54 protein-coding genes and 5 pseudogenes are annotated in these 51175 nt (G+C 35.5%); 25 read left to right on the forward strand and 34 right to left on the reverse strand.

Annotated features, from left to right (window positions below; genetic code table 11):
* Nucleotides 1-297: 297 nt before the first annotated feature.
* Nucleotides 298-705: a hypothetical protein gene (locus J7E77_RS28225; RefSeq protein WP_214718694.1), complete on the reverse strand. Its 408-nt coding sequence runs from the start codon at nucleotides 703-705 to the stop codon at nucleotides 298-300.
* A complete protein-coding gene (locus J7E77_RS28230; protein WP_214718695.1) occupies nucleotides 689-940 on the reverse strand; it encodes a hypothetical protein in 252 nt (83 codons plus the stop codon). Before J7E77_RS28230 ends, J7E77_RS28225 begins: the two co-directional genes overlap by 17 nt.
* Before the next feature lie 152 nt (nucleotides 941-1092).
* On the opposite strand from J7E77_RS28230, the pseudogene J7E77_RS28235 reads away from it, so the two are divergent.
* Nucleotides 1093-2119 (forward strand): annotated as a pseudogene (locus tag J7E77_RS28235) (IS1595 family transposase).
* Between the two features lie 87 nt (nucleotides 2120-2206).
* Nucleotides 2207-2644, forward strand: coding sequence for a VOC family protein (locus J7E77_RS28240; protein WP_214718697.1), 438 nt, complete (start codon nucleotides 2207-2209; stop codon nucleotides 2642-2644).
* A gap of 167 nt (nucleotides 2645-2811) precedes the next feature.
* Here the strand turns inward: J7E77_RS28240 and J7E77_RS28245 are convergent, their stop codons facing one another.
* The 4 genes from J7E77_RS28245 to J7E77_RS28255 all read right to left on the reverse strand — a co-directional run bounded on the left by J7E77_RS28245 (nucleotide 2812) and on the right by J7E77_RS28255 (nucleotide 6118).
* A complete protein-coding gene (locus tag J7E77_RS28245; protein ID WP_214718699.1) occupies nucleotides 2812-3024 on the reverse strand; it encodes a hypothetical protein in 213 nt (70 codons plus the stop codon).
* A gap of 15 nt (nucleotides 3025-3039) precedes the next feature.
* Nucleotides 3040-3162 (reverse strand): hypothetical protein, encoded by a 123-nt coding sequence (locus tag J7E77_RS31325; RefSeq protein WP_285290744.1) that lies wholly within the window; start codon nucleotides 3160-3162, stop codon nucleotides 3040-3042.
* A 1243-nt stretch (nucleotides 3163-4405) separates the two neighbouring features.
* Complete coding sequence (locus J7E77_RS28250; RefSeq protein ID WP_214718700.1) at nucleotides 4406-4768, reverse strand: hypothetical protein; 363 nt, start codon at nucleotides 4766-4768, stop codon at nucleotides 4406-4408.
* A 78-nt stretch (nucleotides 4769-4846) separates the two neighbouring features.
* Nucleotides 4847-6118: an FtsK/SpoIIIE domain-containing protein gene (locus J7E77_RS28255; RefSeq protein WP_214718701.1), complete on the reverse strand. Its 1272-nt coding sequence runs from the start codon at nucleotides 6116-6118 to the stop codon at nucleotides 4847-4849.
* Between the two features lie 283 nt (nucleotides 6119-6401).
* Here J7E77_RS28255 and J7E77_RS28260 point away from each other — a divergent pair, with 283 nt between their 5' ends.
* Nucleotides 6402-6617 carry a helix-turn-helix transcriptional regulator gene (locus tag J7E77_RS28260; RefSeq protein WP_214718702.1) on the forward strand — a complete coding sequence of 72 codons (216 nt, stop codon included), beginning with the start codon at nucleotides 6402-6404 and terminating at the stop codon, nucleotides 6615-6617.
* 261 nt (nucleotides 6618-6878) lie between these two features.
* A pseudogene (locus J7E77_RS28265) lies at nucleotides 6879-7945 on the forward strand (GerAB/ArcD/ProY family transporter).
* Nucleotides 7946-8139: 194 nt separating this feature from the next.
* On the opposite strand, the pseudogene J7E77_RS28270 reads toward J7E77_RS28265, so the two are convergent.
* The 5 genes and pseudogenes from J7E77_RS28270 to J7E77_RS28290 form a co-directional block, all read right to left on the reverse strand.
* Nucleotides 8140-8532: pseudogene (locus tag J7E77_RS28270) on the reverse strand (M15 family metallopeptidase); the annotation flags it as partial.
* 2 nt (nucleotides 8533-8534) lie between these two features.
* A complete protein-coding gene (locus J7E77_RS28275; RefSeq protein WP_251027093.1) occupies nucleotides 8535-8924 on the reverse strand; it encodes a phage holin family protein in 390 nt (129 codons plus the stop codon).
* Between the two features lie 299 nt (nucleotides 8925-9223).
* Entirely contained in the window at nucleotides 9224-9403 is a 180-nt protein-coding gene (locus J7E77_RS28280; RefSeq protein ID WP_214718709.1) for a hypothetical protein, read from the reverse strand.
* 125 nt (nucleotides 9404-9528) lie between these two features.
* Nucleotides 9529-10998, reverse strand: coding sequence for a LamG domain-containing protein (locus J7E77_RS28285; protein ID WP_214718711.1), 1470 nt, complete (start codon nucleotides 10996-10998; stop codon nucleotides 9529-9531).
* 3 nt (nucleotides 10999-11001) lie between these two features.
* A complete protein-coding gene (locus J7E77_RS28290) occupies nucleotides 11002-11292 on the reverse strand; it encodes a hypothetical protein (protein ID WP_214718713.1) in 291 nt (96 codons plus the stop codon).
* 43 nt (nucleotides 11293-11335) lie between these two features.
* Here J7E77_RS28290 and J7E77_RS28295 point away from each other — a divergent pair, with 43 nt between their 5' ends.
* The 4 genes and pseudogenes from J7E77_RS28295 to J7E77_RS28310 form a co-directional block, all read left to right on the forward strand.
* Nucleotides 11336-12034 (forward strand): DUF3231 family protein, encoded by a 699-nt coding sequence (locus tag J7E77_RS28295; protein ID WP_308160823.1) that lies wholly within the window; start codon nucleotides 11336-11338, stop codon nucleotides 12032-12034.
* Between the two features lie 300 nt (nucleotides 12035-12334).
* A complete protein-coding gene (locus tag J7E77_RS28300; protein WP_214718715.1) occupies nucleotides 12335-12640 on the forward strand; it encodes a hypothetical protein in 306 nt (101 codons plus the stop codon).
* 424 nt (nucleotides 12641-13064) lie between these two features.
* Nucleotides 13065-14165, forward strand: coding sequence for a GerAB/ArcD/ProY family transporter (locus J7E77_RS28305; protein WP_214718717.1), 1101 nt, complete (start codon nucleotides 13065-13067; stop codon nucleotides 14163-14165).
* A gap of 257 nt (nucleotides 14166-14422) precedes the next feature.
* A pseudogene (locus J7E77_RS28310) lies at nucleotides 14423-14868 on the forward strand (solute carrier family 23 protein); the annotation flags it as partial.
* Nucleotides 14869-14935: 67 nt separating this feature from the next.
* On the opposite strand, the pseudogene J7E77_RS28315 reads toward J7E77_RS28310, so the two are convergent.
* Nucleotides 14936-15070: pseudogene (locus tag J7E77_RS28315) on the reverse strand (IS3 family transposase); the annotation flags it as partial.
* A gap of 103 nt (nucleotides 15071-15173) precedes the next feature.
* Here J7E77_RS28315 and J7E77_RS31330 point away from each other — a divergent pair.
* Both J7E77_RS31330 and J7E77_RS31335 read left to right on the forward strand, forming a co-directional pair.
* Nucleotides 15174-15302, forward strand: coding sequence for a hypothetical protein (locus J7E77_RS31330; protein WP_285290746.1), 129 nt, complete (start codon nucleotides 15174-15176; stop codon nucleotides 15300-15302).
* A 58-nt stretch (nucleotides 15303-15360) separates the two neighbouring features.
* Nucleotides 15361-15489 (forward strand): hypothetical protein, encoded by a 129-nt coding sequence (locus J7E77_RS31335; RefSeq protein ID WP_285290747.1) that lies wholly within the window; start codon nucleotides 15361-15363, stop codon nucleotides 15487-15489.
* 473 nt (nucleotides 15490-15962) lie between these two features.
* On the opposite strand, the gene J7E77_RS28320 is transcribed toward J7E77_RS31335, so the two are convergent.
* Together J7E77_RS28320 and J7E77_RS28325 are read right to left on the reverse strand one after the other, a co-directional pair.
* On the reverse strand, nucleotides 15963-16196 hold the full coding sequence (locus J7E77_RS28320; protein WP_214718719.1) for a hypothetical protein: 234 nt from the start codon (nucleotides 16194-16196) through the stop codon (nucleotides 15963-15965).
* Nucleotides 16197-16305: 109 nt separating this feature from the next.
* Nucleotides 16306-16506 (reverse strand): hypothetical protein, encoded by a 201-nt coding sequence (locus J7E77_RS28325; RefSeq protein WP_214718720.1) that lies wholly within the window; start codon nucleotides 16504-16506, stop codon nucleotides 16306-16308.
* 423 nt (nucleotides 16507-16929) lie between these two features.
* On the opposite strand from J7E77_RS28325, the gene J7E77_RS28330 reads away from it, so the two are divergent.
* Complete coding sequence (locus tag J7E77_RS28330) at nucleotides 16930-17148, forward strand: GerAB/ArcD/ProY family transporter (RefSeq protein ID WP_251027092.1); 219 nt, start codon at nucleotides 16930-16932, stop codon at nucleotides 17146-17148.
* Between the two features lie 106 nt (nucleotides 17149-17254).
* Here the strand turns inward: J7E77_RS28330 and J7E77_RS28335 are convergent, their stop codons facing one another.
* Nucleotides 17255-17473 carry a spore germination protein gene (locus tag J7E77_RS28335; RefSeq protein ID WP_214718722.1) on the reverse strand — a complete coding sequence of 73 codons (219 nt, stop codon included), beginning with the start codon at nucleotides 17471-17473 and terminating at the stop codon, nucleotides 17255-17257.
* 137 nt (nucleotides 17474-17610) lie between these two features.
* Nucleotides 17611-18090, reverse strand: a complete 480-nt coding sequence (locus tag J7E77_RS28340) for a hypothetical protein (protein ID WP_214718724.1) — start codon at nucleotides 18088-18090, stop codon at nucleotides 17611-17613.
* Nucleotides 18091-18252: 162 nt separating this feature from the next.
* On the opposite strand from J7E77_RS28340, the gene J7E77_RS28345 reads away from it, so the two are divergent.
* The 4 genes from J7E77_RS28345 (at nucleotide 18253) to J7E77_RS28360 (ending at nucleotide 23315) form a co-directional block, all read left to right on the forward strand.
* Entirely contained in the window at nucleotides 18253-19806 is a 1554-nt protein-coding gene (locus tag J7E77_RS28345; protein WP_214718726.1) for an ABC-F family ATP-binding cassette domain-containing protein, read from the forward strand.
* Nucleotides 19807-20009: 203 nt separating this feature from the next.
* Nucleotides 20010-20909, forward strand: coding sequence for a putative selenate ABC transporter substrate-binding protein (locus J7E77_RS28350; RefSeq protein ID WP_214718728.1), 900 nt, complete (start codon nucleotides 20010-20012; stop codon nucleotides 20907-20909).
* Between the two features lie 14 nt (nucleotides 20910-20923).
* A complete protein-coding gene (locus tag J7E77_RS28355) occupies nucleotides 20924-21676 on the forward strand; it encodes a phosphonate ABC transporter ATP-binding protein (RefSeq protein WP_214718730.1) in 753 nt (250 codons plus the stop codon).
* A 1-nt stretch (nucleotide 21677) separates the two neighbouring features.
* Nucleotides 21678-23315: a PhnE/PtxC family ABC transporter permease gene (locus tag J7E77_RS28360; protein WP_214718731.1), complete on the forward strand. Its 1638-nt coding sequence runs from the start codon at nucleotides 21678-21680 to the stop codon at nucleotides 23313-23315.
* Between the two features lie 196 nt (nucleotides 23316-23511).
* Here J7E77_RS28360 and J7E77_RS28365 read toward each other — a convergent pair whose 3' ends face one another.
* Entirely contained in the window at nucleotides 23512-23652 is a 141-nt protein-coding gene (locus J7E77_RS28365; protein ID WP_214718732.1) for a hypothetical protein, read from the reverse strand.
* 318 nt (nucleotides 23653-23970) lie between these two features.
* Here J7E77_RS28365 and J7E77_RS28370 point away from each other — a divergent pair, with 318 nt between their 5' ends.
* The 3 genes from J7E77_RS28370 to J7E77_RS28380 all read left to right on the forward strand — a co-directional run bounded on the left by J7E77_RS28370 (nucleotide 23971) and on the right by J7E77_RS28380 (nucleotide 26238).
* Nucleotides 23971-25143, forward strand: coding sequence for an MFS transporter (locus J7E77_RS28370; RefSeq protein ID WP_214718733.1), 1173 nt, complete (start codon nucleotides 23971-23973; stop codon nucleotides 25141-25143).
* A gap of 71 nt (nucleotides 25144-25214) precedes the next feature.
* The gene (locus J7E77_RS28375) at nucleotides 25215-25541 is read left to right on the forward strand and encodes a hypothetical protein (RefSeq protein WP_214718734.1); all 327 of its coding nucleotides are present in this window, start codon (nucleotides 25215-25217) and stop codon (nucleotides 25539-25541) included.
* A gap of 133 nt (nucleotides 25542-25674) precedes the next feature.
* Nucleotides 25675-26238, forward strand: a complete 564-nt coding sequence (locus tag J7E77_RS28380; RefSeq protein ID WP_214718783.1) for a YitT family protein — start codon at nucleotides 25675-25677, stop codon at nucleotides 26236-26238.
* Nucleotides 26239-26281: 43 nt separating this feature from the next.
* On the opposite strand, the gene J7E77_RS28385 is transcribed toward J7E77_RS28380, so the two are convergent.
* Nucleotides 26282-26656, reverse strand: a complete 375-nt coding sequence (locus tag J7E77_RS28385) for a DnaJ family domain-containing protein (protein ID WP_214718735.1) — start codon at nucleotides 26654-26656, stop codon at nucleotides 26282-26284.
* A 234-nt stretch (nucleotides 26657-26890) separates the two neighbouring features.
* On the opposite strand from J7E77_RS28385, the gene J7E77_RS28390 reads away from it, so the two are divergent.
* The 3 genes from J7E77_RS28390 to J7E77_RS28400 all read left to right on the forward strand — a co-directional run bounded on the left by J7E77_RS28390 (nucleotide 26891) and on the right by J7E77_RS28400 (nucleotide 29496).
* Nucleotides 26891-27517: a metal-dependent hydrolase gene (locus J7E77_RS28390; protein ID WP_214718736.1), complete on the forward strand. Its 627-nt coding sequence runs from the start codon at nucleotides 26891-26893 to the stop codon at nucleotides 27515-27517.
* A gap of 230 nt (nucleotides 27518-27747) precedes the next feature.
* Complete coding sequence (locus J7E77_RS28395) at nucleotides 27748-28635, forward strand: permease (protein ID WP_214718738.1); 888 nt, start codon at nucleotides 27748-27750, stop codon at nucleotides 28633-28635.
* Nucleotides 28636-28647: 12 nt separating this feature from the next.
* On the forward strand, nucleotides 28648-29496 hold the full coding sequence (locus J7E77_RS28400) for a TIGR03943 family putative permease subunit (RefSeq protein WP_214718740.1): 849 nt from the start codon (nucleotides 28648-28650) through the stop codon (nucleotides 29494-29496).
* A 59-nt stretch (nucleotides 29497-29555) separates the two neighbouring features.
* Here J7E77_RS28400 and J7E77_RS28405 read toward each other — a convergent pair whose 3' ends face one another.
* Nucleotides 29556-30488, reverse strand: a complete 933-nt coding sequence (locus J7E77_RS28405) for a metal ABC transporter substrate-binding protein (RefSeq protein ID WP_214718742.1) — start codon at nucleotides 30486-30488, stop codon at nucleotides 29556-29558.
* 225 nt (nucleotides 30489-30713) lie between these two features.
* Here J7E77_RS28405 and J7E77_RS28410 point away from each other — a divergent pair, with 225 nt between their 5' ends.
* Both J7E77_RS28410 and J7E77_RS28415 read left to right on the forward strand, forming a co-directional pair.
* Nucleotides 30714-31721, forward strand: coding sequence for a permease (locus tag J7E77_RS28410; protein ID WP_214718743.1), 1008 nt, complete (start codon nucleotides 30714-30716; stop codon nucleotides 31719-31721).
* Between the two features lie 10 nt (nucleotides 31722-31731).
* Nucleotides 31732-32658 (forward strand): TIGR03943 family putative permease subunit, encoded by a 927-nt coding sequence (locus tag J7E77_RS28415; protein ID WP_214718744.1) that lies wholly within the window; start codon nucleotides 31732-31734, stop codon nucleotides 32656-32658.
* Between the two features lie 75 nt (nucleotides 32659-32733).
* Here J7E77_RS28415 and J7E77_RS28420 read toward each other — a convergent pair whose 3' ends face one another.
* The 14 genes from J7E77_RS28420 to J7E77_RS28485 all read right to left on the reverse strand — a co-directional run bounded on the left by J7E77_RS28420 (nucleotide 32734) and on the right by J7E77_RS28485 (nucleotide 47315).
* Nucleotides 32734-33072: a YmaF family protein gene (locus tag J7E77_RS28420; RefSeq protein WP_168244099.1), complete on the reverse strand. Its 339-nt coding sequence runs from the start codon at nucleotides 33070-33072 to the stop codon at nucleotides 32734-32736.
* Nucleotides 33073-33765: 693 nt separating this feature from the next.
* Complete coding sequence (gene tuaH / locus J7E77_RS28425) at nucleotides 33766-34932, reverse strand: teichuronic acid biosynthesis protein TuaH (RefSeq protein ID WP_251027106.1); 1167 nt, start codon at nucleotides 34930-34932, stop codon at nucleotides 33766-33768.
* 6 nt (nucleotides 34933-34938) lie between these two features.
* The gene (tuaG, locus tag J7E77_RS28430) at nucleotides 34939-35697 is read right to left on the reverse strand and encodes a teichuronic acid biosynthesis protein TuaG (protein WP_214718748.1); all 759 of its coding nucleotides are present in this window, start codon (nucleotides 35695-35697) and stop codon (nucleotides 34939-34941) included.
* Between the two features lie 14 nt (nucleotides 35698-35711).
* On the reverse strand, nucleotides 35712-36398 hold the full coding sequence (locus J7E77_RS28435) for a GumC domain-containing protein (protein WP_214718750.1): 687 nt from the start codon (nucleotides 36396-36398) through the stop codon (nucleotides 35712-35714).
* Nucleotides 36399-36412: 14 nt separating this feature from the next.
* Nucleotides 36413-37729, reverse strand: a complete 1317-nt coding sequence (tuaE, locus tag J7E77_RS28440) for a teichuronic acid biosynthesis protein TuaE (protein WP_251027108.1) — start codon at nucleotides 37727-37729, stop codon at nucleotides 36413-36415.
* A 24-nt stretch (nucleotides 37730-37753) separates the two neighbouring features.
* Nucleotides 37754-38698 carry an NAD-dependent epimerase/dehydratase family protein gene (locus J7E77_RS28445; protein WP_214718754.1) on the reverse strand — a complete coding sequence of 315 codons (945 nt, stop codon included), beginning with the start codon at nucleotides 38696-38698 and terminating at the stop codon, nucleotides 37754-37756.
* An 11-nt stretch (nucleotides 38699-38709) separates the two neighbouring features.
* Entirely contained in the window at nucleotides 38710-40044 is a 1335-nt protein-coding gene (gene tuaD, locus J7E77_RS28450; RefSeq protein WP_214718785.1) for a UDP-glucose 6-dehydrogenase TuaD, read from the reverse strand.
* 40 nt (nucleotides 40045-40084) lie between these two features.
* On the reverse strand, nucleotides 40085-41278 hold the full coding sequence (gene tuaC, locus J7E77_RS28455) for a teichuronic acid biosynthesis protein TuaC (protein WP_214718757.1): 1194 nt from the start codon (nucleotides 41276-41278) through the stop codon (nucleotides 40085-40087).
* Nucleotides 41278-42738, reverse strand: coding sequence for a teichuronic acid biosynthesis protein TuaB (gene tuaB, locus J7E77_RS28460; protein ID WP_214718758.1), 1461 nt, complete (start codon nucleotides 42736-42738; stop codon nucleotides 41278-41280). Before tuaB ends, tuaC begins: the two co-directional genes overlap by 1 nt.
* 16 nt (nucleotides 42739-42754) lie before the next feature.
* Nucleotides 42755-43414, reverse strand: a complete 660-nt coding sequence (locus tag J7E77_RS28465) for a sugar transferase (protein WP_214718760.1) — start codon at nucleotides 43412-43414, stop codon at nucleotides 42755-42757.
* 296 nt (nucleotides 43415-43710) lie between these two features.
* Entirely contained in the window at nucleotides 43711-45021 is a 1311-nt protein-coding gene (locus J7E77_RS28470; protein WP_214718762.1) for a hemolysin family protein, read from the reverse strand.
* Between the two features lie 89 nt (nucleotides 45022-45110).
* Nucleotides 45111-45524 carry a MerR family transcriptional regulator gene (locus J7E77_RS28475; protein ID WP_214718764.1) on the reverse strand — a complete coding sequence of 138 codons (414 nt, stop codon included), beginning with the start codon at nucleotides 45522-45524 and terminating at the stop codon, nucleotides 45111-45113.
* 95 nt (nucleotides 45525-45619) lie between these two features.
* Nucleotides 45620-46360, reverse strand: a complete 741-nt coding sequence (map, locus tag J7E77_RS28480) for a type I methionyl aminopeptidase (protein WP_214718766.1) — start codon at nucleotides 46358-46360, stop codon at nucleotides 45620-45622.
* Between the two features lie 154 nt (nucleotides 46361-46514).
* Nucleotides 46515-47315 (reverse strand): hypothetical protein, encoded by an 801-nt coding sequence (locus tag J7E77_RS28485; RefSeq protein WP_214718767.1) that lies wholly within the window; start codon nucleotides 47313-47315, stop codon nucleotides 46515-46517.
* Nucleotides 47316-47486: 171 nt separating this feature from the next.
* Between J7E77_RS28485 and J7E77_RS28490 the strand changes: the two genes are divergently transcribed.
* The gene (locus tag J7E77_RS28490; RefSeq protein ID WP_374103016.1) at nucleotides 47487-48824 is read left to right on the forward strand and encodes a D-serine ammonia-lyase; all 1338 of its coding nucleotides are present in this window, start codon (nucleotides 47487-47489) and stop codon (nucleotides 48822-48824) included.
* On the forward strand, nucleotides 48825-49430 hold the full coding sequence (locus J7E77_RS28495) for a VanZ family protein (RefSeq protein WP_214718771.1): 606 nt from the start codon (nucleotides 48825-48827) through the stop codon (nucleotides 49428-49430).
* A gap of 21 nt (nucleotides 49431-49451) precedes the next feature.
* Here the strand turns inward: J7E77_RS28495 and J7E77_RS28500 are convergent, their stop codons facing one another.
* The gene (locus J7E77_RS28500; RefSeq protein WP_214718774.1) at nucleotides 49452-50810 is read right to left on the reverse strand and encodes an arsenic transporter; all 1359 of its coding nucleotides are present in this window, start codon (nucleotides 50808-50810) and stop codon (nucleotides 49452-49454) included.
* Between the last annotated feature and the right edge of the window lie 365 nt (nucleotides 50811-51175).

Raw genomic sequence — 51175 nt, forward strand, 5'->3', positions numbered from 1 at the left:
GTGTAGTTGTTGAGCAATATCCACACCAACAATAAGATGTGTATCGGAAATTCTTTCAATTAGTTGATTTTGTTTGTCTTGCATTTTAAAATTCATAGTAGGGCTTCCTCCTTAAGACTCTGAGTTAGATTGGACTCTATACTCGTATCTTACTGAGGTGCTCTATTTTTTTCAAACCTGATATTTAACGATCTACAGGAATGCTAACCTGCTTCGTTAGTGCAATAAGAAAAAGCCACCAAGTATCGCAGCTGGATCTTCAACTCTTGCACCCATAAACGAATAATACATAATAATTCAAAACCAATCAGGTATTTTAGTATAAGATTCTTCGAGCTGATTTAAATCGTATCCAAGTTTTTTAAAGTGATTAATCTTTTCTTCCCTTGTTAAAAATAAAAGGTTGTCTGGTTTTTGATAAGATGTTACTAGCATTTTATCGAAATAGTTCGCGTCTACATTTTCATTCCAGGGTCTTATTCCATTTAGAGCTTCTGCCAGTTCTTTTAAAGAGCTATCTGAATAGGATTTACGTGTTATTCGACGTACATAATTTTTTGGTTGCCCCTTGATTACTTCTTCAACCTGAACAATAGCATTTTTGTTTCCGATTATTTTCCAAGTGTGAATATCCAGGGATTCTGAGGAAATTGGTAATATCGAAACAACAGTTTTATTTATAATATTATCAATTTCTTCTTTCATTAGAGACCAACTCGAACAAACAACCAATCGGCAATCCAAGTTCATCCTTTTTTATTATCTGACCAAAGCTATAAGAACTGTTGCTTAATGGGCTGAAAAAAATATCCCCTACAACCCATTTTTGTTTTTTAGGTCTTTTAAAATTTTTTGCTAACTCATTTACCTTGGCTAATTCGGATTTGTTGATTTCAAAACCAATCAATTCATTAATTATGTTTGCTGCCTCAACTATCACATCACCTTTTTTTGACGTTATAAAAATGCCGTTAGTTTCATAATCAATCTTTAATTTTTTGGCTGTGTTAAAGGTAAATGTTGATAATTGAAACCTCCCTGATTCCCTTATATTAATTAATATAGGATCAAGTATTCGGGGAGGTTATAAGGATGGACAAGGCGTTTGGCAATTTATTAAAGCACATTGATAAATTAACCCATACAAAAAAAGAACAAGTCTATCAATGGGTTAAACGCTATGTTGATCCTTCTTCCTCTGTCGACGGACGTTTAATCAATGAAATGAGGGAGACTCGCTTTAAAGACGGGTTCGAGTGCCCTCACTGTAATTCTGTGCACGTTGTTCGATTCGGGAAATACAATGGTCGTCAACGTTATCGTTGTAAATCTTGCAGTAAGACTTTTACAGACACAACAAATACTGTTTTGTTCCGCACTCGTAAAGGAAATGAATGGATTACATTTGTTGATTGTATGTTCAAGGGCTATTCCCTACGAAAATCGGCTGAAATCGTAGGGGTTACTTGGGTTACGCTTTTTTATTGGCGACATAAACTGCTTAATGCCCTGAAACAAATGGATTTTGAGCAATTTGAAGGTATCGTTGAAGTTGACGAGACCTATTTCCTATACTCCCAAAAAGGTCAACGTGGCATTACGGAACGTAAACTTCGTAAGCGTGGCGGCAGCTCCAAACACAGAGGAATCAGCCATGAACAGGTTTGCATACTTGTTGCTAGGGATCGTACAAAAGCAACTGTTTCAAAAGTTGCCTGTATGGGGCGTATTGTTAAAAAAAGTTGAAGAAATGATTGGATCAAAGTTAACACCTGAAAATGTGCTTGTAACAGATGCTTGGAGAGCCTATAAGACATACGCAAAAGAAAAAGGTATGGAGCATTACAGAATTAAATCAAACGATGGTAAATACGTTATTAAGGGCTTATATCACATTCAAAACGTTAAGGGTCTCCATTCCCGATTGAAACAATTCATATACCGATTTAAAGGTGTCGCAACGAAGTACCTTGATAACTACCTAGCCTGGTTTTTGTTTGTCGATAGCCGCAGTAACGAAAACACAAAGCACAATATTAAAGATTTTCTATTATCATCATTTGTCTTTGAAATGACAGATACTTACGATAGTTTACGCTTATCAAAATTCGCTGTATAGTGCTTATTTAACTATCGTGGCAGGAATTTGCAATAAGTTTGTTGAATAATTCTGCGAAGAGCACTTGATTTCAAGGAGGTATGAGATATGAAGATCAATAGAATAGATCATGTGAGTATAAACGTAAATGATCTTTCAGAGGCTAAAACGTTTTTTCTTGATTTAGGACTTGAAGTGCAAGCGGAATGGGAATTGGATGGAGAACAGTTGGACCGAATAGTTGGGCTTAATGATGTTAAAACGGCATGTGTAGGATTGGGGATGCCAGATGGTCAGGCTTGGATAGAGCTAGTCAAATTTTATACGCCGTCAGATGAAAAAAATATTCAGCAACCTTTTGCAAATACGCTAGGTATCCGACATATTTGCTTTGCTGTTGAAGATATTGAAGCTATTGTTGCAAAATTGAAAAAGAAGGGCACGGAAATCTTTAGTGAGATACAGCAATATGAAGTAAGTTATAAGTTATGCTACGTTCGTGGTCCAGAGGGAATTATTTTAGAGTTGGCGGAGAAAATCAAATAAACAGACGATATGCTGACATATATAGAGAAACACTTTCGATTATCTAAACACACTGATATTTCAGACTGGACGGCTGTCATTTTTAGGGGAAGTCGTTCTTTCTCCTTGTTGGACAAACTGGGGCATTGGCTGAAAAAAATGGGGAACCTCGACAAATGAAGGTTCCCCTAATTTATTATATAAAAATCAACATTTAAATTTAACAGAGCCAATTTTTTAAAAGACGGCTCCATTTTATCTTTTAAAATTTTCTTTATGTACTTAGCTGCTTCGTGACTGGTTTCTAATCCGAACAATTCTGCAAGGTCTTCATTTATAAAAAAATCGCTCAAACTAGCATTAGGAAAATAAATTGTTATTACCCCGATCTTGACTTCCAAGTAAAACAATCCTTTCTACTTTAAACTCATATTTCTTACATATTCTTCTTCAGTCCCAAAACTTACAACATAAGAATCTTTTCTGAATTTAATAATCATATCCTTATCTTTTTCAATATCAATAGTCCGAAAGTTCAAATCATCATCCCCTATTTTATTATAAAATAATATTTTCTCCTCTTTTATATAGATTTCCTTCTTCATACAGATAGGTAAGGGTTTGAAGTTATCGCTCCCTTTTCCCCCTGTTCACACCGTACATGAAACTTTTGAAAGTATAATACCTTCCATGTCTCAATTCTTCCGTTTTAATAAGTCGGTGCCTCCCGTGGGAGGTAAACCTCTTTTAGTCTTACGAGAACCTTATTAATCGATAAAGATTTGCCTTACATGATTAAATGATTCTTCATTAGTCTAGTGGCTATCCCTCCATGTTGATTAGACACTTCATTGGTACTGTGCCACCACTTTCACTGATACAGAGACAAGTTATGCAACAGCTACTCTCACTGCCGCTTTCCTTATCAACGCTTCTCTGGTAGTAAGCCCTCCACGTTATCAGCTTACAATGTTGAATTATATCTATTACAGAATGAACTAGGTGCTTCCTGTAAGCCTGTTAGTATTCATACGCCTGTAACGTATCATGGATTTTTATATTAGTTAGTCTTACTCACCCACATCTAACCTCACAATTTGGTGATACACACATTTCTATGTATCGCAGGTATAGACCCGTACATTCAGAAGTTCGTCAGCTTAACCCTTTCTTTTAGGTTATTCGCATTCTCACCATATTCATTCAACTCAAGCATCATGATTTACACCACCCCTTCGGGTAGGCTTTCGACAGCTTAACCTGTTACGGTAAATTCTTACGCCTTTTCACCGGGCTTATAACACTATCATTCTTACTAAATCCAGTGCTATTCGACTTAGAGAGAACCCTTCAGGGCGTTACCCCCTCATTTGATTCTTCGATATAATCCTTCATTTCCGACAGGAACTGTCTAGCCTTACCTGAGTATTGTGACCAATCTCAATTTAAGCCAGAAACATTTCGCACAACTAACCTGCCCCGTTAGTTTAAGAAGGTTTCGAAATAAAAAAAAGGAGAATTACTTCTCCTCACATTATTGCTTTGTACATACCACTGTTTTCTTATTCTTTTTTCCTCTCGATGTTTTGTGATACATTCCGCATTCATTACAAATTGCATACTTAGCACCGTCAATTTTGATCTTAATTCCCATTTTTGTAGCCTCCTATGATGTAATTTTATATAAACCCTCATTTTAGACAGCGTTACCTACTTGCTTTAATACGTCCAAAATAAGAGGGGATACCTGAATTAAGACGTAACCTAAACCAGCGTTTTGAATCATCTGCCATCCTTTATCTGCTCTATCGAACATGAACTGGAACATGAGCCTACAATGATTACTGAAGCAATAGGTAATGAAAGGGCTACTAATATATCGACAACAGGATCAAGGACGTGGGCTAAAGTACTGAGTGTAGCCTCTGACATCCATTCCTTTGCACCAACAGTTACAGCTATAGGAGCAGTCACAGTAACCGCATTGGTTGACGTTGTAGCCGCTAATGCTGTCAATGCAAATCCTAATGTTCCAACAGAACCACAAGTTACTAAAGGAAGAATTGCTGCTATTGCTATTTTGGTAGTTTTACTGATAAATTTTTGTTTTTTCTCCATTTGCTTTACCTTATATTCACCATTCATAAATTCACCAAATTTGATTGTCTTTGCTTAGTATTGCGGATTGTACCTAGTCGATGGATTTTATTTAATTGATCTCTGTCAAGATAATCTAGTTTTCTCAAGCTTAAAAGTATTTGTTCCTGTCTTTTGCTTAGGGGTTTCATGAACCCGACCTCCCTTGTCAATTATGAAAGGTTGTATTAGGCTACTTATGTCCTTATTATCAATTAAAGGAGTTTGAATGATTGATTGACTTACATTCTTGTATATAGCCCTTCCTTGAACCTCTGGTAAATTCTCAGCCCCACCTTTATCTAACACTGCCATTGAAGCTGTTGCACTATCTAATACGAAACATAAACGAGCAGGAACATTTCTTTTTATTTGCATACTAATTGCTTGTGCAGAAGGATATTGGGTTGCATAGATGACATAGTAACCTGCCCCTCTTCCTTTTCGTACAATATCTGTTAATATCTCCATACAATCTTTATCGTCTGCTAAGTCCGCAGCTTCATCTATAACTATAAAGTGTCGTTTGCTTATTCCTGCTTCTGACACATCTTCAAAACCATCATTCACAATTTTTTTATAATCCTCTTTCATTTTCTCTTGTACATCTTCAAGAATTGACAATGCTTCGTCATTATTCACTCCAAAATTAACTACCTGACTAGCATTCTTGAACCTTCCGAAAGCTGATCCACCCTTTAAATCAATTAGTGAAAAGGAAACATCATTTGGCTTAGAAAGGATTAGAGAAGTGATAATACATTTCATAATGACCGATTTACCAAATTCAGTTGCACCAGCTACAATCAGATGTTTTCTTTTGTCAAAGTCGTGATAAATGGCTTCAGTACGATTAAATCCAATTAATACTGACCAAGTATTTTCTTTAATAAAATCCTTTGTCCAGGGAATTTTTTTTGATAAAGGTTCGTTGTACACTCTAACCTTTAATAATCCGTCAAATAAGATCTCTATTTCTTTGTTATCAGTGAGTTTTTTCGTGTAGAGTCCTTTTATATTACTAATGATATTTCGGTCTAATTTCAATGATTTGAGGTCTTTAAATTGAATCTTAACTTTACGTGCATTAATACCTGCTTCAATAGTTTTTTGTTTAGACAAGTAATCTTCAAAACTTCTACCTAATGGGATTCGGTAACGGTATTCTGTTCCCCATTCATAATTTTTCTTTTTAAGTTGTTGAGCAGTTAAAGTTTGATTGCCATCCTTCACATTCAGTCCGCTCAGAGAAAAAATCTTGTTAATTTTTTTTGAATCGTTCCCTGCTCCACTTTTTGATTGATAAGCCTTCAAAGAAATTGCTGTCATTAAAATTGTTGAAGCTACTTCAAAGATCATACTTAATTCCTCCTTCTTTCAACGCCACCTCATTGTACTTACGTAAGTAAGTAGTTGCATCCATCTGGAAGTTAAAAATAGGGTATAAACTATTGATATTATTGAATCTGGAATATTCCTTGGAAGTATTCTAAGGTGGAAATTGATCTGGTTTAATAAAAGGTATGGGAGATGGATTGTCCAATATTCCTATCTATCACAAAATTACTTGTATTTTTATGTAAGTATTTTTATTAAAGGGATTTGAGTGAAAATTATCGAATTATACCTTGAGGTGTTTTTAATGCTTGTAAGCAAAATTGGGGATATTATTAAAAAATCAAAATATAAACGGGAATTTATTATGAAGGAACTAAGAGTATCCGCTAACACTTTGTCTAATTGGAGTACTGGAAAGAGTATTCCATCACTTGAAAAGGCTTTTCAATTAGCGGAATTATTAGAGGTTAAAGTGGATGATCTATATGAGCGAAAAAAAGCCCCCTACTCAACCGAGTAAGGGGCTTCGTTGTTGTGGCGTGAAAACGGGTATTAAATCTAATGTTTCCGGATAATCAAAATTATTATTTTTCCACAATAATATTTTCATCAGACTTATTTAGTTTTTTTGATTGTATATATTCCACTATATGGAAGGAACCTAATGAAGATACCAAATTGCCCGTAGCAGGTTTGAATCAAGTGAAGAAGGACTGATTTTTGGATGGAAATAGAAAAAATAAGTAATGGTCAATTATTTACGTTCATCTTTTTGTTTGAAATGGGTACCGCAATTGTAGTTCCAGTCGGATTGGTATCACAAAAGACAGTATGGCTATCGATAATTCTTGCTTCTTTAGGGGGAATGCTTCTTTATCTTCTTTATCATTATCTTTCTTTGGAGTTTCCAGATCTTGTGTTAAGCGGATATGCCCAGAAGATTCTTGGTAAATATATTGGTGGTTTTGTCTCTTTTATATATATTATTTTTTTCATTTATTTATGTTCCAGAGACTTAAGGGAAACAAGCAGCTTATTAATCTCGAGTGTCTATAGTGAGACTCCGTTATTAGTAATCGCTTCCTTATTAATCATTGTGGTAATTTATGCATTGAATAAAGGTATTGAGGTTTTAGCAAGAACTGCTGAGCTTTACTTTTTTGTTATAATTTTTTTTGGCTTTTTCTTTTCTCTTTTATAATATTATCCGGAATAATTAAAGTGGAAAATCTATTACCACTTCTAGAAGAAGGATGGAAACCCGTTATAAAAAATGCCTATCCAAATATATTCATGTTTCCATTCGGTGAGATGATTTGCTTTGCAACGATTTTCCCGAATTTAAATAATCTTAAATCTGGAAGAAAGACAGGAATTTCTGCATTAACTTTAAGCACAATCGTTTTAGCTTTTACTCATGCCCTTGAGATTTCTGTACTTGGGGAAACTCGTTACGGTCGGACTCCTTTTCCTTTGTTATTGACTATTCAAAAAGTTGAAATAGGAAATTTCATTCAGAGGCTTGATATACTTGCTGTATTAGCTTTGATTATTTGCGTCTTTTTCAAGATATCTATCTATTGTATAGCTATAGTAATTATGGTATCTGACTTATTTAAAGTGAAAAATAAAAAAAAATTGGTATTGCCTATCGGATTTTTGATCCTTTTAAGTTCTATTATTATCGCCAGTAATTTATCCGAGCATATCAAAGAAGGAGAATTGGCTATTAAGATTCTCTTACCTCTCATTGCTGTAGTATTTCCTTTGTTGCTTTTTGTGGTCCATTTAGTTCGCAAAAAATTTGGTGGTCATCTTTCCAATATGAGCTCTGAAAATAAAAAATAAATACAGCCCCTCTCGAGTAAGAAGGGCTAATATTTTTACGCTTTTTCTTTTGTATAATGCCACCCTTTAGCTTTCAAGAACTTCTCCAACTCGGCTAATCCTTGCGATCCTTCATAGTACCATCCAGTTATGACGTTTACTTTTTGTTTTGCAGGTTCTTTTTTTGGTGCTGGTTTAGGTTTTGGTTCAGTCCATTTTCCGAATGTATCTGTACCATATCCCTTATAGTTGAATTGTAAATGTGGTTTATCAACGAACGACTTCCAGTTCCTACCCCATTCAAAACCCAAACGTTTAGCTTCAGCAATAGCCTTCTTGACTTCAGGCTTATCATAACCATCCCAATCAGGTTGACCTTTGACAACAGGAACAAAATCCAATGCCTGACCTACAAGATGATATGATCTCATAGTTTGTGAAGCACCTTTACGGACGTTTTCCTCTTGCTGAGCCTTAGTACGAATAGTCTCATAGATTAAGATATCAATCTTATTTTCAACTAAATAATCATGCCATTTTAAAGCAGCAATTTTTGTATGATCTGCTAATTTTTCAATATTACTTAAATTACGTTTATCATAAATCATTTCTAGTCAGCCCCTTTTTTCCTTTTTGTCCCTATTTTGTCCTTATCGAAATATTTAGTTAGAATTTTCATGTCAATTCCAATACGACTGAAGTTTTCAATAATACTCATAGCTTCATAAGCCACAATCATTCCAGCACCCAATTTGATAATCAATCCATTTGCACCTACATAAGCCTCAACAAAAACTAAGAAAGCAAGTGCTACAAACTCACCTACTTTTCTAATCATTCCAACATAGTTGATTGAACTATTCAGTTTTCTTTCAATTGCTGCCGCTAATAAACCAGTAACTACATCAAAAAGAATGAACCCTAAAGCTACATACCATACATTTCCAACTATTTGTGTAATATCAAAATGCATAAATAACACCTCTTTTCCATGTTGCATAATTCCACCCCCTCTGTTAACCTAATAGAAGTGGTACAAACCACAAAAAAGGCTACCTATCTCTCAACAGTGGGTAGCCTTTTTCTATTTATTTCCAATTAAAAAAAGAGAGCCATAAAGGACTCTCTGCACTGAAATACTCAGTCTAACCTACACTTCTATTGATTTTTACTCCCCCTGTAAATATAGTTGATACATTCCCCATTTGGTCAGTTAATTCGCATTCTTGAAAGTATGTAACCAACAAAGTTAATGTATCAGTAGGGACAATTTAATGGTAATTTCATTACCTGATAAGGTTATTCCATTATCCATTGTTTTTGAAACTTCATTAATTGTTGAATTTTCTTTTTTCTTAAGCCCCATTTAACAGTTGTTCCGTTTAAATCTAAAGTTGAACCATCGTCTTTTGTTACATTGACAATTAAATTTTTACTATCACCTGCAAACATGGAGAAATTTTGATTTATCGCTGTCATTGAATCACACCCTTTATAATAACGTTTAAGGATTGTTTACCTTCTAAATTTAAGTTTAGAGACTGTTTAGCAACTAAGTGGACATTTAATTCTTGATTACCTTTGAACCTTATAGAATCTATAATCTAATGGTCAAATAAAACTTGCTTTGTATCAAACAAGATGAAATTATCAGAATATGTCCTTATGTTTGTATTAAATCCAGTGACAGTATCAGCATAGATTACGAGTGGTGTGTCAGTTTGAAATTGACTATCTTGATAGATAGCTTGTTTTAAATCGGTTTGAAATTCACCATCACAATACAACACCTGTTTACTGTCAAATGTTTTTGATTGATCACCATATAATATAAACTTCATATCAAATGGAATCGAACCAACAACTCCCTCACTGAAAAATTCTTGCAAGGTATCAAATGGACTAAATGAATCTTGATATATTGATTGTTTTGTATCAAGTAACGAATTAGCATTTGTATATAGATTTATCCTAGTATCAAATGGACTAGATGAATCAGTGTATAAACTTTGTTTTGTATCAAATGAGGAGTTAGATAATACATAAACTGATTGTTCAGTATCAAAGAAGGTTGATGAATTAGCAAATACAGTCACTTTCAAATCATTTGAAGTAGCAGAATCTTCATACAATTGAATATATACATCAAAAGGTGCTGGAAGAAGGGAACCACTTTCATAAATTTGTTGAAATGTATCAAAAGATAAAGAGGAGTCACTGAAAATGGTCTGTTTTGTATCTGCACCAACAGACGAGTCTGAATAGATAATCTGTTTTGTATCTGTACTAATAAGTGAATCTGAATAAATCATCTGTTTTGAATCTGCACTAATAAGTGAATTAAAATAGATAATCTGTTTTGTATCTAGGTTAATCATTGAGTCTTGGTATAACGACTGCTTTAAATCAAAGAGTGTTGACCCGTCCGTACCGACATAACCTAGTCCCACATTCATACTTTCAGCGAAGTTTTGAGATACTTCCGAACTGGAAAGTTGTTTATTATAAAAACGAACACTTGCGATTTTTCCTTTATGACAAATGGAAGAAGTTGTTGAATTTGTTCTTGCGCCTATCCGAATCGCTTGATTCCAAGTTTGTTTTGTCCCTGCGTCTGTGGCACTTCCAGCCGAAGCACCATTAATGTAAAATTGGACGCTGTTGGTTGCATACGTAAAAACTGCCGCTACATGATACCAAGTATTCGCTGTTGTGATAAGGGCTGATGATGGTTTAAGAGATGTTCCTAAAACATACTGCATGAAACTACTGTTCCTGTTCAGACGCAAAACGTGATTTCCATCTCCACCGACAATATGTGGATTATCTGTAGTTAACGCTGTTGAATCCAATGTAAACCATGATTCTATAGTAACGTCACCAGTTAACCCCATACTAGGTATAGCAACATAACTTGCTCCATCAAAAAACATACTATCTGATTGTAATGCAGCTCCAGGTATCGTCCCATTGTAACTACCCGTTGTAGCAGGAGCAATATTGTTCCAAGTTGAACCGCTTACTCCTTGAGCGTAATGCCAATAACCTACCAGTCCATCAGTAACAATCGCCATTTCCTACACCGCAAATTCACGAAAGTTTACATTTAATTTAATGTCTGTTTTATTTTGTACAACTTCCCCAGAGGGACTTACAATCTTTAACCAAAATGCTTTTCCTGTTAAATCTCCCGAACCTGCTGAACCAATATTAGCCATCGTTAAAGCTGCGCTTGCCGCTCCGTATGTTCCTGCTACTCCACTATTATCAGGAGCCAAATAGCACCATAAGGATTCATCACCACCTGTAGAATCAATCGGATCAATATTTATATTCTGATAATATTTTGTGTTGTCATTGTTAAACAAATATAATTTTTGTTCAAATGTAGTTCCAGTTGTAGCGTGTTGTGTGGTAATTGGATTTGTACCGTCTGTAGATACTACATCTGTAGAGATAGGAACTCTATGGCTTACATATCAAGAAAAAACCCTTATTTTGAGGATAGTAGAATATTTTATAAAAAAATCGGAGGAAGAAGAAGCTAGAAATATTTTAGGAGCCTTGTGGCAACATTTAAAATATTATATTTTACAGATGGAAAAAATATTTGATCAACAAGGAATTGCATATCCTAATGGATATAAAAAAGAAGATGTTAACTTAGAAGCTCCAAAGTTATTTGATAATGGATTTGATATTATGTTTGTGCGTATTTTAAAAGAAGTAAGTATGGGCATGTATACTATTAATAGGAATATGGCATACAATGATGATGTTATGCAAATTTACAAGGGACTTACAAGAGTTACTCATGATATTTATGAGTTGGCTACACTTTATTTACTGCAAAAAGGCATTTTGGCTCTACCTCCAAAAGTAACGATGCCAAAGACAACCGAATATATAAAAGACAAAAGCTACTTAAGAGGATTTGATCCCTTTAGTGACAAAAGGCCTTTAAATGATATTGAAATTGGTTTTCTTCATCATGCGATTGAAACTAACAATATTGGATTTCAGCTGATGACTGGTTTTGCACAGTGTGCACAAAACTATTTTGAAAACACTTATGAGCTTATTTTCATTTTTAATTACATCAATGATTAAAGCCACATTCTTAATTAATAGGTTGAACGATAGGTTTAATTCTTTATTAAGAATGCCTACTTTTGTATATTCTATGTATCTTTAAATGTATATTCTATGTATCTTATATATCAAATGAAATTCTTGTTTTATTGGGTTTTATTTATTTCCCAAATATGTACTAATAAACATCCAGTTCCAGTAGATGACACAACCAATTATTAATTCCTTGTAAAGAAACTTACCAAGTTATTCTATATATCTCCTACGTTGAATAACATAACTGTAAATAATTAATTCTTAGGAGGTATAAAAGACTCTATGGCAAATTTAAAGGATAAGTTTACTATTGAAGATATGAAAGAATTCGATGCAAGGCTTAATCGCATTTTCCATCAAGTTACACATCCAAATACAAGAACAACTGTAGGCGTTACTGAACTTCAATTGCTGGGTGTTATTGACTATTTATGTAGAACATCAGGTATGCTATGTGACATGATTGAACAACAATTAGAAGGACATATTGAAACCTATGATCCTCAAAGATATATAGATAGAAAATTATGGACTGCTGAAAACGGGATAAAAAACTTCTTAAAGGTTAAGAAAATTGATTTAGATTAATCTCTGAGAAGCCTTTAAAAGGGCTTCTTTTTTGATTTTCCATTTAGCTTATTCAGAGTTGATATACGTTGATTAAAGCCTTTTTAATGCCATTACACCTTGAAGAAAATTTCGCTATCCAGATAAATTCCTAATGATTGTGTGAACGTGTTAAGTTGTTTGAAATCATCTTCCCCACCTCCCCTCAAGGATTGTTAAATTTCATTCCAATTTTTCCTTTACAAAAAATCGAAATGGTTTGAAATTCAGATAACAAAAAGACAATGCATATTGACTCAGCATCGTCTTTTTTTGTTTTTTAGGAAATGTATGCCTTTTTTGAATAATGAGGGAATATTTTTGTGCTAGTATCTTCACAATAACAACTGATATTACTTTTGAATGTGTCATTATACGTATGGGAGTTTAACAAAGGGGTTTAGATATGGAAAAAGCAAGAATAAGTGGCTCCCAACTGTTTGTGCTTGTTACAATGTTTGAAATGGGTAGTGCTATTCTTTTTGGCCTAGGAGCGGGAGCAAAACAAGATGCTTGGATTGCGGTTTTACTAGGATTAATTGCTGGGCTATTGCTCTTCCTTGTGTACCACCGTCTGTTTATGTTTTATCCTGATATTCCTTTCACAAGTTATGTTCAAAAAATAACAGGAAATTGGATCGGACGTTTTATTGGTTTTTTATATATAGTCTATTTTATTTATCAAGCATCAAGGATATTGCGTGATTTTGGAGAGCTATTAGTCACCACAATATATACCAATACTCCTCTAATGGTCATCAATTGCTTGATGATACTTACGATTATCTATGCCACCCACAAGGGGTTTGAGGTAATAGCAAGAGTCGGAGAGCTATTTTTTGGTATAATATATTTCATTGCAATCATAGGTGTCGTTTTAATTGTCTTCTCTGATATAATCCACCTAGGTAATCTTCAACCGATGCTCGAAAACGGGTGGAAACCAGTGCTAAATACTGTGGTTATACAAACGATTAATTTTCCTTTTGGCGAAATGGTTGTATTTACAATGTTGCTCCCTTATTTAAATGATCAAAAAAAAGCGAGGAGAATTTGTTTAGGTGGGATGATACTAAGCGGAATAAATATTATCATCACTGTGGTTGTCAATATTGCTGCTTTAGGAGCGGATTTTATAAGTCGCACCCCCTTTCCGTTATTACGCACGATTAGTAAAATTCAAATAGCTGATTTTATTGAGAGACTAGATGCATTATTTATGCTTTACCTTGTGATTGGTGGATTTTTTAAAATAACACTCTACTTTTATGCAGCTGTTATAGGAACCGCAGATCTTTTTCAATTTAAATCACATCAAAGACTCAGTTTTCCTATTGGACTTATAGTCTTATTTGCATCAGTGACAGTTGCTTCAAATTATTCGGAACATTCAATAGAAGGGGGAAAAATAATTCCATGGTATTTACATTTCCCTCTCCAATTTATTATTCCGGTTACGCTACTGTGCATCGCTTACTTACGAAATTCTAGAAACACTTCTAAATGACCTTCAAAAAAGGCGAAGCCATCAAAGCATCGCCTTAATCGTTTCTAAGAGATAAATTATGTTTCTTTTCGTTGTCGAACTTAAACCAGTGTTACATGGTTGAACCTAAATTAAATCAATAACTTAAAGAAAGAAACATGACTCAAATGCAATTAACTGAATTAACTGGTACACTCAAGCATCCATCTCAAGATTTGACAGAAATAAGCAGCATATGGATGTTCACTTGGTTTTGATCAGTAAAGCATTGACTCTAAACCTACTCGCAAAACGTGGGACTTTTTCAGCTTTCAGGTGTTAAAAGCAAAAACGTCATTTATACAATGGGCGGATACTAGTATTTTTAGGGTTTATTCCTAAAATCGGGGCATTCACTACCGTTATTCCAACACCTGTTCTTGGTGGCGCAATGGTGGCAATGTTTGGAATGGTCATTGCTTACGGAATAAAAATGCTAGGAAATGTAGATTTTGCATCACAAGAAAATCTTCTGATCATTGCTTGTTCTGTCGGTATGGGAATGGGCGTAACTGCCGCACCCGATATGTTTTCCCACCTGCCAGAAGGCGTTAAAATCCTTACCAGCAGCGGGATTGTAACAGGAAGCCTTACTGCAATATTACTAAACATTGTTTTCAACATTTCAAAGTCAACAAAGGAAATTAAGCAAGTTAAGCAAGCAAATAAGCAAATAGCCTCTTAACGCAAAAGAAAGGTATAGGAATAAGACGATACTTCTTAAGTGACACCATAAGTTAGACAGATTATTTCTAGGCAGCTTGTTGGGCATGAGATCGGTATTGTACCGAGCTCATGCCTTTTAATTTTGCCTTGATTCGTTTGTTGTTAAAGTATTCTACATATTTTTCTAGTTCTTGCTTAAAGTGTTCCGGACTTTCAAATTTTATTAGTTAAAGAAAATGTTAACTTCACGTAAAGAAACATCACATTGTATTCTATTTACCTTACCAATCTGATAACTTTATACTGTAAATATTCTTAGGGGGTATGGTTACTATGGCAAATTTAAAGGAAAAATTTACGATTGATGACATGAGGGTATTAGACCAAAGACTTAATCATATCTTCTATCAAGTAACTCATTATCAAACTAGATCAAACGCAGGGGCTTACTGAACTTCAATTACTTAATGCAATTGACCATTTATGTCGAATATCAGGAATGCTGTGTGATGTGATTGAACAACAGTTAGAAGGGTATATAGAAACATCAGAACCTCATAGTTATATTGATAGAAAACTAGGCACTGTTGAAACTGGTATTAAAAACTTCTTAAATGTTAAGAAAATTGAATTAGATTAACTATTAGGAGGCTCATTAAGGGCTTTTTTTTCACCTCTTTTCAGACTAATTGTAATTTGCCATTCAAATTAAGTCATGTTTGTCAGTTGACGTTTTAAGATGTTTTGAAATTGCTTTACCTTCTTAAAATCATTTTCTTGGATTTTAATTTATACTTGCAGACTAGAGATTGTGTAGTATACTTTGTCCTTTGGCAATTTGATACTATCAAATTGCCAAAGAACAAATAAAAATTGAATATAGGTAATAGAAAAGCAGACGAAACCTGATAATTGGTTCGTCATATTTGCGTCTCACTCTTAAATATATCAAAATTCAAAATTGAATTATTTCTCCTTTCCATCCTCTTTCTTCATACTTCAAATTATGAATTACTTAATCATCAGAGAGATATTTCCATTCAACTTTACGCATCAACTTTGTGATTATTCTTATACTTAGAGGTCTGAACATCATTTTGATAGATTTCAATATTATTCCTCAATTGTAACAAACTCTTCATTACAATCTGGACATTTGGCTAAGTGTCTATTTTTAGAATTAACATAAAATCTGAATTGATTTCCTTTTCCACAATGAGTACATTTCCAACACCCTTGTATAAATCCAATTGTTGTTTCAGGACTGTCACAATTCACAGAATAAACAAGAAAAGGTTTATCTGGTGCATAACGCGGTGTGTACATAAATGGAGTTAATTGAACCATAATATTCCTCCCAATGGATGAACTTTAATTTAAATATATTATATATTTTACATTTGCAATACCTAATTTTTCCAAATTTTTAATTAAATGTTTATTTTTCACATGTAATCTACGCTTCAAAGATTCCAACCCATTCTACAACAACATTATCTACCTTAAAACTATACACTTTCCCTGAGCTGGTTAAGATATCAATCTCATAAAGTTCGATATTATATTTATTGATTCCCTTTGTTAATATTAATAAATTTTCTAAGTTCGTATCTCGAATGGATAAATCTAATACAATTTTACCATTTGCTACATGCACAATATTCCCTCCCTCTGGTTGGTACTTATTACCTTTTCAAAATATTTTAATTGTACTAATTTTCCATTGGGAAAAATTTCAGGTTAGTAGAATTTATTTAATTTTTTGCAGGACTTTAATCAGTCGTATTCGCCATTTTTTTTTAATACCTCCCTAGATCTATTGTGACTTAGCAACTTTATCCATGCTTCTGTGTGTTCTCTGCCTATTCTTGTTGGGAAAATTGTTATGTAAAACGCAAAACAAAAAAAAGTCGATACATCGGGTATCCACTTTTTTTGTTTTGTTTTAGGAAATGTATGCCTTTTTTTAAATAATGAGGGAATACTTTTAGTATGGATCCTGAACAGTGAATAAAAAAACTGAGATTTCATTTGATTGAGTTATTTTTACTTATTGGCGTTAACGGAGAGAGGTTTAGACATGGAAAAGGCAAAAATAAGCGGCTCTCAACTCTTTGTGCTCGTAACATTGTTTGAAATGGGTAGTGCTATTCTTTTTGGATTAGGAGCGGAAGCCAAACAAGATACTTGGATTGCGGTTTCACTTGGATTAATTTTGGTCTATTACTCTTCCTCGTTTACCACCGTCTGTTTATGTTTTATCCGGATATTCCTTTTACGAGTTATGTTCAAAAAATAACAGGAAATTGGATCGGACGTTTTATTCCGGTTATGCTACTGAGCATCTCATACATACGAAACGCCAGAAAAGCTTATTAAGTTAGTATCATAAATAGCGATGCTATTCAAAGCATCGCCTTAATCATTTCTAAGAGTTCAGTTATGTTTCTTTTCGTTGTGGAACTTAAACCAGTGCGGGTCGTAATATCAGTGCCTGTATTATCACTACCGGAATCGGAATTTGAATTTGTTACCGTGACTGGAGAAATAATAAATGCCCCACCAAAGTTTACGATCCCTCCAGAAATGGTCCCTATAGTAATTCCCTCTTGTTTGGTCGCCAAACTATTACCCCCTTCCACGCTTATTTACTATTATATGGACAAGGTTATTCGGATGTTTAAGCATTTTCATTATTTATTTTTTTAATCCTTCTTAATTTCAAAAAGAGCCACGTGTGCGGCCCATTAGTTTTTCATAATTAAGTTTTTGGAGATTTGCATGCATCCCTCTCTAACTTACAAATCCACTTATAAAATCCTAATACGATAAGAAGTAAAAACGGATCAAGTATAGCTGCATGCCAGAGTTTCCACCAGCCGTAATGAAAGAATCCCCATGGAGGAGGCAACAAGGTTATGACTTCATATATTAAAATGGCAATGACAAAAATAATAATATAAAAAAATTGCTTAATAACTTTTGATTTATGAGGAAACAAATTTAAAAAAATCATATTAGCTGCAGGAACTAAGAATATATGTGGAAGCAATCCCGCCCAATCGATTTCTTTGTCAAAATACCAGTATCCGTGGTATCTAAATTCAACAAAAATATCAAACAGGGCTTGAAAGGCCATCGTGAATGTCCAAACATGGACGATTTGATTACCATTTAGAATTTTATTTTTCTTAAAAGCAAAATAATTAAATGTAATAATAGCAATTAGTAATCCAATCATATCTTTTTCCTTTTTATATTTAAAATACCCAAATAGTTAGGCATCCTATACTATTTCCAATAAAATTACAGTGTTTTTCTCATCAAAAATCTAGTCGAATCCTTAAAAATCTAGTATGATGTACTAATGTATTAATTCTTGACGAAGCGAGGATTACAAAAAATGAGTTTACTAAATGTAGAAAATTTAAGTCATACTTTCGGAGACCGTACTTTATTTAAAGACGTTTCCTTTCGATTATTAGCTGAAGACCATGTGGGACTTGTCGGTGCCAATGGCGTCGGTAAATCAACATTAATGAATATTATTACTGGTCAATTGATTCATGATAGCGGTCGTGTAGAATGGACACCAGGTGTTCATTACGGTTATTTGGATCAGCATACGGTGCTGACAAAAGGAAGAACGATGCGTGACGTTCTTCGCGATGCTTTCCTCCCTCTTTTCGAAAAAGAAAAGGAACTAAATGAAGTAATCGCTCAAATGGCAGATGCTTCACCTGAAGAGCTAGAGGTTCTTTTAGAAAAAATGGGTGAAATCCAAGATGTCCTTGACGCTGGCGGATTCTATTCATTAGATATAAAAATTGAGGAAGCAGCACGCGGTTTGGGACTTGATGCAATTGGTTTAGACCGTGACGTCGCAGCACTTAGCGGCGGACAGCGAACAAAGGTTCTTCTTGCTAAGCTTCTTTTGGAACAACCAAAAGTTCTTCTGCTCGATGAGCCGACCAACTACCTTGATGTTGAACATATTCGCTGGTTAACTTCTTACCTTAAAGAATACCCATATGCGTTTATCCTAATCTCTCATGATACAGAATTCATGAATCCAGTATCCAATGTTATTTTTCAATTAGAATTTTCGAAGCTGACACGCTACACAGCAAGCTATGAGAAATTCTTAGAGTTAGCAGAAATTAATAAGAATCAGCATATTAATGCTTATGAGAAACAAATGGAATTCATTAAAAAACAAGAAGACTTTATTGCTAAAAATAAAGCTCGTTATTCGACTACTGGCCGTGCAAAAAGCCGTCAAAAGCAGTTGGACCGGATTGAACGGATTGACCGTCCAGAAACAGCGCTAAAGCCTACCTTCGGATTCAAAGAATCTCGCAGCAGCAGCCGTTACGTTTTTGAGGCTAAGGATTTAGAAATTGGCTATTCTGAACCACTATTACCGAAAATGAGTATGACCATAGAACGTGGCGAAAAGGTTGCTATCATCGGTTGTAATGGGGTTGGTAAATCCACCCTTTTAAAAACGATGCTTGGTAAAATCGATCCGATCAATGGCAAGGTTGAACGTGGCGACTTCCTCTTCCCTTCTTATTTTGAACAGGAAGTAAAAGCAGGCGGCATTACTCCGATTGACGAGGTTTGGAATGCATTCCCATCTATGGATCAAAATCAAGTGCGTGCCGCTCTTGCCCGCTGTGGTTTGAAAAATGATCACATCTCTCGACCGATGAATCAGCTAAGCGGTGGAGAACAAGCCAAGGTCCGACTTTGTAAGTTGATGATGAATGAAAGTAACTGGATCCTATTCGACGAGCCGACTAATCACCTTGATATTGATGCAAAGGCAGAACTAAAACGTGCTTTAAAAGAATACAAAGGAACTGTCGTTCTTGTCTGCCACGAACCAGACTTTTATGAAGATTGGGTAACAAAAGTATGGAATGTTGAAGAATGGTCACAACAGACAGTGTAAAGAAATATTGTTTAATTCCCCTGCTCTAGCGGCAGGGGTTTTTCTATATTTTCATTACCTACCACACTTCAATCTAAATAACCGATGGATTTTTATAGAACAAATAGATAATTTGAATTTATCTTTACATATACTTCACTTATAATATATAAGGTTTAGCAATTCTAAGTTTTTAAAAATATATTATAGAGGTGTAATTATTAATGAAAAAATGGATTTCTGTCATCATAATTGCTATTCTTGTATTTTCATTAGCAGCTTGTGGGCAAAGTGATGAGAATACAAATGAAGGTAAGAAAGAAACGACAACGAATGAAGTATTTAAAATTGGGGCGATTCCTGACCAGAATGCTGCAGATTTAGATAAAGGTATGACGGCTGTTGCTAAATATCTTAGCGAAAAGACTGGTATGAAAGTTGAATTTGTACCGTCTGTTGATTATGCTGCACTAGTTACTGCATTTCAACGCGGTGAAATTCATATGGCCTGGTTTGGCGGTTTAACAAGTGTACAGGCTAGAAACCTTGTCCCTGAAGCAGAGTCAATTGTGCAACGTCCACGTGACGCTGAGTTCCATTCTGTATTTATCACCCAATCATCAGAAAATATCACAAAGCTTGAAGATTTAAAAGGAAAGTCATTTACTTTTGGCAGTGAAAGTTCAACATCTGGGCATTTAATGCCACGTTACTATTTATCAGAGGCTGGAATTGATGCCAATACAGACTTTGACGGCAAACCTAATTTCTCCGGTTCCCATGATACAACCTACAAATTAATTGAATCCGGTGCCTTTAAAGCAGGTGCACTAAATGAAGCAGTTTGGGAAGCAGCTGTAAAAGAAGGCAAAGTTGATACGAAAAAAGTTAAAGTATTCTATACAACTCCTGCTTACTATGACTATAACTGGACAATCAATAGCAATGTGGAAGAAGTCTTTGGTAAAGGTTCAAAGCAAAAAGTAAAAGACGCCCTTCTATCGATTTCTGGCCAGCAAAAGGAAATTGCGGACTTATTCCAAACAGATAGCTTTGTAGAAACGAATAACGATAATTACAAAAAAATTGAACAAGTAGCAAAAGAATTACAGATTATTAAGTAGTAGGTGTCGTAGACATGACTTCAAAAACAATAATTGAAGCAAAAAATATATCGAAACACTTTGAGCGGAAGATAGCCATATCTTCCCTTTCTTTTTCTATTTTGCAGGGGGAAAAGGTAGCGTTAATTGGACCGAGCGGTGCAGGTAAAACAACGTTATTAAATTCAATTGCTGGACTAGTACCCATCCAAAATGGTGAGCTATCGATTGATAGCAAACTGATATCATCCTATAAAAAAGGGCATATATTTGCCAAAAAGGTTGGTGTGATACGTCAACAATTTGATTTGATTGGCTCGATCCCGGTTATCCATAATGTCCTGGCTGGACGATTAGCTGAATGGGGCCTTTTCAAATCCCTCTTGTCGTTACTTGTGCCACAAGAAAAAGAAATCGCCTTAAAAGCACTTGAAAGAGTTGGTCTTACTGATAAGATGTACGAAATTACCTCCACTTTATCTGGAGGCGAACAGCAGCGTGTCGCGATGGCGAGATTAATGGTCCAAAAACCTGAAGTAATTTTGGCTGATGAACCAGTAGCGTCTCTAGATCCTGCAAGAGCCGAGGATGTATTAGCCATGTTAATAAAAATCGTTTCTGAGGAAAAACAAACGTTAATTGCCAGTTTGCATTCTGTCGAATATGCTCGTAAATATTTTACAAGAATCATCGCTCTTAAAAATGGGGAAATGCTTTTTGATTTGCCAACAGAAAAAGTGACGGATGAACTGTTAGCCAACCTTTATCGACTAAAGGAGCAAGGTTAAGATGTTGAGACGAAAATCAGTATTTGGTAGGTATAATCGCCTCATTCTTACATTACTATTGATTGCAGTTTTTGTTTGGAGCTTGTTTTCGATTCATTGGAATGCTGACCTATTCCATGCCGGCGGAATTCCGACGATGATGCAAATATTTGAAGGCATAATTCAACCTGATTTGGCGACAGAAGTATTGATCAAAGGTCTCGAATCTGCTTGGATTACACTAGCTTATGCAGTTGCTGGAATGTCTCTTGCTGTAGTTTATGCACTGATTGTAGGGATTCTTGCATCTGGAACATTAACCTCAGGCAGGGTTGCTCGTTTAACATCTAAAGTAATTTTCAGGGGTGTTTTAGGGTTTACTCGTTCGATTCATGAGTTAATATGGGCATGGCTTTTTGTTGCCGCTGTAGGTCTTTCCCCTTATGCGGCTATATTTGCTCTTGCTATTCCATATGGAGGAATTCTTGGCCGTATTTTTGCTGATATGTTAAATGATGTACCGGAGGAGCCCATCACAGCATTAAAATCTACCGGTGCCTCAAGACTTCAAATCCTTATTTATGGCTACCTCCCATTGATTTGGGCAGATATGATCAGCTATACAATGTACCGTTTTGAGTGTGCGATTCGTTCTTCGGCCATTATGAGTTTTATCGGACTCGGAGGCTTAGGCTATCAAATTCAATTATCGCTCGCTGATCTGAAATATGATCAAGTATGGGCATATGTATTTTTCCTGATTGCTCTCGTCTTTTTTGTGGATATTTGGAGTAATTATGTGAGAAAAGGATTAACTGACAGTAAACGTAGGAGCGGTTTCAGTTCTGGTTGGCGGTCCTCCCTATTTGTTATGCTATTAGTCATCGGTTCTTGGGTATTTATTATCGTAGGTGAGAATGCTAAGTTATTTGAACTACTGTCAGATAAAAATATCGAATATGCGAAGAAGTTTTTTGGCAGTCTTATTGGTTTAAATGATAAGCATCCTGCTTTCCTTAATGCTAAAAGCTGGTCAACTGCGTTAAAGCTTACACTTGAGACGCTTGAAATGAGTATCATGGCCATCGGATTTGCGACGATTGCTGCTTTCTTAACTGTTATTCCTGCAGCAAGAAATATTGCAAACGGTAGTTTAACTTCATCAAAGCATTTGTATAATTGGATTCTTTATGGAATTATTCGGATTACTTATATCTTTTCGCGTTCCGTTCCTGAGCTGGTTTGGGCCATGATGATTATTTTTATTTTTAAACCAGGGTTATTGCCAGGAGCAATCGCACTTGCACTCCATAACTTTGGAATACTCGGTAAGCTTTGGGCTGAGGTAATTGAGGATATGGACCCTCGACCGATCCGTAATTTAGCATCCGCAGGTGCCTCCAAAATCCAGATCTTCTTCTACGGGATCTTGCCAAGTGTCTTACCTAGATTTCTTACCTATATTTTATATCGTTGGGAAGTCATTATGAGGACAACGATTGTTGTTGGTTTTGTCGGAGCAGGCGGCCTTGGTATGGAGTTTAAACTCGCAATGAGTTATTTCCAATATACAGAAATCACACTGTTACTTCTTTGTTATATGATTCTAGTCGTTATCGCTGACTTTGCTTCAGAAAGCACCAGAAAATCCGTAAAATAGATATAGAACACCGTTCCTAAAATGGAATGGTGTTCTTTTTGCTTCAATTAGTATTTTTCCTTATAGTTTCTGCTGGCCCTTTTCTAGCTTCCGAGGTTAGTTTTGTCCACAAGTCATTTTTATAAGTATGCTAGTAATTGCTAGCAGCTTGCACGATTAACGCTATCTTTTTTCTAAGCATCTGATAAACCATTAGTTAGCTTGGTTTCTTATTAGTATCCTTCGGCTGCTGTGCTTTTCTAACCAGCTTTCCTCCATCAAAATGACGTCCATATGTGGTGACCATTTCTGCTGCTTCCTCATAAGTCGAGATCCTGCCATTTGCCTTCCATGTCAAAAAATATGATTGCACCCTTCCACTTTAGAAGACCCAACTGAAGATCTTTCGCGCGAAATTATGCATTCCACTCGTTTTGAAAGCATTCATCTCTTTCCATTAATATGATATTTTTCCAATATTTTTACTTATTGAATTGTTCATTATCCTTATACTCCTACCAATTCGACAATATCCAGCATAACTGCATACTATTTCCATCAAAGGAAATAATTGATGAATGAGGCTTGTATTTCTACGAACATTTCCATTATCCTATTGATAGGAAGAAGTAAGTAATATCAACGACTTCAAAAGTCATCTAGGAGTGAAAATTCTTTGCAATCAAAGTCCGCTTTACCGATTTTATTTGTAGTTATGTTTTTGGTGATGGTGGGATTTGGAATTATCATTCCAGTTTTACCTTTCTATGCCGAAGAAATTGGGGCAAATCCGACCGAATTAGGATTATTAATGGCAGTTTATTCGCTCATGCAACTTATTTTCGCTCCAATGTGGGGGCAAGTTTCCGACCGAATTGGGCGCAAACCGGTCATGATGATTGGAATTGCTGGACTTGGTTTATCCTTCCTGATTCAAGCCTTGTCTACAGAGCTTTGGATGCTATTTGCCGCAAGAATTATCGGCGGATTTCTTTCATCTGCCAATATGCCGACCGCTATGGCCTATGTTGCAGATATTACTACGGAGGAAAATCGCGGCAAAGGAATGGGAATTGTCGGAGCGGCAACAGGGCTAGGCTTTGTTTTCGGTCCAGCGATTGGTGGTATTTTTTCAAAATTCAGCTTGAGTATGCCCTTTTATCTTGCAAGTGGATCCTCGTTTATTACATTGTTTCTTGTTTTTCTTTTACTAAAAGAATCAGCTCCAAAAAAAGGAAAGCTCATCAAAGAAAAGCCATCCTTGTGGAAAGCATTTAGTGGGGCTGTTTCCGTCCTATTTTTAGTGCAATTATTGATTTCCTTATCCCTATCCGGTCTGGAAGCAACTTTTGCCTACTTTGCCGCTAAAAAGGCTGGTTTAGGAGCAACACAACTTGGTTACATATTTATGATCATGGGGTTTGCAAGTGCAATCGTCCAAGGTGGTCTAGTAGGCAGATTAACGAAGAAATACGGCGAGAGGATCGTAATTCAGGGAGGAATCATTGTTTCAGCCCTTGGATTTGGGTTGATTTTATTGGTGAATAGCTTTGCAACTGCAGCCCTCTATCTAACGATTTTCGGTTTAGGCAATGGTGTTATTCGGCCAAGTGTCTCTTCTCTAATTACGAAGACATCAAGCGCAGGCTATGGAAGTTCAACTGGCCTTTTATCTTCCTTTGACTCTCTTGGCCGGATTATTGGGCCGCCACTTGGAGGATGGTTGTTTTCCATGGCGATTGGCCTCCCGTATATTTTAGGCGCGCTTATTTCGATTGCAGCATTTATTCTATTTTTACTTTTCCGCCCACAGCTGGCTGCAGTGAAATCAACCAATATTCAAAACTAAACAATAGGCATATGTTTTTAGGACATGCATAAAATGGGTTACGAGGATGTAAGTAAAAAGGAGCCCAGTTTATGAAATTAAAAAACTTTATATGTATTTGTCTCCTGTTGGTAACCTTAGGATTTGCTGCTTATCTTGATTCACCCTACTCAATTATTAATAAAGACTATGCCTATTCAGCCGATCAACCTGTGATGGCACAGCCAGTAGAAGTAGAGCCTTCAAACGATATTCCAGTATTGGAGGAAAAACTAGAGAAAATCGAAAAAGTGGATGGCTATATCGTAGAAACGTACCAGGAGTATGAGGTTTATAAAGACAAAGATGGGAATGTACTAAAGAGTGAGCCTACTGGAAAAACAGATACACTGCAATATTGGGATGATGATCAACAATAAAGACCGCTAATGTCAGCGGTCTTTGTTGTTGAGAAGATTTATCGCTTTTCCCATATCCGTGGATGTAGGTTTAGTAAAAGTTAAGTACTCAAACAAATGGAATAGGGCAAGGTGAGGTATCCTGCAAAAGTTGATGGCTATTTTAATTGGGAGCCTATTAATAGGTATTGGGGTTAATGCGTTTTTAATCCCTCATCATTTACTAGATGGCGGGATCATCGGCTTATCACTCATTCTCCATTATTATTTCGATTTTCAAACGGGCTTATGTGTAATTTTATTTAGTATGCCTCTGTGTATATATGCATGGTTCCGAGAACGTGACTACTTTTACAGTAGCTTTCATGGTCTAATGGTTTCCTCATTTTTTATTGATATACTGGCTCCTTTACAAAATCATTTTCCACTTCCCATTATTTTAAGTGCATTATTCGGTGGAGCACTAGGCGGACTTGGTGTTGGATTAATGCTTCGCTATCAGACAAGCACAGGAGGTACAGAATTGTTAGCGCATTTCTTAGCGAAATCCTTTTCTTTTAATATCGGAATCATTATCTTGATTGTCGATGGTTTAGTCTTATTATCGGGGTTTAAAGTGCTCGGATCGCAAAGTTTCTTCTATTCAATACTAACAATTCTTTCTTTTGGATTCATTACATCCTTACTGGTAAAGAATTCTAAACGGGATGCATTTTGATTAGAGTAAGTTCTAACTCTCTATCTACTTTGTCATAATCTTTTTATTTCATCTTTCCATATATATTTTCCGCATAGCTTCCAAATCGTACATTGGTATTTTTTCTTCTTTGTTCCATCACTTTTTCAAACTGCAGTTTTTTTCGCGTTAATTTTTCTTGCAACCTGTTGATTTCTTCGTCATCTGTTGCAACAGAAATTAGATCATTTAATGTAATCATTTCTTTTCGTAAATCTACTTGATCTGAAATGAACCCAGCATTCTTAAGGATGCGATAACCCATTTTCATTTCAGCGCTCATCCCTGGCAGTTCATCTTTCAAATCCAATGGTTTTCCCAATCCAGGTAGATTTTCGAACTCCTTATTTTTTATCGCTTCTTTTATTTTATCTTCTGCAATTCTTGAAAATAGGTCCAAGACAAGTCCCCCTTTTTATTTTTATTTTACCCTATGTAAATGTTATACAGAATGACAAAACAAACTACAACATGATTCGATTTTTATCTGATTTATAAAAAGACTCTAATCAAAATATATTTTGCTTAAAACAAATTTAACTTCCCTCTAAACAGAACAAATGTTTTATAGTATATTAAATATGTTGTGGTGTTTTGTAAAATACCATAAATAACATATAGAGGTGAAATAAAAGTGAACGGAACGGCACATGCAGCAATAGGGGCAGCAACAGGTTTTATAGTTGCGAACACTTTCCATACCTCCCCTTCAACCACACTCTTTCTAGTCGGATTAGGTGGTATTTCAGGCTTAATCCCCGATCTCGACATAGACGGGAAGCTTCGGGGTAAAATCACCTTATCTCATAAGGTGATTCGGATAGTGGCACAGTTAATTGGAATAATGATGGTCTTTTATAGTTTTTATGAAGGAACTACTAGAGAGAAGTGGATTGGTTTAGGGATCGGAATAGGGTTGATGATTGCAGCCTCATTGATCAAGCAAAAGCACATGTTAACGATCACAGGAATCGGTGTAATTGCAGGCGGATTCTCCTTAACTGAAATTTGGTTAATACTGCTTGGGATTTATATTTTAATCGCGTCTCTAGTTTCACACCGAAGCTATACCCATTCCATATTAGGGGTTGTTTTCTTCGGAATTATTGCTTCCAAATTAGAAAGATCCCTAGGAATTGACGGCGTTTTCTACACCTGCCTTGCTGGATACATAAGTCATTTGATTGCAGATTTTAAAATCTTACCATTCAATAAACGAGGGATTAAGCTTTTTTTACCTGTTTCATCGAAAGAAATTTAATAAAGTAGCAATAAATTTTTTTTCGTACATCAGGTTATTTAGTAATGATTATATTTTGAAGAAAGTACCCATGCCTTTCATTGTGTCAGCCAGATATTTATGGTTGACCTTTTTTAGTACTTAAATAACGCATGGGTAATAAATATAACTTATTCCAGATTTTTCGTTGGACTAATAAATAGGATGAGAGTATAGTAGTTTCCATGAGTCTTGAATATAGGAGGACTACGATGTTTGGTATATCCTTACCGCAATCTTTTTTACAGATGAATACCATTTTTATTTCGATCTTAATTGAAGCCCTGCCATTCGTCACATTAGGTGTACTAATTTCAGGGATCATTCAAATATTTGTTACCGAAGAAATGATTGCAAAAATCATGCCAAAAAATAAAGTATTAGCTGTAATCTTTGCAAGTTTCTTAGGTATTTTATTTCCTTCTTGTGAATGTGGGATTGTTCCAATCGTCAGTAGGCTAGTCTCAAAAGGAGTGCCAATCTCTGCGGGAATCGCCTTTATGCTGACAGCACCGATCATCAATCCTGTTGTCTTGTTTGCAACTTTTATTGCATTTGGCAGTGACTGGAAGATGGCGTTATACCGTGCGTTGGGAGCAATCATTGTAGCTATTGTAGTAGGAATTTTGATCGCTTTTCGATATAAAGGGAGCCCTTTTAAAGAGCATTTCCATATTCACCATTCGGATGGAAAATCGACCCCATTTTTCAAAAAGATCTGGCAGACCTTGGAACATGCTGTTGAAGAATTTTTCTCAATGGGTAAATATTTAATTATCGGGTCACTAATTGCCGCAGCCGTTCAAACATATATTAAGACATCGACTCTTGTTTCGATTGGTCAGGGACAAGCATCATCTTCCATCGTGATGATGACTCTCTCTTTTATTCTTTCTCTTTGCTCCGAAGCAGATGCATTTATCGCTTCATCTTTTAGAACGACATTTTCAACTGGTTCATTATTAGCGTTTCTTGTGTTTGGGCCAATGGTGGATATAAAAAATTTAATGATGATGCTTGCAACGTTTAAAAAGCGGCTAGTTTTTATGATTGTTTCTACCGTTTTCGCTGTTGTATTTGTATACTCTTTGTTGTTTTAAGGAGTGGGAACTATGATAAGAAGCTTAATATTAATTGGTTTTACTTATTTAATCTTTCAAATGCATCTTACAGGGGATATTAATAAATATATCAACATGAAATATTCTTATCTTTCTGCAACTGCTGGTTATGCATTACTTGTATTAACTATTGTCCAAATCTTTATGCTCAGTAAAGGCGAGTCAAAAGATGCTGGCTGTGATCATGATCATTGTGGGCATAACCATTCAAAAGAGAATAAATGGTATAAAAAAGTTTTCATATATCCAATTTTCGCCTTTCCAATTATTTCAGGTTTATTTTTTCCAATTGCCACACTTGATTCAAATATTGTAAAAGCAAAAGGATTTCATTTTCCCATTTACGATGAAGGAAAAGGCGATTCCTTTATGCAACAGCAATTTTTGCGTCCAGATACAAGTGTGTATTATGGGAAAGATGATTATGATGTGTTAATGAAAAAGGAAAAGAAAAAGTACGTTAATCAAGAAACGATTATTTTAAACGATAAGAATTATTTAAAAGGTATGGAAACTATTTATAACTTCCCTGGTGATTTTCTTGGAAAAGATATCGAGTTTAAAGGATTTGTCTTCAATGATTCAGAAACAATCAATAAGAACCAGCTGTTTGTGTTCCGATTTGGTGTAATTCATTGTATTGCAGATTCAGGTGTCTTTGGAATGCTAGTGGAAATGCCTGATGGCACGAAATTGAAAAACGATCAATGGGTAACAGTAAAAGGTAAAATATCAACAATCTATTATCAGCCCTTTAAAACCAACATTCCCTATTTAAAGGTAGAAGATTGGTCGACTACTTCTGCTCCTAAAGAAGAGTATGTTTTTAGGGGATATTAATTTATTAACGAAAAATGACCTATTCCACAGATGAATAGGTCATTTTTTTATTTATATTTCTAAAATGATAGTTTTAATGACTCAAGATTGTTTTTCATAACATCTATAAAGTCTAACCCTTTTTCTTGCTCTTCTTTAGTTAATCCTTCTAATGGATTTAAAACTTCAGTTTTAGCACCTATTTCATTAGCTAATGTCTGAGCCACTTTAGAAGAAGTAAGACCCTCAAAATAAATTACCTTTACATTTTTCTTCTTCGTTACTTCTGCTAATTCCTTCAATTTCCCTAGGGTTGGTTCTACATCTGGGGATAATCCAGCTATCGGAATTTGAGTTAACCCGTATTGTTTTGCTAAATATCCAAATGCTGCATGTTGTGTTACAAATTCTTTTTTCTTCGCCTGATTAATTGTCTCTTGGTATAAGTGGTCTAAATCGGCAAGTTGGGATTTAAAATTTTCTGCATTTTTTTCATACTGATTTTTATTTTTTGGATCTAGCTTTTCTATAGCCTTAGCAATAGTGTCGACCTCCTGTTGGGCTAACACGGGAGAAAGCCATACATGCGGGTCTTTTGAAGCTGCATGATCAGAATGATGTTCCTCCTCTGATTCTAATGCATTCATCAATTCAATCCCTTTCGAAGCTTCTACAACAGTTAAATTTGAATCATTAATACTCTTTAATACTTTTTCAGTCCAGCTTTCAAAGTATTGGCTATTGTATATAAACATATCTGCATCTTGAATTTTGGCCATATCTTTTGCTGTTGGCTCCCAGTCATGTGGTTCTGCACCGTTCGGTATTAATAGTTCAACATTCGCTGAACTGCCAGCCACTTTTTGGGTAAAATAATACATTGGATAAAACGTGGTGACAATTTGTAATTTTTTTGTTCCCTCACTACCTTTTTTTCCTTTTGTCTGAACTGCATTGGAACAGCCGCTTATCACCATAAGCAAAATAATTAAAGCGCATAGAAGTCTTTTCATAATCTTTTTTCCTCTCCATAATAGTTTTTAATTAGGAATTATTACGATTTAAAATGAATAATTATTCCATATAATATAAGTTTATTAGATTTAACAAATCGTAATGGTTACGAATTGTATCTTATAACGATTCATTATTTATGTCAATATGAAATATAATGAAATATTCTCAGATAAGTGCATATCAATATGAATGGGATGATAGATTTGAGGAGGAAATTTGCTATGGCCTATTTAAATAAGCTGCTAAAGGATATCTTTTGTATTCTATTATTTGGTTTATTCATGATTCTCTTTCTTTTTGCTGAGGAAATTAAAAATATCTCTTTTTTTAATAGAATCCCAAGTTCATTTTTAAATATCAATACGATTTTCCTGAGTATTATTTTAGAGGCTATTCCTTTTATTTTATTAGGAGTATTTGTATCAGCGATTATTCAAACATTTGTTTCTGAAAATGCAATCCGAAAGGTGTTGCCTCGTAATCCCTATTTAGCCGTCATACCCGCTGCATTGCTAGGAATAATCTTTCCCATTTGTGAATGTGCCATCGTTCCTGTGGTTCGCAGGTTAATAAAGAAAGGCATGCCATCCCACGTAGGCGTTGTGTTTATGCTAAGTGCTCCGATCTTAAACCCTGTCGTCTATGCGTCTACCTACTTTGCTTTTAAGAGTACGCCCTATATTGCCAATGCCAGAATGGTTGTAGGATTTATTAGTTCAATCATTATTGGATTAATCATTTACCGACGATTTAAGGGGGAAAATATTCTTAAAACAGTTAAAGATGGTCCTCATGATGACCATCATCACCACCATAAAAAAGTAAATAAACTTTTAGAAACCTTATATCATGCAAGTGATGAATTATTTGATACTGGAAAATATTTATTCATAGGAGCCTTCCTTGCAAGTTTATTTCAGACTTTTTTAGACCGCAATGTTCTGTTATCCATTGGGACAAGCACACACATAGCACCAGTGGTTATGATGGGGTTTGGCTATGTTCTTTCGGTGTGTTCTTCAGCGGATGCCTTTGTTGCTTCTTCATTCGGTTCTACCTTTACGGAAGGATCAATCCTTGCTTTTCTAGTCTTCGGCCCAATGATTGATATTAAAAACACCTTAATGTTGTTCGGGTATTTTAAGAAACGGTTTGTACTATTCATACTAATAGTAACTCCAGTCGTCGTCTATTTGTCAGTCTATATATTTCAGCTATTTTTTATTTAGGAGATGAATTATGAAGTATACAAATGATACCTTCCACCACCTAATCAGAGGAATCATTTTGATTGGATTTATGTTACTTTTATTCAAATTACTTCTTACTGGTAATATTACACTTCTGATTGCACCGAAAATGATTCGTTTTATTTACTTTACTCTATTTGTATTACTTATTCTGGGTGTTCTTTTGATTATCCGAGGAACTTCGGATCATAAACATTCTTTTCATTGTGATTGTGACGGGAATCATTCCTATCCTACTTCAATAGGTAAAAGTCTATTGCTTTATTTATTATTTGTTATTCCTATAAGCACTGGTTTTCTTTTTGCAAACAATGTGCTGGATAGCTCCGTGGCGATGAACAGAACCATTAAACTTGGATCAAATTCACAAGATACAAATCAAATCAAGACGGTTAAAAACAATAATAAATCGGAAGAATTAAATGCTACAAATGATAAGAATAAAACGAATTCCACATCAAATACCAATTATTCTCTCGATAATCAACCTGAGCCATTAACAGTAAAGGAATACGACAAATTAAAAAATGACATGTTAAAGTCAAAGATAATAAATATTAATGAACAGCTTTATGTCCCAATGATGAGTATCATTCAAGATAATCTACCAAGTATGATTGGTAAAACGGTTTCAACAAAAGGGTTTGTTTATAGGGAAAAGAATTTCATGCAAAATCAAATCATAGTTGCGCGATTTGGAATTTCTTGTTGTGTTGCAGATGCTTCAGTTTATGGAATTATGGCAAGTGGTAATATAGCAGCCTTACCGAAAGATAAATGGGTACAAGTAACTGGTTTGATTGGGCAAACCCAATATGATGGTGGTACGATCCCTATGATAAAAATAAAGCAGATTTTAAAAATTGCTGCTCCAAAGCAGCCTTATGTATTTGATGTTGGAGTGAAGATTGATTAAACACACAAAAAAAAAGAGACTGTCGTCTCTTTTTTTTGTTGAGAATAATTAATAATAATAAATTTCCAGTGATTTTTATTTATTTCCTGGTGCAGGTTGGTCCACACCTCTTATATGGTGCTTATGCCCATCATTTTCTGTAGTATAAAAATCATAATGATGTACATGCATGCCATTACCTACGGGAATAGCTGGACCGGAATATGCCTTATAATAATGGGTATGGCCATTTTCGAAAACAACATATCCCTCTGTATAATGAATATGGTTTTGATCCTGAGTCTGAATTGGCGGCGAAGTAACATCTAAACACTGATGGACATGACCTGCATCAACAGAAGTATAATCAACCGAACCATGATTATGGTTCGGCACAAACCCCTGAACAAAATCATCTTTACTTACCTTACTCACATCCTCACCTCAGTTAATTTTTTTGGCTAATTTCGTTGTTTTATAGATTTTGTACACGATAGACAAATAGTTGCTCGGTTGCGATTCAGATCTTGCTGCGAATGATTCTGGAGCAATTAACATCTGATTAAACTGGTCGATATTTACTTGACCAGGAAGTTGAGGCTGATTTTTTTGATAAACCTCCTTTGCTGCTTTATTACTAATGATATTTATTTAATAGTAGGAATATGTATTGGACAGGATTTAAAATTTTTATGTAAGTTAAATAAGATTCTCATTACTTTACAAAAGATTAACATGGAATCCATTATTTCTTCGCATTAATAGCATAAAATGTAATTATAGTGATACCTATTCAATAGCTCTTCTTACAAGTACAATTTCTAACTAGGAGGAAGTTGCATGTATAGTTTTCTAAATTTTCTGTTCTTAATGTATATCTCGGTTGCCTTTATAAGAATTTTTTATTTCTCTTTCTTCAAAACAAAATCGAATAAACATTGATAGCTACACCCAATCATTATCCATCTACTAATCCACAAAGTTATCTAATCATTTCATGTCCTTCCCCTATAATTACGCACCTGTGCCTATGTAGACACTCTACATTTCCAACGGACAAATAAACACATAAAATAAGGAAACCCTTTTGGGTCTCCCACAATGGAAATAAACTAGGTTTGTTCTAATCTAAACTAATTGGAACATATCCTCAAATACTTCGTTCCAATTTTTTGTTTTAGCAAGTGACTTACGTCTAAGGATATAGTTTTCGTGATTTTTGATGCTTTCTAAATGTTCACATGCACTGATAAATTGGCTAGAATCATTTGTATCTAAAAGAGCATATACAGACTGCTCAGCATATTTTTTAGTAGATGGCAAATGCATGCCAATTACGGACTTCCCCGCTGCAAGAAATTCAAATAACTTTAATGGAAAGACCGCTTGGTTATACTGAGATGACTTGTAGGGCATAATTCCAATATCTATTAAGTTCATATATTTTGGAACCTCGGAAGGAGCAACACTTCCAGTCCATAAAACATTCCTCTCAGTTAATAAATTTTTAAATTTAGGATGATCATTGGTACCATCTGGACCCACAAAAAGAAAAAGCCACTCACGCTTTTTTTGGGCTACTTCCTGGATCAAATCAAAATCCAGCTTAGGTTTAATTCCCCCGATAAAGCCTAAAACCGTTCCGTCAAAATGATCAGGTAGAATATGATCCATTTGTGTAGAATAGTTTGCAAACCTATCAAATTCCACCCCATTTTCAAAGGTAAACACCTTTTCTTCAGCACCTAACTTTTCTATGATTCTTGTACGTAAATATTCAGAGGTACAAAAAATCACATCTGCCCTTTTAATAATCCGCTCTTCTGCACTTGATATGATATTTTTTCTAAAATTGGCTAGGATAGAGTTTTTCCCATTGATAGGAGAGGTCCATAAATCACTGCAATCATAAACCACTTTATTCCAAGAAAAAAGGTTAGAAAGTGTTGGGAATCCAGGAAAGGTATACCATAAATTAACAGTATACCTTTCCTTAGCTTTTTTTAAATATAATAGTAATGGCTGCAATTTAATTTTATGAAATGAATCGATATAGCGGCCAAACCGAAACACTTTTTGTGGAAACAAATCTTGGATGGTCCATTGATCTATTCCATTAGACAATCTTTTATTGTGCTTTTCTTTTTGGTTTGGTGTTGGACATAACCAGATTACTTCCTTTGTTTCAGGATGATTTTGCAAATATTCTGCAAGCCGATGTCTACGATACCGAAGTTGATCTTGTTCCCACTCACCTGTTGCCACAATGATATGTATGCTCTTCATTTGTCCCATCCCTCTCTAGATCCTTTTAACAACCGCATGCAAGGCATAATGAGAAAAACACCAAAATGCTTTTATAAGGTTTAACTTTTCTACCTTGCGATACACAAACCAATTCATTTTTGCAGCTTTCCACTTGTTTCTCGAAATGGAAGGATTTCCTATCCGGTACTCGGCCAAATTTTCATTTAACCCGTAAGCAATTATGCCCTTTTTTAAAATGGCCAGCCAAGTGGCTAAATCCTGTCGTGTTCGTATGTTAGGCATTTGAATTTGACCGACAATGCTTCGGTCGATCATGACTGTCAAACATCCTATTATAGTATTCTTTAACATATCATTGTACGAAACCTGCTTGGGAGCTCCTATCCGTTTGTTCAATTGTACTCCTTCATTTGATACAAATTCGTAGCCTGTAAACGTAAAAGCATAATCGTTTGTTTGCATAAAATTAAGCTGTTTTTCCAATTTTTCTGGTTTCCAGCAATCATCACTATCAAGAAATGCCACAAATCTGCCCTTTGCATGCTGCAAAGCAATGTTTCTTGCAACAGCAGCCCCACCATTCTGATTTAAATAAATAACATGTATTCTTTCATCTATTTTTTCATAGAATTTTAATTTATCTGGTGTATCGTCAGTAGAACAATCATCTACAATAACCATTTCCCAGTTTTGAAAGGTTTGCTTTCTAACTGAATCAATTGTATGTTCTATAAACAAACTGGCATTATATGAAGGTGTTATAATTGAGATCTGTGGCTGCTGTGGACCCATAAAAAAACCTCCTATTAATTTGACCGTTCCCGGAAAATTACGGGGAAAACTATCCATAAAAAGCCTAGTGTTACGCCCAATAACACCCCTAAAACCATTCTCTCTTTTGAGTTGAAGGCTCTATTTTCAGTATTTATTGCATTTTCATCTGCTTTTTTTATTAATTTGGCGTGTTTAATTTCATATAGAGCTGTATTTAGTTCATATAAGAAACGTTGCTGATCTACTTTTGCATCTGGACCTACTTTTTCATTGTTTAATGATTCAATAGATTCCTGAATGATTTTCTGTTTTTGTTGGAACCTATCTTTGTCCATGGCCATAAAGGCGCTTGTGATCTCGTTAAGAACCTTAGCAGTGCTTTCTTTCGAATGATCGGAATAAGAAAGTGTTATCATGTTATCCGTTCCTGCTGTTACATTTAATTTCGTACTTATTTCGTCATACTTTTCTTCCCCTAGATCCGCCAAATGTTCTTCATAAAATGGGGCGTGGGTTAACAACAAAATGACACGTTTAGGATTATTAAAATCTGGGTCATTGTAGTTTCCAAGGGTAAGGGACGCTTCTGCTGTATAACTTGATTCCTCTTTTCCTACCGGCAGCAGCCACCCCATCACACCAAGCAAAATGGTTGTTGCTAATATTATTAGGATGTATTTGTTCATTCTTTCTTTTAAAGCTTGAATCATTTGTCCCATTTGAACCTTGCTCCTTAGTAGGAATTTTCCACATTGAGTTGATTTTTCTTGCCTGTCAATACCGAAACAATAGAAATAACTAATCCAAGAAATACCCAATGAAAATATAAGTTACTAACGGAACTTGGACTGATACTTGAAACAAGGAATCCAATAGAGCCCATCATACACGCTTCAAGTAACCCTTTATGGTTCCGATTGGTACATTCTTTATAAAATTTATAGAGACTTACAAAAAGATAGGCATACATGGTTACATAACCAAGCAAAATTATTACTCCAAAATTACCCATAATTTCGGCCAGCCAATTATGCACTTCCACCACATGATTTGTTGCATAGATGGACTCGTTTTTTAAATAGAATGGGATATTGCCAGCACCAACCCCAAATCCAAAGGTTTCTAATGAAAAGTGAAGGGTATTTCTCAGTAAATTTAATCTCGCTACATTAGATGGAAGCAGTTCATTACTTGGGTAAAAGGTTGCAGCGCTTAACAAACGCTCAAACATATGGATAAACGTGCCGAAAAATACGATTACACAAAATAGGAAAACTGTTGAACCGATAATGGCTGCCACTTTCTTTAAAAATCTCGGAAGAAGGATAAACATATAAACGATTAAGCCGATCATGACTCCAAGCAAACTAGCGCGTGATTCCGTCAAATAGATCATATACACGCATAAAATTGAAAGTATAAAACTTGTGGTTTTCAAAAATACTAGTTTACTATTTTTTGTTAAAGATAGATAAAAAAAGAAGGATATGGTAAGAAACGTGGCAAAATCATTTTGATTAAAGAAAACAGATGTTGGATATGACAGCTTATACTCAGAGCCTCCGTATAAAGTTGATGTAGGCAGCTGGATGTGTGCAAAATGATTTATTAATCCAATCACCAATAAAATGGCTGTCATAAACATCCAAATACCATAAAACAGAACCAAATTGATCATTTTCCTAAAAGTAAAAACTGCCAGAAAAACAAACGATATTCCCATACCCAAAAGAATTAAAGACTTAATGCCTTCTATTATGGACTTTGCCCATAGTAGTGAAACCGCTCCATAGGCCATCCAAAACAATAGAAAAAAGAGAACACCTTTTACATGTACCTCATTCCAATATTGCGGAAGATTCTTTTCCTTCATAGCTTGAAAGATAAAGAGAATAACCGCAGCTATCAGGAACAAGCGATACAAAAATAAACTAAAAAATCCAATATGAATGTTTAAAACCGATTGATTCAGAAAAGTTGTCATGACAAATAAGTACATAACGTAAGCTGATACATCTGTTGCCTGTTTAACTAGTGGATTACTTTGCATCAAACTTCCTTCTCCTTTTTCACATCAACTATTTACTAGCTGCAATTGATAAGCTTTGTTTGAGTACTGGAGAGTCTCTTGTAATCCTTCGAATAGTGTCATAGAGGGCTCCCAATTCAATATTGTTTTTGTTTCTTCATTGGCAAGAATACTATGACGTATATCGCCTGAACGCTCCTGTTTATAGATTGGAGATAAATTCGAACCAGTAGCTTCTTTCATCGTTTCAAACAATTCATTGATGGAAATGCATGATCCTGATGACACATGGACATTAATATTTTCCTTTGCATTAAGCGCCTTTACATTTGCAGATGCCACATCTCTAACAAAAATAAAATCCCTCGTTTGCTCTCCATCTCCATATATAACGGGAGCTCTATTCTCAGTAAGTTGATTTGAAAAAATAGCTACAACTCCACCTTCACCCTTTGAGTCTTGTCTTGGACCATATACATTGCTGTAGCGCAAAATACTATATGGCAGTTGATACAGTTTACTAGACATTTTCAAATAATTTTCAACTGATAACTTTGTAAGACCATATGGTGATTCAGGCTGCGTTGGGTGAGCGATGGTCAGAGGCAATGCCACAGGATTTCCATATACAGCTGCGGATGAAGCAAAAACAACTCTTTTCACCTTCGATTTAATCGCAGCTTTAATAATGTGAAGAGATCCCCTAATATTTACTTTTTCATCAAATAGAATGTCCCTGACAGACTCTGCCACACTTACTTGGGCGGCTTGATGGATAATATAATCTGGACAAAGGGAAACAATTAATTCAATTACACTTGGATCGGTAATGTCGTAATTAATGACTTCAATAGGTAAGTGCTCGATGTTTTCTCGTCGACCAGTTGTAAAATTATCAATAACCGAAACTTTGAAATCCTTTCGAAGCAATTCCTCTACTATATGGGAGCCAATAAACCCTGCGCCTCCTGTGACAATCACTTTACTCATCAAAAACCCTCCTATATTACCTTTGATATGACTGATTCCGATTGGATGGCTGGTCTCCCAATCGAAAGGTACGTAAATCCAAGACCTTTCATCATCTCTAAATCAAAAAGATTCCGGCCATCAACAATCAGAGGCTGCTTCATTAATTGTTTGACTAATGGTAAATCCAATTTTTTTACGTCCTTCCAGTCTGTCAAGATCATACATGCATCTGAATCATTGATAGTTTCATATATATCCTCTGAATAGGTGCACTGGTAACCGATCTGTTTTTTTGCTTCTACAATCGCGATGGGATCATATGCCTTAACGATCGCACCCTGCTCTGTTAAGTAGGGAATAATATCCATTGCTGGAGAAGACCTAATATCATCTGTATCTGGCTTAAACGCTAATCCAAGAACACTTATTGTTTTCCCTTTCAAAGAACCTAATTTAAGTAACAATTTATTCACTAATTGCACCCTTTGCCCTTCGTTTGTTTCAATAACAGCTTTGATTAATTTAAAATCGTACCCACAATCCTCGGCAATATGCAGAAGCGCAGCAGTATCTTTTGGGAAACAGGAACCGCCAAATCCAACGCCTGCCTGTAAAAATTTATTACCAATCCGGCTATCTAAGCCAATTCCAGTGGATACTTTTGTTACGTCAGCACCAACACGTTCACAAATATTGGCTATATCATTAATAAATGAAATCTTAGTAGCCAAAAAAGCATTGGCAGCATATTTAATTATTTCCGCCGTTTCTAAAGAGGCTTTCACAATATTTGCTGTAAACGGTTGATGTATTTCTGAAATAATTTGAAAAGCTTTTTCGCTTGTGGCCCCAATTACTGCACGCTCCATATTCATCGTATCCTGAATAGCTGTCCCTTCTCTTAAAAATTCAGGATTTGAAACAACATCAAAAGGTTGTTTTTCTTTGTTGAATTCATGAATAATAGTTTCAATTAATTTGCCAGTTCCAACGGGTACCGTACTTTTTGTGACAATCACTTTGTAATTATTTAAATTTTCACCAATGGATTTAGCGACTTGTTTTACATAGGTTAAGTCCGCTTTGCCTGATGATGTCATTGGGGTACCAACTGCAATAAAAATTACTTCAGCATCTCGAATCTCTTGACTTATATTAGCGCTAAAATTTAGCGTTCCCTTCCGTACATTTTTGTGGACCAGCTCTTTTAAACCAGGCTCATAAATAGGCATGATCCCCCGTATGAGGTCGTTTATTTTCAGTTGATCAATATCACAGCAAGTAACTTGGTTTCCTGAATCAGCAAAACATGTGCCTGATACCAGACCAACATATCCGGTTCCAATGACAGCAATTTTTTTCATCATTATCAATCCTCCTGATGATTTTTACTTGCAGAAAAGACTATTCAGTTAAATAAATAGATTCTATCGTCCGTGTATAGACATCATTTAGCAATGCTCCATTGTGATCGGCATGATAGTTTTTTTGGATATGTTCATACAGTTCATGCTGAACCTGCGTGGGATAAAGATTTCGGTTTAAGATACCGTTTATCCGATTTACTAGGCTTGATACCGACTTACTTTCTATTAAAAGCTGACGATGCTCCCCAAATAACTCCGGCACACTTCCTACTGCGGTACAAATCACAGGTACCTTTAGGGCTAGTGCCTCAATTACAACGGTTGGCATCCCTTCTGTATAAGACGGGAGGGCAAACACATCACTAGCAAACAAATAATCTTTTACACTTTCATTTTCAACTTGACCCGTTAAAAACAGCCTTCTATTGAAATCGGAATGCTGCTGTAATTTATCTTTCGCTGGTCCATCTCCAACAAACAAAATGGCTACATCATTAGAAAGCCAATGAAGTGAATGAGCGAGTTCAAAAACTCCTTTAGCTTGTGTTAATCTTCCTACAAAAACAACAATCTTCTTTTCCTCAGGGAGTTGAAGACGTCTTCTTATTTCCCTTTTGGTTTCCTCGGGAGGTTTAAATTGTGATAGATCAACCCCTATGGGGAGTACCATACTATCTCTGCCTGCTAACTCCTTTGTTCTAATTTTTAGGCTTTCCCCCACTGCCAATACCTGATTTGCCGCCTGTACAGTTTGTTCGAATGCTTTTTTTGCACTTGCGCTATAATTGGGATAAATATTTACATCACTGCCATGTAAGGTTAAAATCCACGGCAGCTTTTTTTGTTCAGCAACAATTCTCGCTGCCCCTCCTGACGGCATGGCAAAATGTGCGTGCATTAAATCGGGCTCTATCTCGTAATCAGACATTGTTTTTAATATGCAAGCAGCCATCCGTTTATCCGGCTGGGCCCATCTTAGTTGGCCCGGCAGTGCTAAATATGGCGGACGGTAGACCGTCACTCCTTTTCTGAGATACACAAATGGAATCTCCTTATAAGCACGATATTGCTTTTTTACATATCTGATCAAAAAGGGATTACGGGGCACAGGACAAATCACTGTAACCTCTACGCCTAACCGGATCAGTGCTTGAACCTGAGTTTCATGAAAAACACCAAGACCTGGTTTTTCGACACTGGGATAAGCACTTGTTATCCATAAAATCTTCATTATGTTTTCCCTCTAATCTGTTTTTTTAATATCCTCAAGAAAAAATGGGGATACATCTTATATAAAAGCAAAATATACGTGACCGCACTTATGCCTACCGAAAAAATAAGTGGCCAAATACTTGTTTGTGGAAAATAAATGGCGGAAATTTCCTTCATACAAAATGCGATCACTGTTATGATCATAGATAGTTGGAATGGAACAGAAATGGTTTGCAGGTATTGCCTAAAACGTAGCTGAATTAACCAGTTTAATAACCATCTTCCAACTAAGAAGTTCACCAGGCTAACACCTGCATATGTCCAAGCTACAACTTCCAATTTATTCGTCATGACGGCTAACCATAAAGAGGCACCATAGAGAATGAGGACGCCGGCATCCCAATAAAAAGCAATATTAGCTTTTCCTTTTGCTAAAATAACTGATCCATTTGGATTCATTAAAACTCTTAGAATGCCTACGACTGCCATGATTTGCACAACTGGAACGGCGTCCAGCCACTTCTGTCCAAAAATAGTTAAGATAAACACATTAGACACGGCCGTGAGACCCATCAAGATGGGAAAGGAAACTAGACTTAATAGCTTTGTCATGTGTAAGAATCCATCTGTTAATAAAACTTGATTCTGGTGACTTTTCGAAAAAACCGGAAAAGCCACTCTAGTAATAATCGGATTAATCTTTAAGACCGGAATTGTCACGATTTGATAGGCAAGATTGTAAATACCCAGTGCCTCCGCGCCCATAAATCGGCCGATTAATATCACATCAAGGTTGGAGCCAATTCGATTGACTAACCGTGAAGCTAATTGGTATGCCCCAAACGATATGTATTCCTTGCATTCCGACAAATTAAATACGAGTGAAGGCCGCCATTTCTTTTGATAACACATAAAATAAAGAATGCCTTTTAATGAATTCAGAACGACTTGCGAAATGACAAAGGCATAAATTGGACTAATTGAAAGTATGAGAATCACCAATGTTAAAAAGGAGAAAACATTAGTCCCTACTTCAATGGCACCCAGCAAATTAAAACGTAATTCTTTTTGTAACAAATATTGGCATTGCTGCCCGACCGGAGCGATTAAAAACATCACAGCCAATATTCGAATAAGTTCGACTAATTCACTCCGCTGAAAGTATGTCGCAATCAGAGGGCTAAAGAGGAATAAAAGTACAAACAACCCGATTCCTACTACTACATTTAGCCAAAACAGTGATGACAACACACGGGCCGAAACCCCTTCTTTTTGAATTACGGCTGTACCAAAACCAAGATCCAGCAATATCTGAGCAAACACTACAATTGTGGTAATCATTCCTACTAGCCCAAATTCGGATATACTCATCATTTTGCCAAGTAATGCAAATTGGATAATTTGAAGGGCTGTAATTATAAGTGTTGAAATTCCAGTCCACTTTACTCCTTTATGTAGTTGGTTTCTGATGACTGACATATGCTTTCCGCCTTTATTAACGTGCTCCCTCTCCTGTCAAAATTACTTTAAACGTCTTCAATATAATTTTAACTTCAAGTGAGAATGTTAAATTTTGTATGTATTCTAGGTCATATTTAAGTTTTTCTCTTGGAGAAATATCATATCCCCCACTAACCTGAGCTAGACCTGTAAGGCCTGGTTTAACAAGTAGCCGATTTTCGAATCCCTTTATCTCTTTATTAAATTTTGCTGTAAAGAATGGTCTTTCCGGTCTTGGTCCTACAATTGACATGTCTCCTTTTAAAACAGAGACCAATTGAGGAAGCTCGTCAATACGAGTCTTTCGGATTAATGCTCCCACTTTTGTGATACGAGGGTCATTTACCTCTGCCCACTTTGCACCTTCTTTTTCTGCATCCATTCTCATGGATCGTAACTTCACCATCTTGAATCGTTTTCCATTCTTACCAATCCTCTCCTGAACATAAAATGGAGACCCTGGTGTTTCAATGACAATGAGGATAGTAAATAAAACAACAACTGGCAGTCCAATAAATAACCCAACGGTTGCAAGAAAAATATCATACACTCTTTTTAAATAGAGGTAATGTTCCACATTCTTTGATAATGTGAGATTAGAGGCTGGGACCGTCAAATAATCTTGGTAGATATTGTAGCTTTTTTCAGTACTCACAAATGTACCACCCCATAAGATTTATTAATAAAGTGTTTTGCTAATCCATACGTAAAGTATAGGTACAAAACTTGAAGTTGCTGTTGAGTACTGGTGAAGAGTTTGTAAAATATTTAGAATATTTATTAAGTTTCTAAATACTTTGTAAAGATTTTTACAAAATATAGGCAGATATACCGATATAATGAAAAAAACTGACACAATAAGGATTTGGACTTTTCCTTTTTGTGTCAGTTTCTTAGATTCTTATAGGGTTACAAAAAAACTCCCTCTTATCTAGACAAGAGGGAGTTAGTTTAAGCTATCGATTCTTGCTTGGCAATTTTTAAAATTTCTAATGATTTAATATGGTAACCATCGATTTCAAGCACTTTAAATTCATAATCATCATATCTAACTTTATCGCCTTCGACGACATCCATTTTTTCTGATAAGATCCATCCACCGATTGTATCCATATCTGAATCGTCAAGGTCTAAACCGAATAAATCATTAATTTCATCAATTAGGACTTTACCCTCAACGATGGTTTTATTTTCACTAATTTTATTAATTTCAGGTACTTCATCCGCATCAAACTCATCACGGATTTCACCAACAATTTCTTCTAAAATATCTTCGACAGTGACTAATCCTGCTGTACCGCCATATTCATCCATTAAGATGGCCATATGAACACGGTCTTTTTGCATTTTCAGGAGTAAATCATGGATTGGGATCGATTCAATAACCTGGATAACTGGGCGAACATACTCTTGAATAGATGTTTCAACATTCTTGCCTTTAATATATTCGGTAAAAACCTCTTTCATATTTACCATACCAACTATGTTATCCTTCTCACCATCGATGACCGGATACCTTGTATAATTTTCTTCCGTCACGATTTGAAGACATTCATTTAAAGATTGTGAGATATCAAAAGCAATAATTTCAGTGCGTGGTACCATAATTTCATTGGCGTTTCGATCATCAAATTCGAAAATATTGTTCACATATTTATATTCAGATTGATTAATCTCCCCGCTCTTATAGCTTTCGGAAATGATTAATTGAAGTTCTTCCTCTGAGTGTGCTACTTCATGTTCTGATGCAGGTTTCAGTCCAAAAATTCCGACGATGAAACGAGCAGAACCATTTAGTGCTTTAATAAATGGATACATTATTTTATAAAAGAGAATCATCGGTCTTGCAAAAATCAAAGTGACCTCTTCCGCTTTTTGTATGGCAAAGGTCTTTGGTGCAAGCTCCCCAACAACTACGTGAATAAAAGTTACTGATGCAAACGCTAGTATAAATGAAGTAATACCTGAGATAGATTCTGGCATGTTAAAGTAACTTAACAGCGGATGAAGGATAAGTTCCACCGTTGGTTCTCCTAACCACCCAAGTCCTAAAGCTGTAACGGTAATTCCTAATTGACATGCAGATAAATATTCATCAAGATTAGTAACAATCGTTTTTGCCGCGATCGCGTTCTTGTTCCCTTCGCTAACGAGCTGATCAATACGTGTACCGCGGATTTTAACAATAGCAAATTCATAAGCTACAAAAAATGCTGTAAAAGCAATTAAAATTGCTATTATTAGTAGATTACTAATTATCAATGGTCTCCTTACTTAAAAGATAAGTAAGGAATACACCTCCTGTTTTTTTACGAGTTTATTTATTTTCTATCAAAATAATAAATTAATACTTAGCTAAACAATAATAATAATGTTTGAGCCAATGTAATGCCTTCTGATGATAATTTATTAACAAGTGATTCTTTTTGCTGGTTGTTTAATTTTTGAAGAATAGGTTCCATGACATTTATTTCTTCTTTCAGATGCTGCATAATACTGGCAATCTGTTCAACATGTTTTTCTACTTTTTGTTTATCAATTGTATTGTCTGACTTAATCAATTCAATGGAAGACTTTATTTCCTCAAGGGGCATATTCAAATTTTTATAATGTTCAACCATAGTTAAAATTTGAAGACACTCCTCACTGTACAATCGATAATTAGAATCCGTCCGAATAGGGTTTAGTAAGCCTATTTGGGTGTAATAATCAATTGTCCGTTTGGAAATATTCTTTAATTTTGCTATTTCACCAATTCGATACAACTCCCCAAATTACTCACCCCTTCCCATGTAAATGTTAAATTAAATATACCATAGACCAAACCGTACAGTCAACGTTCCGGTTTGATCTATGGTTATCAGCGTGTTAATATGACTGGTCCGTTTTTAGTTACGATAAGTGTATGTTCGTACTGAGCGACAAAGCTTTTTTCTGTAACAAAGGTCCAGCCGTCCTCTAGTTGAAACACTTCTTCATCATGGGTTGAAATAAATGGTTCAAATGCAATAACCATTCCTTCTCTAAGCAATCCATTATCAGAGGTTTCATTATAATTATAAATATATTCAGGTTTTTCATGGATTGTTCGTCCAATACCGTGTCCTGTAAGATTTTTAATCACGGTTAATCCATGATTTCTAGCCGTTTGAAAAACGACTTTACCCATCCCGTTTATTTTGGAGCCTGGTTTTGCTTTTTTAAGACCAGCTTCAAATGCCTCTTTTGCGACGTCGCAAATTTTCGATAAAATTTCCTCACCTTTTCCGACGACAATCGAGACGCCTGTGTCTGCAAAATAACCGTTCTTGGAACCAGAAACATCTATATTAACAAGATCTCCTTCTTGAATCACTCGATCACTCGGAATTCCATGAGCCACTTCTTCGTTGACACTAATACACGTAAACCCGGGAAAATCGTACTCCCCCTTTGGAGCAGAAATGGCGCCCTCCTTCTCAAATAACTGACCAGCTATATCATCGAGCTCCTTAGTAGTTACCCCAGGTACCGCTCGTTGCACTAATTCATCGCGAATCCCAGCAACGATTCTGCCAATTTCTTTCAATCCATTAAAATCCTCTTCCGTCTTTGCAATCATGCTTTTTCCCACCTATGTTATTTTATCTTAATAAACGTTCACCTATTAGATTGTACATTTATCCCCGGATAAAATCCAAGCATAACCTTTTGAAGTGGAGATATTGACAAAAAATACAGAGTAGTTAACAAGGCTACTCTGTATTTTTTATGGATCATAATAATTTTACTTTTTTGATAAAATTTATTTCATTTTGAAATTTTTCAAAAATTTCTTTATAGGTGGCATTAATTAAAAGTGGAAAGAGGTTTTCTAGTGCTTCTTGGTAATCTTGACCTAACGCTTCTCGGAGAAAAACATATTCATGAAAGAGCAGTGCTTTTTCAAAATCAATACCTAATTCATGTAAGCCTTTATACAAGTCCTTCTTAGGTATAAGTAAGATCTTCTTAAATATTTTAATATTTTTTCCAATGAATTTCTCTTCTATATACCGTGTAACATAGTCTGTATACACCATCTGACCAATAGTATTTGTTTCATTTTTGGAGTAGTTGAATCCAATCACACGATCTTCCTTATTTTCACGAATAATAAACGTTTTACTACCTCGTAAATGTGTAATAAAATTTTTGACGCTTTTATCAAAAATTTTATCAAATTGAATAATTTTTTGCAGTTTAACGGCAAAATCAGTATGTTCTTCACCCACAACAAATAACCGGTCAACAATCGGTAAAAGCTTTAAGACACCTTCGGAAAGTTGACTTGATGCATCATAAATAATGATATCGTACTCGTTTTTCATCAACTTCACTTTTCGTTTTTGTTCGATTAAAGTCAATTTAGAAAATTCATGAATGAGCTCATTTGAAGTCTCCTCTTTTTCTAAAGTCCCGTAAGAAATGAATGCAGCAGAAATATTTGTATTTAATTTAATCCAATTATAAATGGATAAAGACAATTCCGTTACACCTGATTTTGCTTTTGGAGAGTAAAAGCCAACTAAATACATGTCCCTCACATGCCTTTTATTTAAATAATATGCAAGAAGAAAACAAGTGTTAAAGACAAGCGACTACTATACAATTAATAACGTAGCAAAAATATTCTTGTGATAAAATATATATATTCTAAAAAACGCTTGATTATATTCCCAAAAGACAGAGGTATCCCAATGAAGAACATGAATAACAAAGAAATACACACATGGCTCGATAGCAAACAACTTCCATTGTTAGAAAAACTCAAATCTTTAGATGAAGTATTTTGGGTGAATCCTAACCTTGAAAATTCTCAACAAGGGCTCGAAAAATCTCCGCTGACTGTAGAGGATATTAAAGATGCGGAAGAAAGATTGAATCGTTTTGCTCCTTATCTCACTAAGGTTTTCCCTGAAACAAAAGCAGCCAATGGGATCATTGAATCTCCATTAGTGAGCATACCATCTATGCAGCAAAAATTAGCCCAGGATTATGGACAGCCTATCTTAGGTGATTTATTACTAAAGTGTGATAGTCACCTTCCAATCTCAGGGTCAATCAAGGCCCGAGGCGGTATTTATGAAATACTCAAACATGCAGAAGATTTGGCTCTAACACATCAATTGCTTACCATCCAAGATAATTATTCGATTCTAGCAAGTGAAAAATTCCGATCCTTCTTTTCCCTTTATTCTATTGCCGTCGGTTCTACTGGAAATTTAGGTCTAAGTATTGGTATCATAAGTGCTAAATTAGGGTTTAAGGTAACAGTTCATATGTCCGCGGACGCAAAACAATGGAAAAAGGACTTGCTTCGCAGCAAAAATGTGCAGGTAATTGAATATGAAGCCGATTACAGCAAAGCTGTCGAGCAAGGACGAATCCAAGCAAAAGCAGATCCTAGTTGTTATTTCGTGGATGATGAAAATTCAAGTGATTTATTTTTAGGATACGCCGTGGCCGCCTCCCGGTTGAAAAAGCAGTTAGAACAGTTAGAAATCACAGTTGATGAAAACCACCCTTTATTCGTTTACCTGCCATGTGGGGTTGGCGGTGGTCCAGGAGGCGTAGCATTTGGATTGAAGCAATTGTTTAAAGATAACGTCCACTGTTTCTTTGCTGAACCCACCCATTCTCCTTGTATGTTACTCGGATTATTGACGGGATTACATGATCAAATTTCTGTTCAGGATATCGGAATTGACAATGTCACCGATGCAGATGGACTTGCTGTCGGTAAACCCTCGGGATTTGTCGGCAAAATTATTGACCCTTTCTTAAGTGGAAGTTATACAATAAGCGACGAACAATTATACAAATTGCTCAAGGATCTTGTCGATACTGAAGAAATTCATTTAGAGCCTTCTGCACTCGCAGGGATGATTGGACCGGTTTTCTTATGTAGAGAGGGAAATGATTACTTACGGAACCATAATTTATTGGATAAAATGAGCGATGCTGCACATATCGTTTGGGCAACTGGCGGAAGCATGGTTCCTGCAGAAATGATGGCAGAATATTATCAAAAAGGATCAAAATAATTGAGAAAAACATTATTTATTTCAATGATGATTTCTATTGTTATATTTATTCTTTTTTCACCTGTTTTTATTCGACTAGTTTCATATTTACACCCAATCGTTTTAATAGTGGTCCTGTTCTGTATTGTTTGGTTGGTCTTATGGTTGGTTTTATTTATCCGGAAAGAAACGATCAATCTTCCCTACCCACTCTTTTTGGGAGGGTTAACTCTCTACACGGTTGCACTTGTGATTTTGTTATTTTTCCGCCCAAACGAGCAAAGCTATCACTCAATGAATCTTGTCCCCTTTTCCACAGTTGCATTTTATTTGTCAGGAAAAGTGAACTGGTTAATTTCCTTTTATAATCTGGCTGCTAATATTGGTTTGTTCCTTCCCTACGGCCTATGCCTTAGGTTTAAACAGTTTTCTCAATGGAAGGCATTATTTATTGCTTCATTGATGATTGCATGCATTGAGGTTTTGCAATTTGTTTCCCATCGTGGGAGCTTGGACATAGACGATTTGATTTTAAATTTACTTGGAATTTATCTAGGCTGCGTTCTCTTTCCTTTGGTTAAACAAGTGGTGAATATCACGAATACTAAAGGACCCATCGATAGATGAGTCCTTTAGTATCATTTATTATTAAGCTGCAAATACGAGTAATAGCCATAAATATAAGCTGATTAGGGTGAAAATTAGCGTGACGGGGATGACAACTATGGTCACTTTTATATATTGCATCCAAGTTATTTTAATCTTATTAGTCTTTAAAATATGCATCCAAAGCAGTGTTGCAAGAGTTCCGATTGGGAGGATCAGCGACCCAATATCACTGCCAATGATGTTTGATAAGTAAACGGTTTTCGTTAATAAGGGATCTAGTCCCATTTCCGTCAAGGCTAAGGTTGATATCATTAAGGCTGGATGGTTGTTAAAGATATTTGAAAGAAAAGCTGTTATGACCCCCATGGTTAAACTAGCATGCAGCAAACTATCTTTAACAATCGGTTTTAAATAGCTTAGTAAAAGATTCGATAATCCAATATTGTGTAAACCATAGATGATGACATACATACTAAAGGCGAATATTAAGATATGCCAAGGAATTTTACCGACCACATCTTTTGGATTTACCTTTAAGTGAATCCATCTCCATATAAGTAAGATAACCGAACCACACACAGCTACCAACGAGACTGAGATGCCAATAAAGGATGCGACGAAAAGACTAATCCGTACAAGGAATACAAAGACGAGCATATTGATCATGAGTTTCTTTTGTTGATTGAATAAAGTTTCAGAGCCTTGTTGTAATGGATGATATGGACGGTTTTTATGCAGTGGAATGGAGTAGGAATGGAAGCGGATTTCTTTCGGAATATCTTTCTTAAAAACTAGGAATAGTAGATAGGATAAAAATAGTAATCCCAGAACCCCAGGAACAAACATCATTTCCGTTTGGAGATACAAATCCATTCCTATTATTTTCAAGGCTATTAAATTAACGATGTTACTAACACCTATTGGAGCACTTGAAGCAGTCGCAATTAACGCACCACTTAAGAGAAACGGTATCTTTTGCCTGTTTTTTAATTTTAAATTATTTAAAATTAAGATCAGAATTGGTGTAGTAATTAAGATACTTCCATCGTTATTAAAAAATAGTGTCATTAAAAAGCAGAGTATTAAGGTATTCCAAAATAAGCGAATTCCTGACCCTTTTGATATTTTTAACATTAAAGCAGCGGTCCAACTAAAGAATCCAAAGCTTTCAAGTACGATAGCCATAACGATTGTGGCTATAATGGTAATTGCTGCCCCTGTAACCTTTGAACTTATGTCAACTAAATCCCCTATCGAAACGCTTCCACTTACAAAAACAATAATGGCGCCTATTGTCGCTGGGATTGCTTCGTTCATATTTTTTGGACGGATAAAGATCAGGACCATTGTTAGAATAAAAGCAAAGATGGTAATGATTACCGTCGATTGATGATACATAAAAATTAATTTACTCCCTTCACATAAGTTTCCTTCATTATTTTCCGTTTATTTCCTTCTTGTCCTTTGCTTTATAGTACGTCCCAAAGTGAAGGCTTGTTCTAAACGAATGTCTCGTCTTTTCATAAATCAGCATGTAACTAGAAGTATTTTCAATAATTCTACTAGATTTTTACCTATATTTTTATATATAGACGAATGACACACATGCATTTTAATAGGTTTATGTAATAAGGAATGAACAAAAAAACCGATACTTTTGAAAGTATCGGTTGCTACTGTTAGTGTTTTTTTCCTTTTGGACCTTTTTTACCATGGCTACCGTGGCTGCCGCTACTACCGCTGCTACCTGAGCTGCCTGAGCT

The organism is Bacillus sp. ISL-77 (genome assembly GCF_018613105.1).

What these genes read in the sequence shown, in the direction of transcription:
- J7E77_RS28225 (WP_214718694.1), bottom strand. Translation starts at nt 705, where the DNA reads ATGAAAGAAGAAATTGATAATATTATAAATAAAACTGTTGTTTCGATA.
- J7E77_RS28240 (WP_214718697.1), top strand. Translation starts at nt 2,207, where the DNA reads ATGAAGATCAATAGAATAGATCATGTGAGTATAAACGTAAATGATCTT.
- J7E77_RS28250 (WP_214718700.1), bottom strand. Translation starts at nt 4,768, where the DNA reads ATGAATGGTGAATATAAGGTAAAGCAAATGGAGAAAAAACAAAAATTT.
- J7E77_RS28255 (WP_214718701.1), bottom strand. Translation starts at nt 6,118, where the DNA reads ATGATCTTTGAAGTAGCTTCAACAATTTTAATGACAGCAATTTCTTTG.
- J7E77_RS28260 (WP_214718702.1), top strand. Translation starts at nt 6,402, where the DNA reads ATGCTTGTAAGCAAAATTGGGGATATTATTAAAAAATCAAAATATAAA.
- J7E77_RS28275 (WP_251027093.1), bottom strand. Translation starts at nt 8,924, where the DNA reads ATGCAACATGGAAAAGAGGTGTTATTTATGCATTTTGATATTACACAA.
- J7E77_RS28280 (WP_214718709.1), bottom strand. Translation starts at nt 9,403, where the DNA reads ATGACAGCGATAAATCAAAATTTCTCCATGTTTGCAGGTGATAGTAAA.
- J7E77_RS28285 (WP_214718711.1), bottom strand. Translation starts at nt 10,998, where the DNA reads ATGGCGATTGTTACTGATGGACTGGTAGGTTATTGGCATTACGCTCAA.
- J7E77_RS28300 (WP_214718715.1), top strand. Translation starts at nt 12,335, where the DNA reads ATGGCAAATTTAAAGGATAAGTTTACTATTGAAGATATGAAAGAATTC.
- J7E77_RS28305 (WP_214718717.1), top strand. Translation starts at nt 13,065, where the DNA reads ATGGAAAAAGCAAGAATAAGTGGCTCCCAACTGTTTGTGCTTGTTACA.
- J7E77_RS31330 (WP_285290746.1), top strand. Translation starts at nt 15,174, where the DNA reads ATGGTTACTATGGCAAATTTAAAGGAAAAATTTACGATTGATGACATG.
- J7E77_RS28320 (WP_214718719.1), bottom strand. Translation starts at nt 16,196, where the DNA reads ATGGTTCAATTAACTCCATTTATGTACACACCGCGTTATGCACCAGAT.
- J7E77_RS28330 (WP_251027092.1), top strand. Translation starts at nt 16,930, where the DNA reads ATGGAAAAGGCAAAAATAAGCGGCTCTCAACTCTTTGTGCTCGTAACA.
- J7E77_RS28340 (WP_214718724.1), bottom strand. Translation starts at nt 18,090, where the DNA reads ATGATTGGATTACTAATTGCTATTATTACATTTAATTATTTTGCTTTT.
- J7E77_RS28345 (WP_214718726.1), top strand. Translation starts at nt 18,253, where the DNA reads ATGAGTTTACTAAATGTAGAAAATTTAAGTCATACTTTCGGAGACCGT.
- J7E77_RS28350 (WP_214718728.1), top strand. Translation starts at nt 20,010, where the DNA reads ATGAAAAAATGGATTTCTGTCATCATAATTGCTATTCTTGTATTTTCA.
- J7E77_RS28355 (WP_214718730.1), top strand. Translation starts at nt 20,924, where the DNA reads ATGACTTCAAAAACAATAATTGAAGCAAAAAATATATCGAAACACTTT.
- J7E77_RS28360 (WP_214718731.1), top strand. Translation starts at nt 21,678, where the DNA reads ATGTTGAGACGAAAATCAGTATTTGGTAGGTATAATCGCCTCATTCTT.
- J7E77_RS28375 (WP_214718734.1), top strand. Translation starts at nt 25,215, where the DNA reads ATGAAATTAAAAAACTTTATATGTATTTGTCTCCTGTTGGTAACCTTA.
- J7E77_RS28380 (WP_214718783.1), top strand. Translation starts at nt 25,675, where the DNA reads ATGGCTATTTTAATTGGGAGCCTATTAATAGGTATTGGGGTTAATGCG.
- J7E77_RS28395 (WP_214718738.1), top strand. Translation starts at nt 27,748, where the DNA reads ATGTTTGGTATATCCTTACCGCAATCTTTTTTACAGATGAATACCATT.
- J7E77_RS28400 (WP_214718740.1), top strand. Translation starts at nt 28,648, where the DNA reads ATGATAAGAAGCTTAATATTAATTGGTTTTACTTATTTAATCTTTCAA.
- J7E77_RS28405 (WP_214718742.1), bottom strand. Translation starts at nt 30,488, where the DNA reads ATGAAAAGACTTCTATGCGCTTTAATTATTTTGCTTATGGTGATAAGC.
- J7E77_RS28410 (WP_214718743.1), top strand. Translation starts at nt 30,714, where the DNA reads ATGGCCTATTTAAATAAGCTGCTAAAGGATATCTTTTGTATTCTATTA.
- J7E77_RS28415 (WP_214718744.1), top strand. Translation starts at nt 31,732, where the DNA reads ATGAAGTATACAAATGATACCTTCCACCACCTAATCAGAGGAATCATT.
- tuaH (WP_251027106.1), bottom strand. Translation starts at nt 34,932, where the DNA reads ATGGGACAAATGAAGAGCATACATATCATTGTGGCAACAGGTGAGTGG.
- tuaG (WP_214718748.1), bottom strand. Translation starts at nt 35,697, where the DNA reads ATGGGTCCACAGCAGCCACAGATCTCAATTATAACACCTTCATATAAT.
- J7E77_RS28435 (WP_214718750.1), bottom strand. Translation starts at nt 36,398, where the DNA reads ATGGGACAAATGATTCAAGCTTTAAAAGAAAGAATGAACAAATACATC.
- tuaE (WP_251027108.1), bottom strand. Translation starts at nt 37,729, where the DNA reads ATGCAAAGTAATCCACTAGTTAAACAGGCAACAGATGTATCAGCTTAC.
- J7E77_RS28445 (WP_214718754.1), bottom strand. Translation starts at nt 38,698, where the DNA reads ATGAGTAAAGTGATTGTCACAGGAGGCGCAGGGTTTATTGGCTCCCAT.
- tuaD (WP_214718785.1), bottom strand. Translation starts at nt 40,044, where the DNA reads ATGAAAAAAATTGCTGTCATTGGAACCGGATATGTTGGTCTGGTATCA.
- tuaC (WP_214718757.1), bottom strand. Translation starts at nt 41,278, where the DNA reads ATGAAGATTTTATGGATAACAAGTGCTTATCCCAGTGTCGAAAAACCA.
- tuaB (WP_214718758.1), bottom strand. Translation starts at nt 42,738, where the DNA reads ATGTCAGTCATCAGAAACCAACTACATAAAGGAGTAAAGTGGACTGGA.
- map (WP_214718766.1), bottom strand. Translation starts at nt 46,360, where the DNA reads ATGATTGCAAAGACGGAAGAGGATTTTAATGGATTGAAAGAAATTGGC.
- J7E77_RS28485 (WP_214718767.1), bottom strand. Translation starts at nt 47,315, where the DNA reads ATGTATTTAGTTGGCTTTTACTCTCCAAAAGCAAAATCAGGTGTAACG.
- J7E77_RS28490 (WP_374103016.1), top strand. Translation starts at nt 47,487, where the DNA reads ATGAATAACAAAGAAATACACACATGGCTCGATAGCAAACAACTTCCA.
- J7E77_RS28500 (WP_214718774.1), bottom strand. Translation starts at nt 50,810, where the DNA reads ATGTATCATCAATCGACGGTAATCATTACCATCTTTGCTTTTATTCTA.